Here is a 55,471-nt window from a genome sequence, read left to right on the forward strand (position 1 = left end):
GCCCTGAGGCACCGAAATGCCCCGTGTCGCGATCCCCGGCAAACTACACTTCCAATGATTACAAACACTTAGAATGAGGTGCATAATGAATCGTTGTCGGCCCGCTGGCTCTACCGCCAGCTTCAGGCCGAATATGACCATCTCACCTCGAATGAGGCGATCGAGGAGGGGATCGTGATCAATCAGTACACCTTCACCGACACCGGACGGCGGTTCGGGTGATATCAGTTCTTGAAGGATTTCGGCACATGATGCAAAAACGCAGAACAGGCAGGGAGAGTATCAACATGTTGGGGACTTCCCTCGAGCTTTTCGCAGGGGCTGGTGGCCTTGGAATAGGGCTCTCCGCTGCTGGCTTCAAACCCCGAGCCGTGGTTGAGTTCAACAAGTGGTGCTGTGACACGCTCCGCCAGAACCATTCGACGCTGTCAAAAGACGGTGGAGATTGGAACGTCATCGAGGGCGATGTCCGAAAGGTTGATTTCACCATCTATGAGGGCAGAGTCGATCTCATCTCTGGCGGACCACCGTGCCAGCCGTTCTCTCTCGGTGGGCGACACCGTGCCTATGACGATGCTCGGGATATGTTCCCCCAGGCCGTCCGCGCTGTCAGGGAAGCCCGGCCACGAGCCTTCATCTTCGAGAACGTTAAGGGTCTCACCCGCGCAAGTTTTCACGACTATTTCTCCTACGTCCAGCTTCAGCTCGAACATCCTGAGTTGATCGCCCAGTCTGAGGAAGCATGGCAGGATCATCTTCGCAGGCTGCAACAGCACCACACCTCAAAGTCCCGGCCGGGGCTTCACTACAAGGTTGTGACCAAGCTTTTGAACGCCGCCAATTTTGGTGTGCCGCAGAGGCGGGAACGGGTGGTATTCGTTGGGTTCCGCGACGATGTTGACGCGCGTTGGGCCCCTGAGAGCGGCGGCCACACACAGGAAAGCCTGATCTGGGACCAAGTCTTTGGCGACTATTGGGATCGCCACAGGGTCGCAAAGTCTGATCGTGTCCTCGAAGGGCGTTCGCAGGTAACCGCGAGGCGGCTGTCCAGAGACGAGAAGCCCACCGCGAAGCCGTGGCGTACAACGCGTGACGCCATTGCGGACCTGCCGGATCCAACTGGAAGACATGCGTCTGGAATCTATGATCATCGCTTCCAGCCGGGTGCCAAGGCTTATCCCGGCCATACCGGCAGCTACATTGACGAGCCGGCCAAGACCTTGAAAGCTGGAGTGCATGGTGTTCCTGGCGGCGAAAATATGGTTCGTCTGCCGAATGGGGCTGTGAGGTATTTTACCGTCAGGGAGAGCTGCCGGATCCAGACCTTCCCCGATGAGTATCGCCTTCATGGGGCTTGGACCGAATGCATGCGTCAGCTTGGCAATGCGGTGCCCGTTGAGCTGGCGCGGCAGGTTGGTGTCAGCGTTATGGAAAAACTGAAAGCGACCGCCTGATGGCAAAACGTCAGGAACTCGATAAGGCGGAGCAGACTGCCCAGAAGATCGAGGAGCTTCGGCAAGCCGTTCTCCAGGGTGGGATCAGTTCCGTCACTCGAGGAAAACTCCTGACATCGATTTCGTTGATGAAGGACAGCCTTGATGCGCTCAGCCGAGAAATCGATCCTGTGCGCATGCCGGATTCCTTCTTCGATCCGACCGAACCCAGGCTGATTGGGCATTTCGTCGCCTTGGCGCTCATCGCGCAAGAACGGCAAGCCCTGAAGGACTTGACCAAATTCTACGGCGCCGGCGTTTACGCGATCTATTACACTGGCGATGCAGACCTGTACGCTCCCATTTCTCGCACAGAAACGCCAATCTATGTCGGCAAGGCCGACCCGAATGCGAATGCGAAGACCCTGATCGAGCAGGGTACAAAGCTTGCGGATCGACTGAATGAACACCGCAAGAGCATTGGCAAGGCGAGCACCACCCTCGACATCGCCGATTTCGAGTGCCGAGCACTGGCGGTTCAGAGTGGTTACCAAGCGGCAGCCGAAAGTCACCTGATCAGGTTGTTCAAGCCAATCTGGAACAACGAGACGCGGATTCTGTTTGGTATCGGCAAGCATGGCGACAGCGCGGAAACTCGCGCAAACAACAAGTCTCCTTGGGACACGTTGCACCCCGGCCGGAAATGGGCTGACGCGAACACTGAGGCAAAGACCGCCGACGAAATCCGGGCGGAAGTCGCTAAACACTTCGCTGAGGCCACGATCTTCAAGCGGACGGAAGATGTCTTTGCTGCGTTTGCCGCCGGGATCAGGCGCGCCGATCAACTGGGGGCAGACCCAGAGGACGAAGTCCTAAGCGAAGACTAGCCCTCGATCACCGGTTGCCGTCGATCCACTTCGACATGAGCCCCTTGTCGCGGAAGCATTCATCCGGCACTGCGCGACGCTTGATACGGGCGAGCCGTTCGGCAAAAGCGACCTGCTTGGACGACGGCAGACGGCCCAATTCGGAGACTGGCTTCAGGTTTGCCTGGACCTCGATCCAGGCGCTGAGGGTGCGTCGGTCCTGTTGGACCTCCCAAGGCAGAAGCGTCTGGTTACGGAGTGCCAGTGATCGCGCATAGGCGATCTGTTTCGGCGTGGAGGGCAGGGCAAAGGTGGTGCTTTCCATCGGGTATCTCCCTTGGCTCGTCGCTCTCTATATATAGAACATAACAGGAACATATTCAACGCTGGCGGGGCCTGAGAAACCGAGGGAGGCGGAATTCGGGTGGGCACCTCCCGGCGTGCCGCCGGGACCGGGCCTTGGTCCTTCGGACGGGAGCCAGCCTTGGCAGTCTCCCACCATGCGGGCGATAGTCCCTGGCGCAAGAAGGGGAAGGGGAGGGAGAGGGCGGCCAGAAGGGGTCAGGTTCCGGCGGGTGAGAGAGAGCGCCGCGCGGGACTGACCCTTCCGGCTCTCTTGAGGTTTCCCTGATGAACGATCTTTCCGCTGTGACCTTGGCGGCGGCACCCTTTGCCGTGCCGTCCCCGTCCACGAGGGCTTCCCGCATCCTGACCGTCGCCGAAGCGCTTCAGCCTGATCTGGCGAGAGGCGCTCAGATCGATGCGCAGCGTTTGCGGCTTGAGTTGGAGCGCGCCTTTCGCGGCTCCGATGCCGACGGCGTCTGGGACTGGAAGCTCGCCTATGAAGCGGGCGAAGTGGCACTCGTCCTCTTTCTGAGGAAATTCGGCCGCGCGCTGCTGGCCCGGACGGGCTCGCCTGCGGCGTTGCTGCCGATCCTCACCAAGGTGACTGGCCTCATGCCCACCCACACCCGGCGGTCGGAGGAGATGGAGCGCTTCCAACAGTTCTCGACGCCCTTGCCCATGGGGCTCGCGGCTCTGGCGGCAGGGCAGATCACGCCCCGTGACCTGGTCCTGGAACCTTCGGCCGGGACCGGGCTTCTGGCGATCCTCGCGGAGAATGCGGGCGGCGGCCTTGTGCTGAACGAACTGGCCGACACCCGCGCCGATCTTCTGCGGCTCTTGTTTCCGGGTCGCCCCGTCACTTGCTTTGACGCTGCGCAGATTGACGACCATCTCGACACCGGACTGCGCCCGAGCGTCATCCTGATGAACCCACCCTTCTCGGCTGTGGCCAATGTCGACAGCCGCAGCTCCGAGGCGACGGCGCGGCATCTGCGTTCGGCGCTCGCACGCCTTGCGCCGGGTGGGCGGTTGGTCGCCATCACTGGCGCGAGTTTCGCACCCGATGCACCAGCCTGGTCCGAGACCTTCACCCGCCTGACCGAGACAGCGCACCTAGTCTTCACCGGCTCGGTGTCTGGCGGTGCCTTCGCCAAGCACGGCACCAGTTTCGAGACACGGATTTCGGTCTTTGACAAATGTCGTGGCGGCGAAACGGGTGGCATCACGGCCGACCTCGCCCGGTCCATCGCTCCCGATGTGGCGCATCTGCTGGCCCGGATCACCACCGAAGTTCCGCCGCGCCTTGAACTCATGCGCGCTACCTCGGCCGGGCAGGACCGTTCTTCCCCCTTCCCGGGAATTCCTGCCCGTGCCGCGAAGGCCACCGTCAACAAATCTCGGGCTTCTGCTTCGGCCTCGTCTTTCGGTGCGAACACGCAGATCGACGCCGAAAACCTTGCCTATGTCCCCCGCGAGGTGACCGAAGACGACAGCGCTACGCGTCTGTCAGATGCGATCTATGAAACCTTCCGCTTGCAGGCGGTCGACGTCCCCGGCGCGGCCCCGCATCCGACCAAGCTGGTGCAATCGGCGGCCATGGCCTCGGTCGCGCCCCCGAAACCGACCTACCGCCCGAAACTGCCTGCTGCCGTGTTGCGCGACGGCCTCCTGTCTGATGCCCAACTCGAAACCGTGATCTATGCGGGTGAGGCGCACGGCGCGCATCTCGCGGGGTCGTGGACCGTCGATGAAACCGGCGAAATAGTCTCGGCCGCGCCTGATGGTTTGGCGGACGTTGTCCGCTTCCGCCGCGGCTTCTTCCTTGGCGATGGCACCGGGGCGGGCAAGGGCCGCCAGTCATCCGGGATCTTGCTCGACAACTGGTGCCAAGGTCGCCGCAAGGCGCTCTGGATCTCGAAGAGCGACAAGCTGCTGGAAGATGCGCAACGCGACTGGTCCGCACTTGGGCAAGAGCGTCTGTTGGTGACGCCGCTCTCGCGTTTCGCGCAAGGGCGCGAAATCCCGCTGACTGAGGGCATCCTTTTCACGACCTACGCCACGCTGCGCTCGGAAGAGCGCGGGGCCAAGAAATCCCGCGTCGACCAGATTGTCGACTGGCTCGGGGCAGATTTCGACGGAGTAATCCTGTTCGATGAAAGCCATGCCATGGCCAATGCCGCAGGGTCCAAGGGCGAGCGCGGCGATACGGAGGCCTCGCAGCAGGGCAGGGCGGGCCTGCGCCTGCAGCACAAGTTGCCCAATGCCCGCGTGGTCTACGTCTCTGCCACGGGAGCCACGACGGTGCACAACCTGGCCTATGCGCAGCGGCTCGGCCTCTGGGGCGGCGAGGATTTTCCGTTCGCGACACGGGCGGAATTCGTGCAAGCCATCGAAGCGGGCGGCGTCGCTGCGATGGAGGTCTTGGCCCGCGACCTGCGCTCGCTCGGCCTCTACACCGCTCGGTCGCTTTCTTACGATGGCGTCGAATACGAGATGCTGGAACATGCGCTAACCCCCGAGCAGCGCAGCATCTACGATGCCTATGCCGGGGCCTTTGCCATCATCCACAACAATCTCGCCGCTGCGATGGAAGCGGCAAACATTACGGGTGAGAATGGCACGCTGAACCGCCAGGCCAAGTCCGCTGCCCGTTCGGCCTTCGAATTCGCCAAGCAGCGCTTCTTCGGCCATCTGCTGACCTCGATGAAAACCCCCACGCTGATCGCATCCATCGAGGCTGATCTCGCGGCAGGCCACGCAGCCGTCATCCAGATCGTCTCGACGGGCGAGGCGCTGATGGAGCGCCGCCTCTCAGAGATCTCGACCGAGGAGTGGAACGACATCCGCGTCGACATCACCCCGCGGGAATACGTCCTCGACTACCTCGCCCATTCCTTTCCGGTGCAGCTTTACGAGCCCTTCACCGACAGCGAGGGCAATCTCTCCTCGCGGCCTGTGGTGCGCGACGGCCAGGCAGTAGAATGTCGCGAGGCCGCCCGTAGGCGCGACGCGCTGATCGAGAAGCTGGCCTCGTTGCCTCCAGTGCCGGGGGCGCTTGACCAGATCGTCCAGCGCTTCGGCACCGATCTCGTGGCCGAGGTCACGGGCCGCTCGCGCCGCATCGTGCGGAAGGGCGAGGGCGCTGCCGCGCGCCTCGTCGTCGAAAGCCGGGCCGGTTCCGCCAACCTGTCTGAGACCGCCGCCTTCATGGATGACCAGAAGCGCATCCTGATCTTCTCGGATGCGGGTGGCACGGGACGCAGCTATCACGCCGATCTTGGCGCGAAGAACCAACGACTGCGGGTCCACTACCTTCTGGAACCCGGCTGGAAGGCCGATGCGGCGATCCAGGGCCTCGGCCGCACCAACCGCACCAATCAGGCGCAACCGCCGCTCTTCCGGCCGGTGGCCACGGATGTAAAGGCGGAAAAGCGGTTCCTTTCAACCATCGCCCGCCGCCTCGACACGCTGGGTGCCATCACGCGCGGCCAGCGCCAGACCGGAGGGCAGGGGCTGTTCCGCCCGGAAGACAACCTCGAATCGCCTTACGCCCGCGATGCCCTGCGCCAGCTTTACCGCCGCATCTATCGCGGCGATGTGGCAGGCTGCTCGCTCGGGGCGTTTGAGGATGCCACCGGCCTCAGCCTGACCGATGACAACGGTCTGAAGGATGACCTGCCGCCGATCACCACCTTCCTCAATCGCCTGCTCGCGCTGACCATCGACATGCAGGCGGTCCTGTTCTCCGCATTCGAGGAACTCCTCGATCAACGGATCGAGGGCGCTATCGCCGCCGGGGTCTACGACCTCGGGCTCGAAACGCTGCGCGCCGAGAGCTTCCGCGTCACCGATGCGCGGGTGATCTACACCCATCCCGGCTCCGGTGCGGAAACCCAACTCCTCACTATCGCGGAAAAGCGGCGCAACACGCCGACCTCCCTCGCCGATGCTCTGGACTGGCTCGACGACCCGAAGGCACGCCTGCTGGTCAACAGCCGCTCGGGCCGTGCCGCGGTGCAGGTGCCCGCCACCAGCTTGATGCTGGACGACGGCACCATCGAGCCCCGCTTGCGGCTGATCCGCCCGACGGAGGCAAGCACGCTTCCGGCCAGAATGATGGACGACACCCACTGGCTGGAGGCTGACCGCGCAGCCTTCACCGCTGCCTGGACCGCGGAACTGGCCGAGGTGCCGGAGTTCTCGGAAGCCACGCTGCATATCGTGGCGGGGCTCTTGCTGCCGATCTGGAAGCAACTCCCCCAAGATGAAACCCGCGTCTACCGGCTGCAGACCGACGACGGCCAGCGCATCATCGGCCGCCGCGTCTCACCCGCCTGGGTCGCGACCACGCTGGCGGCTGACGCGCCGCAGCTGACAGCCGCACAAGTTCATGCCCTTGTTCTCGAGGGCAAGGCCGTGGTGCGCTTGGCCGAAGGGATGGAGTTGCACCGGTCTCGCGTCATGGGCGTGAACCGGATCGAGCTATCCGGCTTCACGGATGCGGCGAAGGACCGCCTCAAGGCAGATGGCTTCTTCTCGGAGATCATCGCTTGGAAGCTGCGTCTCTTCTGCCCAACGGACTCGGGCGGCATTGCCGTGCTGGATCGTCTGCTTGCACGTTGTCCTGTGACGGGACTACATGCACGCGGGGGTTGTTGAGCCATGTATTCCGAAACCGACGAACTGATCCGAGCACTAGCGGAGAACGCCGAAGGCGTCTGTCGCGCTTACCTTTCCGCCGGACGGCGGGAAGGGTCCTACTGGATCGTGGGCGATCTACAGAACAACCCAGGCCGATCGCTCTTCGTGCGGCTGACCGGGCCCGCGTCGGGGCCGGGCGCTGCTGGCAAGTTCACCGACGGCGCCACGGGCGAGCATGGCGATCTCCTCGACATCATCCGCGAGAGGACCGGGATCTCGCGCTTTCCCGATCTTCTGGCTGAAGCCCGGGCGCATCTGGGCCGTCCGCAGCCGGTCCTCCCGGATACTCCTGCGCCGAAGAAGGCCAAAGCCTCAGGTGGCACGCCAGCGGCGGTGGCGAGTTTGTTCGCAGCCTCGGTGCCGGTCGCTGGCACGCTTGCCGACACCTACCTCCGCTCCCGGGGCCTGACCCGAGGCGGCATGATGAGCGCCCTGCGCTTCCACCCGAAGTGCTGGCATCGGGATGAGGGCCAGACCCGAAGCCTGCCCAGACCGGCGTTGATCGCGGCGGTCACCGATGGGGCAGGGGCCTTGCAGGGCGTGCATCGCACCTGGCTGGCACCTGACGGACAGGGGAAGGCGGCTGTCGAGACGCAGCGGCGTGCCATGGGTCACCTCCTCGGCAATGCCGTCAAGCTGACCCCGCATGACGACATCCTCGTGGTCGGTGAGGGCATCGAGACCATGCTGTCCCTTGTCGAGGCAATGCCGGACCTTCCCGTCTGGGCGGCGCTGTCGTCCAGTCACCTTGGGGCGGTCCTGCTGCCGGAGGGAGTGCAGCGCCTCTACATCGCTATCGACCGCGATCCGGCGGGGCAACGTGCGGCAGAGAGGTTGAACGCCAGAGCCACTGAGGTTGGGATTGCCGTTCGGGTGCTGGAACCGCAGCTTGGGGATTTCAACGATGATCTCCGGGCGAACAGCAAGGAGGCACTGCGCCAACATCTGGCAGAGCAGATCGGGCTCGAGGATCGGAAGCGCCTGTCAGGCTGAGCAGCATCACGCCGGGGGCGGTCGGGGACAGCGGGGCAGGGGTCCTGCAGTCCTGTCGTGGCTGTGGATTGTCGCCTTTTGCCTCTTCCCGGGCAATCTCATCCACCCGGCCCCCGAGCGGCCTTCAAGAGATGGGCAGGCGGCCGTCAAAGAGGCCGCCCCTTCAAGGACGGGGAGCGACTGATTTCCGCCGGCGGCAGAGCCGCCTTTGCATCGCGAAGCAAATCAGCCGCCCCCCGTACTCCTCCACATGCGTTCCGGCCCCGAAAGGGGGTGAAGGGGCGTCCCCCGTGACGGCTTCCGCAGCCCATGAAGGCCGCGCGGGATGACGCGCGGACCAGACAGGCCCGGAGGCAAGAACCGATGACGATCCACACCCACGACGACGCGTATGAACCCGCCCACACCGCATCCCAGACGGCCCATGCGCTGGAGGAGCTGCAGCTCTACGGCTACCGCCCCTTCGAAGACGAGCCCGATCCCCGCCCGATGCCCGACGCAGACCGCCTCCGGGGTGCCGTCGCCGATATCTTCGACGCCCTCGTCGCGAGCCTGGCCGACACCCGCATGGAACCCGACCTCGAAGAAGTGCTCTGGGGCCAGGTCAACCTCTTCCACCGCGCCACCGCCCGGATCGAACGGTCGCTCGACGACAATGAGCAGGCGCAGCGCCGCCTTCAGCGCGAGCAGGACGGCTCCGAGGTGAAATCCACCGAACTTGAGCGTCTGACGGCCGAGGGCCTGACCCTCACCGAACGGCGGAACTGCATGGACATGATGCGCGATCACGCCGCCTCCGAGTTCTGGCACCACACAGGCTCGACCTGGCGGCCCCGCACCGGCTCAAAGGTGAACCATCAGCACCTGACCGCCGCCCTGATCGACAGCCGCGACTTCCTGGCCGCCAAGCGTCGTGCCGAGACCGAGGTGATGCTCCCCGCTGGTCCCAAGGTTGCCCTCACCGGTGGGACCGACTTCAACGATCACCGCCTGATCTGGGGCAAGCTCGATCAGGTCCGGACCAAGTATCCCGACATGGTCCTTCTCCACGGTGGTGGCGTGAAGGGCGCCGAACTCATCGCCGCCAAATGGGCCGATGCCCGGGGCGTGACGCAGGTGGCCTTCAAGCCGGACTGGACCAAGCACGCCAAGGCCGCACCCTTCAAGCGCAACGACGCCATGCTGGATGTCCTGCCCGTGGGCGTCCTCGTTTTCCCGGGCAACGGCATTCAGGAGAACCTCGCTGACAAGGCCAAGAAGCTGGGCATCCCGGTCATGAGATTCGAGAAGGGGGCGTGAGCCCCCTTCTCTCAGTTAGAAGATCAGCGCCGGGCGAACGGTACGACTTCTCCTGCAGGAGCGTCACTATGCGGCTTCGCGGCATCCTGCTTCAACGATAGTTGGACAACGCTAGCTTCTTGCCGGTTGAACCACCCTGGTGGAAGCCCGGTCAGGTTCTCGATGTCGCCTGGATGCATTGTGAACTCGACGGCAAGCAAATCTTCCTTGGTCCGAGTTCCGGATTCGACGATCAGGCTAAGCGCGTTGCGCAAGACCGCCGGCTCGGGAACTGGCCACTCGCGATCCAGCGGCTCCACCTTGTTCCAGCCGTTCGCTGAATAGCTCTTGTAGAGCTGCGTGCCGTAGTGCTCCGGGATGACTTCGAGGTCCAGAAGCCGCCTGATTTGCGCCTTCACTGAAACCCGCCACCGCTCTTTTACGGACAGGAGCCCTGCCAAAGAATAATGCTGCACTTCATGCACGAAGGTCGTCTCGGGCATTAGGAATGCACTGGCAAAACGGAAAGCCTGACGTTCGATCTCTTTGAGATCGGACTTCAGCTCTTCGTGCCTAACCCCCTTGTGCAGGATCGCATGACCAAGTTCGTGTGCGGCGTCCATTTGACGACGAGGCAGGGACATCTTGTCAGTCGCGAGCATGATATGCGGGCGTTCGTCACCCAGTGACCAGCTGCATAGCCCGTCCAGCTTCGACGTTCCCATCTCGATGGAGCCAACCACACAGCCGACTCGTTCAAGCAACGCCACCATGTCGATGATCGGACCTTGGCCAAGCCGCCAATGGGATCGCAATTCCTGTGCGATGCCCTCGATGTCTTCATCACGCAGTTGGCGATAGGCTAGACCCTTCATGACATCAGGAATGTCGACCGCCGGAAAATCCACATAATGCTGCAAGACCGCAGAGATTTCCTGCAGCCACTGCATCTGGGCGTCCTGGTACGACGTGTCGCGCTTCAGGGCACTGGAGAGCGAGCGAGAAAACATCGGGTGTTCACTGGTATGGACAGGTCGCAGAAAATACTCCCTACGCACACGAAGTTCACGCGCCAGGGCGGTGAGCGCCTCTGCATCGGGAGCATGGGTGCCGCTTTCCCAGCGTGACACTGCACTGGGTGAAACCCCAATCATTTGTGCAAGCTCCTTCATGCTCAAAATTCGCCGAGCAGCCCGCACTTCCGCTAGGCGTTCTGGCACGAAGCCAGGCGTTCCTACGCGCATTCAATCCTCCCGCCGGTATCGCAAGAAACCGATCATGCCTTCCCTGTTTCGTCGTCCACCTCCGGCGGCGACTCGGGGGGGACAAACGGTTTCACCTTCGCCTTCAAGCGCACCAGCCCGGTCTCGGACGGCGACACAATCGAAGCGGGGACCGGTTCAGCGGCATCGGCATCATCAGCAAGGAACTTGTCAAGGCGTTCGTAAAACAGAAACTGCTCGTAGATCGCATCAATCACGCCAATCGCAATCTCATCCAGTTTGCCAGACTGTTCGCGGTCACGTGCAACCAAGAAGAGGACGAAGATATCCCCGGGCTTCGGGCCGCTGCCGTCGAAGTCAAAACTTGGGGTCAGATTGAAGTTCAGCGTCACACCGGCCAGACGGGAACGGTTCTTGTTCGGCAACTTGCTGCGTTCGGGCATCGCGGCGAGGCCAAAGATGACACCCGGGCCATCACCGCCGAACCGCATGAACGGCTGGAAGATCTTCAGGCTGCTGTTCGGGATGACACCACCAACAAGCGGCTGACCGCCGAAAAGGACGCAGACCTCTTCGAAGCCTTGCTCCACCATCCGAAAACGCGCCTGGCCTTCGAGTTCGCGCGCGCGCTTCTTGTCCAGCCCAGCATGGTCGCGCACCAGCAGGGAAGCCTTCAACGTTTCCGCCCGCGTCCGATCCTCCAACGCGAGGATCAGGCCGCGTTTCAGAAGATGTTTCCAATCGAAGTCTGCCATTCGAGCACCCGTTCGCGCGATTCTGTGATTGCGTTATGAAGGAAAGATATGCCATTTTTTTGCGTAAAGCAAGGGAGCGCACGGGCGGGTCACACATCAAGTCTGAGTCTGGCGCGCCCAAAGTGCCAAGATATAGGCATCCTAGTGAGATTTGCGCTATTTGTTGTGCTCTGCGGTTGGTTTACGCCCTTTCAGTTTGGTTGGGGGCCGAGGCTCACTCTGAAGCCGCCAGACTTCACCCCTCCAAGCATTTCAGTTGTCCGTCGGCTGGAATGAAATAGACACCGCGCCGACGCGTTGTCAGCAATTCTTTCAAACGGGGGAGGCATATCTTTGGGGGTAGTCCGACCGCCCCCGTTCCCCGCGTTCAGCCGAGCAGGTCATCGGGGTTATTGCCTGGATCGACATGGGCGGCAAACCAGCCCGGCTTGCGTCCCCGCCCGGACCAGGTGAGGGTCGGGTTCTCCGGATGTCGGAAGGTTTTAGTCGAGGGCGACCGCTTGCGTTTCGGCTCCCCCAGTCCTGCCAGTTCGGCAAGAGTGAAGCCGAGCTCTTTGGCGAGCATCTCGACCTTTTCGCGGGCCTCCGCCTTTTGCCGTACTTCGAAGGTGGAAATGGCCTTGGCCACGGACTTCTGCAAATCGCGCAGTTCTGCGAGCGACATGGCCGCCAGGTTGAAATCAGGCATCGGGTGCTCCGGTTGATTCAATACCGCAGGCGTAGTCGTGCCGAGCCCGCGCGGCAGGAGACGAGCGGGGCAGGGGGCTTGGGTAGGGGGCGTGGTGATCCCATGCTCCATTCCCGGGATGGTTCCTCCTGGGCCTGACATTGCCGGAGGAGATCGGTCTGAGCGTGTCTGCTTGGGTTTCTCCCCCTGTGATCCGGCTGAGGCACCTCCCCTTCGACTGACAATCCCCTAAGTCTGTTCGGTTTCCTGCCCGCAACCCCAACTCCTGCCCTGGCCGTGTTGGCCGCAAAGCGTCCTGCCCGCGCCACCCCGGGCCCTCGGGGGTTTCCGTCTGGTCCATGGCCCAGCCGTGCGGACGTCTCCCGACAGGCTTCTGACGGGTCTTGTCGAAGGGATGGTCCCTTCAGCGAAATCTAGGAGAACCACCATGCAGAACATCGTCATCCTCGCCGGCAACATCGGTCAGGCCCCGGAAGCCCGCACCACGCAAGGCGGCACGAAGATCACCCACTTCACCCTCGCCACCTCGCGCCCCCGCCTCTCGGAAGACCGCGCGGTCCGCGACGAGCACGGCTACCGTGTGATGGACACCGAATGGCATCGCATCACATGCTTCAACGGGCTCGGCAAGTCGGTCGCCGAGAACTGCGAGAAGGGCATGAAGGTCCTGGTCCAGGGCCGCATCCACTACACGAAGTGGACCGATGCGGCGGGCGTCGACCGCTACGGCTGCGAAATCATTGCCGAGAAGGTCGACTTCCTCAGCCGCCCCAAGGCGACCGAGGGCGATGCTCCCGAACTGGTCGATCGCGACGACGAAATCCCGTTCTGATGAACGGGGTCTCCCCTCTCGGGCCCGGCGCGGAAACCCGCCGGGCTTTGAATTGTCCGACGCAGTTGCGGCCGATAGATAGTAGCTATGTTTTAGCTATTCTTTACTTGACAGATGAATGCGAAACAGCTAGAAAACATGCGTTCAATGAGGATCGACATGAGCAAGAAGACCATGACGCTCAACCTCACGGAGGCTGAGATGAGCGCCCTAGAGGCCTTGTGCGCCAAGAAGGATCTCAGCAAGACCGGCCTGATGCGGCAGGCGCTGCGACTTTACCAGATGATCGACACCCGGGTGGAGCGTGGCGGCAAGCTATACTTCGAGGACGACCAGACCAGAGAGAAGTCGGAGATCATGATGCTATGACATCGTATTCCGTCTTTATCATTGATGTGTCCTCACGGCAGCCAGTTGAGGCTGAATTGCTCGATACGATCGGCGAACGACAGCTGTTGGATTGGCAATTCCAGTGGCGAAGAACCCTGGAGGGCTATCTCCGGCGGCTTGCCGACAATGGGGTAACCCGGCAGGGTCTCGACTGGCCGCAGAGCTGGCATTGGGACTGGCGCGCAAAGATCGACGAAGTGCGCGGACTGCTCGGCCACACGGGTTACAGCGTCGTATGCCGGGATGTGACCCAGGGCATGATGCGGCTCGATCTGGCGAGCCGCATGGCGCGCCTCGACGATCAGATGGGCAAGCCGCTGGTTTATGTCGACTACCTCGAAATCGCTCCCTGGAACTGGAACGAACCCTATGCCGATCCACCGCTTTATCGCGGCATTGGTCAGGTGCTAATCCGAACCGCAATCCAGAGGAGCTTCGACGAAGGCTTCCACGGTCGTGTCGGCCTTCATTCCTTGCCGCAGGCGGTCACCTTCTACGAGCGCTGCGGCTTCATCAATCTTGGCACCAATCCGAATGAATATCGTGGGCTGCTACCCTATTTCGAGATCACGACGGAGCGAGCCAGGACGTTCTTATGAGGAGAAGCGCAATGACCTACAGCACGACTGCTGACTGGGCCCTCGCCAGGGCGGCGCTCGATGAGACGTCGACGCCCGGCGCAGGCCCCCTTTCCGCCCGTCCCCATGTGCCGGACGAAACCTTTTGGCTCCGCGGCGAAGAAACCCGTCTGGCCTTCGCCCGCTTTGTCAACATGGCGCGTCGCCAGCGTGGCTGGTCGATCGAAAAGCTCGCCGATGACGCCCATATCGAGGTCGGCGAGCTGATGAGCATCGAGCAGGACGGCGGTCACGAGCCGGAGCTGCGCACGATCTGGCGGCTGTCCGAGGTCTTCGATGTATCGCAGGCTCGACTGATGGAGCTGGCGGGGCTGGCTTCGCCGAAGGACACACATGCCATGGAGGAAGCTGTCCGTTATGCGGCACGGTCTACGGCCATCACAGCCCTGACAGCCGAGGAGCAGGCCGCCTTTGACGGCCTCGTTTCCGTTCTGCGCGACAAGGCGAAGTAACGGGCGGCCGGCGGCCTGGGGAATTGACGATGGCTCGGAACTACATCCTGAGACGCAAAACACAGCAGGAAATCGACGAACGCGTCGAGCGCGTCTTGGCGCGTCTCGGGAATCCCGAACCACCGCTCGACCTCCGGGTCGTCCGCGATCTGCTGTCGCTCGATCTGACCTATTTCCGGAAAGACGATCCCTCGCTTGCTGATGAGGTTATCAGCCGCATGCGCATGGCGAGCAAGCAGATCATCCGGCGTCCTATGCTCTTCTTCGAGGCTGTCGCCAAATTCGATTTGCGGGCACTCTATCTACCTGACAACAAGCGTATTCTGCTCGATCAGTCGCAACCCGAACTGAAGCACCGCTGGCACGAGGCGCACGAGATCGGCCACAGTATCATCCCCTGGCATGAAGGGGCTATGCTCGGCGACGATCGCTTCACCCTGAACCAGAACTGCCATGACCAAGTTGAGGCCGAAGCCAATTTCGCGGCCAGTCGACTGCTTTTCCTCCGGGACCGCTTCACCGTCGAAGCCCGCGACCACGCACCCTCCATCGAAGCCGTGCGCGCGCTCAAGCCGGTCTTTGGCAACACCTACACCACGACATTTTGGCGCTCTATTGAGACTTGGGGCGCGTCTGTACCGATTGTCGGCATGATTTCCGACCATCCGCACCCGGTGCGTCGATCGGCCGATTTCGATGCGGCCACTCCCTGCGAACATTTGGTGCGCTCGCCGGCCTTTGCCGCCGGCTTCAGCGGGGTCGACGAAGTCGAGGTTTTCGAGCTCGTCTCCGGCTATTGCCAGCCACGTCGGGCCGGTCCGCTCGGCGAAGCCGAAATTGTGCTCACCGACGACAATGGCGATGCCCACGTCTTCCGCTTCGAGAGTTTCAGCAACAGCTACCAGGCGCTCACTCTCGGGGTCTATCAACGTCCCCACGCGCCGTTGGTCCGTTTCGGCACCTGACGGTGACCGCTATCGTGACACCAATGGACTTGGCCCCGCTTGACCCAGAAGTGGCAGCGGCAGGCATTGAGCTGGCGCACTGAGGGTTCGATGGTCGGCCGCAGCAGCCAGTCGAAACGCACCGCCCAACGGGGTCGCCGCGCCTGGTTCAGGGAGAGCTGAATCTTCTCGCCGCACCCTCCCGGACAGCGGAAACAGGCCCATTTATCGAGGGTGCCATCACGCACGACGACCAGTGACCCCGTCTGGAGCTGGTCCGGTGATGGATGCCGGGGGCTGACCCGCGCGACCAGATCGGTGCGACCGATCAACCGGCACCGCTCGGCAGTCCAGCGGCAAAGGTGGCTAAAGATGCGCATCAGCCGATCCGATCCATGAAGGGGTCCATGTCGCCCCGGCCCCAATAGTCCTCGCGCGCGCAAATCGGACAGTGCGGTGACCGGATAGCGCCGCGCTTCCGCTCGATGCCGCGGTCCAGCCGCCGAACACGCTCCCAGGCCCAGCCCCCTTCCCCGCGATAGTCGGTCAGGCCCTGCAGCAGCTCATTGACGGCGAGCGTCGCAGTTTCGGTCGTAAAGGTCACCACGGCCGGCGCCGGATTCTGACCGCCGCGGACATAGGCCTCGCGCTTCTGTCGCTCGTATTCTTCCGGCGCTGCCCGACGCAGCGCCTCCTCGCTCGCGGCTTTGGGGTCGACAACGCCCCGGCAGGAGAGGCAGGGTGCGCCCGGCGTAAGCACAGTGACCCGCGCCGACATGTCCCGCATGTCAGCCGACGCCGGCTCGATGGCAAGTCCCATGTCGATGACCGGGATCAGATAGAAATGCGAAAAGCGATTGAGAAACAGCCGGCCTGCATGGTCATCCGTGCAGCCGAAGATCACGTCGCAGGCCTTGAGCGCATCCCGCGCGGCTTCATTCTCGATCCAGCCGCGATGGGTGTGGACACGCACGCCGAGGCCCAATTCCGTGATCTCGCGCGCGAGCACCTCGACCTTTGGCCGCATGGCGTCGGCATCCGCCCGGCGTGCGCCATGGAGGCGATTCAGATTGGAAATTTCGACGATATCGTCGTCAAACAAGGCGAGCTGACCGACGCCGAGCCGGGCCAACAGCATCGCCGTGGCGCTGCCTGTGCCTCCGCAGCCGACGATGCCTACCCGCATCGATGCTAGACGGTTGTTAACCGCTTCGCCGAACAACAGTGCTTGCCGCACCAGTGCCGCGTTCGAGGCGCCGGACTCGCCGCCGAAATGGAGCAGCCGGGAGCCGATGCTCCGAACGATTTCGGCCGCGACCGGTTCCTTGTCATCGAACCAGGCACGCGCCATGAAATGATCGTCGCCGGCGAGCAACACGCTCGCCATAATCGCGTCAGTACCGTTACGGTTGCGCAGCAACCGGTAGAGATCGCGCTCGTTGACGTCGTCCTGCCGCGAAAAGGCCCGCATGCCGGCAGGATGGCTGTGCACGATCGCTGGCACTAGACCCCGGTAGGCCGCCTGCCGACACAGACTGACGAAGGTTGCAGTCGACCAGGTAACATGGCGGGGGCTCGCCGAAATCTCGTCGCCCGCCGGCACCGGAACGACTTGATGAGAAACCAGCCGAAGCCGCCGGCGACGGGACCACGGGTCAATCCCGACGACGTTGCGCCCAAACATGACATAGGCCGCGGCCTCGATCCCGTCCGGACGCTGGAGCAATTCGCGCAGCGCCGTTGCATGACGCGCCTGCAGAGTCACATCAATCTGCATCACGCGGCCTCCTGCAGCGCCTGTTCGACCCGCTTGAGCATGGTCCAGATGCCGTCGATGCCCGGCCGCCAGTTATTATTATGTCGGGACCAGCGCTGCCAATTTTGACTCTCAAACTGCTGGGGCTGATCCGCGCAGTTGGGATAGCGGCTGGATCGCACGAGGCTCAGCCAGGGCAGCGCGTAGAACATGTCTGGCGCCGTGTCGGGATAGCCGCACGGAAGGAGGATCAGGATATCGGCTTCGACAACCTGAAATTTCGCCGCCGGCAGGGCGAAGCCGGGAAGGATGACGCCCTTCCGGCCGCCATCGTCCACTTCCCGGAAGGCCAGCCCCCGCTCCTCAAGATAGCGCCGGTCGGCTGTCGGGAGGAAGCTCATGCCCCACCCTCCGTAGTCTGGCTGATGCCCGTGAAGAAGCGTTCCAGCCCCTTGCCATCGAGCCGCACCAGCTCGGTGTCGCCGATCGGCCGATCCTCGGCGCCGCGCACTTCAAGCCAGACGCCGTAGGTCTTCGGATCGACCTTTGCGATCGTCTTCAACACCCGCCCGCTGATCGCGCAGGCACCCCATTCCAGCACCTGGCCGTCCAGTTCGATCCGAAAGGACTCGGCCCCCGGAAAGATCAGGAAGCGCTCAGCCCGACCGCCGCGCAGATCGGTCGTCTCGTCCTGGCGCAGCTCTTCGAGCTCGCCGTCCCGCAGGAGCTGGAACACCAGATGTTCCTCGGGGATGCGCACGCCGGCGGCTTCGAGGATCTGCCGGCCGGTCGGAACCGGATCGTCGATCTGTACCGGCCGGAAATTCAGCTCGGCATCGCCCACGCTAATGTGGAAGGTACCGTTGTCGTGTCCGTTCTGCTCTGCTGCCATATTGGCCTCCTATGCCTGTTAGGCAGTGAGGCCCTTGCCATTGGCGGCCTCGACATGCCATGTATGTCGGGAATATAGGGGGACGTTCGCAAGACGTCAATATCAACATGTCGAAAACGCCATGACCATTGAACACGAGAAGCCATCGGATATCTTCAGGGAACGACTGCGCGCTGCGCGAGAGAGCCTGCGCCAGATGAGCCAAGCCGCCCTCGCCAAGGACAGCGGCCTGCCGCCCAGCTCCATCGCACATTTCGAGGCCGGTACCCGCAAGCCGTCATTCGATAGCCTCCGCAAACTGGCCAACGCACTCTCCGTGACCACAGATTTCCTGCTTGGGCGCACAGACAATCCCGAGGGCGCGGCCGAGGCCGATCCGCTTTACCGCGACATGCAGAAGCTCAACGACGAGAATCGACGGCAGGCCGCCGACTTCATGCGCTTCCTAGCCGAGAAGCATGACAGGGAAGCCGGGAAGAAATGACCGGCAACCCCGATCTGAAACAAAAGCAGCTTATGCGCCGAGCCGAACTCGTGCTCCAGGAACACGGACTGTTGACGCTTCCGGTCGATCTGGACGCTTTGGCTCAGGCTGTCGGCATCCATCTGCGTGAAATGGACCGCAGGGCCGAGGGTGTCTCGGGCATGCTGATGCGCTACGGCGATCAGTTCGGCATCATGTACGCCACCCACACCGACAACGAGGGCTTCGAGCGGTTCAGCATCGGCCATGAATTCGGGCACTATTTTGTCGATGGGCATCTCGACCATATCCCCTTCGACCGCGGAGTGCATCGTTCAAGGGCCGGGTTCGTCTCGGAGGAACCCTACGAACGGGAGGCAGACTATTTTTCGGCAGGCCTTCTGATGCCGACCTCGCTAATTCGCCCGATCTTGAGACGGGCGCGAGAAGGGTTGCCGAGTGTGGAGGCAATCCGCAGCGAGGCAAAAGCCTCGCTCACGGCATCTGCCATCCGGTACATTAACGAGACCGACGATGCCGCCGCCATCGTCGTCAGCCGTCAGGGCCGGGTTGACTACTGCTTCAAATCCGAGGCCTTGAAGCAGCTGAAGGGCCAGAACTGGCTCCGCAAGGGCGCAGCTCTGCCGACGGGCACGCTCACCGCATCGGTCGCCGCACGGCCAGCCGCCGAACGGCAAGGCCGCCGCGAAGAAATCGAGACCGATATTCTCGACTGGTTCGGTGGGGATCGCACCGTGCGCACGGTCGAACAAGTCGTCGATCTCGGCCGCTACGACCGCGTGTTGACCGTTCTTTCCTGTGCGCAGATCGTCGACGACACCTACGAGGATGCCGACGAATTTGAAGAGTCCGACGAAGGCATGGAGGCGCGCTGGACGCCACGCTTTCGTCGATGACCGAACTTGACGAGGCTCCTGGCGTCGGCGGCTTTGGCAAATGGTCAATGCATGGCGTTCCCCACAAAGGCTGGACCTGTGTCGGTGTCGAAGACCTTGGCGCCCCTGCGGCCGTTTGCGAGATGTGCGAGCGGCAGGACATTCGATATGTCCATGCCATGCAGCACCCGGACTTTCCCGAAATTCTGCACTGCGGCTGCATATGCGCCGGCCATATGGAACAGGATGTCGAACGCGCTCGGCGGCGCGAAGCGTTGATGAAGAATGCGGCCCGGCGGCGTGCTGGTTGGCCTGACCGCAAGGCATGGCGCCGGTCGCGACAGGGCAATTTGGTTATCAGTGAACGTGGTTTTCACGTCACCATCTTCGAGCGTGACGGTAGATGGCATGGTCTTATTCAAAGGCCAAGCACTGGATACAAGCGGTTCTCCAAGCGGACCTATGTAAGCGAACGCGGGGCGCAACTAGCTTCGTTTGACGCAATCCTTTTTCTAGAAGAGTCCACTAACGTTGCATGGACTATGTCCATCAGGCGCTCGCCTGTCCAGGACTGAGCAATTGGCAAGAGTGTCGGGACTGAGCAGATCTCGTACCCCACTGAAGGGCAACGTATTCAGTTGCAAGGTGTCCACTCGGTCGAGGACGTAGACGTCATCTTTCACGCCCGGCGCGTCTTTTATATTACATAATCAAAATTATCGGAGTGAGTACCAGGCCCCCCTCCCGGCACCGTTCAGGCTGAGGTGGCCATCCGCGACAAGTGTGCGGAAGTGCTGCTTCAGCGTGTTGCGATTCTGGCCGGTCAGGCGCTCGGCGTCGCCGATTGTTAGGCGACCATGATCGCGCACGAGGTCGAGAAGTTTCGCAGAAACTTCCGGAAGGCTGCCCATCAGCAGCCGCTCACGCTCAACTTTCGAGCGCAATCGAAGCATTTGGCGCTGCAGTGCGGACAAGAAGAAGCCGAGCCAGGGTCCCCAGTCCGGAGTGTCGGACCTGATCGTCCCCTGGGTCTGCCGCAGTGCCAGGTAATAGGCCTCTTTGCTTTGCTCGATCACGCTTTCGAGGGATGAGTATGGGACATAGGCATAGCCTGAGCGCAAAAGCAGCAAGGTGGTCAGGATCCGGCTGAGACGCCCGTTGCCGTCCTGGAACGGATGGATTTCGAGAAAGACCACGACGAAGATTCCGATCAGTAGCAGCGGATGCAGATCATGGTCCTGGGTGGCGGCGTTGTACCAGTCGATCAGTTCAGCAATGCGGCCCGGCGTGTCAAAGGGGCTGGCGGTCTCAAACACCACGCCAAGCTGCTGCCCTGCCTCGTCGAAAGCTGCGATCGAGTTTGGCGCGGTCTTCCAGGCCCCCCTGTGTCGCTGGTCTTTGCTGCTGTACCGCAGGAGGTCCCGGTGCAACTGGCGGATATGGTTCTCGGTCACATCGATGTCGCGCCACGAAGCGAAGACTGTGTCCATGACCTGAGCGTAGCCAGCGACCTCCTCTTCGTCCCGGGTCGAGAAGGTCTGGATGTCGAGATTGGAGAGCAGACGCTGAACCTCCTGATCGGAGAGCCGGCTTCCCTCGATGCGTGTCGAAGAGCCGATGCTCTCGATGGTGGCGACACGGCGTAAGGCGGACAGACGCTCGGGGGCGAGACTTCCGAGTGCGCGCCATGCGCCTTTGAACTCGTCGATCTCGGCGATGATCGAGAGAAAGGTCGGAGTGATGCGGAGCGTATGGGTCTGGATCATATCCAATCTCATACCCAATAACACCCATTTTCTGCAACCCAATTCGGAACCCAATTACACCCATTAGCAGTCGGACCAACGGTCACGCATAGGATCTGGACAGCTGTGACGACAAGGTCGCGGTCGGCCAGTGGGTTCGACTCGAACGTATCAGGCCATGTCTCCGTTGCCGAATCCGGCAACGCGGGCAAGATGAGCTCGAGCTCTTCTTGTTAGGGACTCTCCCCTGCCGATGGGTTCCCAGGCATCAAAGGGAAGAGCGAGGCGCCGCTGCATCTCGCCTTCGACATGCTCATGCCTGAAGTTGAAGGCGGTACCGGTCGGGCTATCACGCTCTTCGTGTTTCATCATCACGACCCCGGCCGGAAGTTCACAGGAAGACCCTAGCCGTTCATTGTCATCGTTCCAACAGTGGACCACACAACCAACGGTCCGAAGGTCTCGGATGAACGATAGACACAAAATCTATAGCTCACGAGGGACGACCGGCAACAACCCTGGTCGGACGTGTTGTGCAGCGCCGACGGCTATTGCACTTCTTCGCCGATCACAGCGCCGCGCGTTGCCCTTTCGTTTCGCTTCTGGTCCAGTCGTGCGGTACGAAGTTGAGCTGAGGCAGCACCAAGATGAAGACTCCACATGGCGATTTGGACCGTTGGCCGGACCCGGCAAGTTCGAACGCTCGTCGCAGCGTCTTCGCGCAGGACCTTGTCGTCGAAGGCGATGCCACCTCCAGTGGACCGATCGAGGTCCAAGGCAATGTCGTTGGCTCACTGCGGGCGCCGGAGATCACCGTGGCTGGTTCAGGTCGTGTTGAAGGTTCCGTCGTCGCCCACGACCTCGTCGTGCTTGGGGCGGTTTCTGGAATGATCTCGGCGCGAAACGTTCAGCTCGCGTCGAGTGCAGTCGTGCAGGCAGATGTCACCCATGAGCAGATCGCCATCGAGGCAGGAGCCGAGCTGGAAGGCAGGCTTCAGCGCAAGGTCTGACAGATCTCACACCGCAAGGTCTGGCGGCAGCATTTGGCCGGCAGGCAAGTAGCCCCGCCGCATCTTCTCACGGAGCGTCAGAGTCGCGGATATCTCAGCATCTTCCACGGTGGTGCAGGTCTCGAAACTCGTCCGCCCGTGCGTTCCGATCCGGCCCCAGGTTCGCAAGACGCTGACGTCTCCGAACAGCGTCGCCGCGACATCGATGCAGTAGAACCGCGCCATGTTGGCCTGAGGGTCGATGCGGTGCAGATGTGCCAGAGCCAAGGCGGTCCTCCCCTGCACAGACTCCGCCTTGTTACTCTCCAAGTCCAATTGCATTTATGAATCGATCCATGCGCTCCGATTCATAAAGCTGACGGGTCATCGTGACGGATCGCCCGGTGTTTCCTCGACAACCTCGACCCAGAGGACGCCACGCAGGGTTTCTTCCGGGACCAGCCACACGGTCCTGAAACGGCCATTCACGGTGCGATGCCGTTCTGCGACGAGTTCCCGGTCTCCGCGGTCGATCCGCCACAGGCGACGATCGATGGTCGGGCTTTTGGAGCTGCTTCTAGCGACCTCTTCCATACCGGCCTCCTGTCATCCGCTGACGGCTAGTGGTCATGGACAGGGGCGCCGTCAGAACATATCTAACGACATCAGAAGTGGTGCTTTGCTGTCGCCACGCGAACCACGAAAGGCTTTCCTGTCGATGCATGTTCTGTCCCCCGTTCTGGCTGTTTCCGCGTTTGCGGCGATGTCTGTTCCCGTCCACGCGCTTGACGGCTGGACGGTCGGTGTCGAGCGTGGCCTGCCGACCTACGCGCTCACCAGCGAGGCGGGTGAGGTGCGGCTTGTCTGCGATCCGGATCGCGTCTTCGGGCCAACGCCCAACGGCGCGCTCGTGGTTCGCTTCGACAAAGACGCCGCTCCTGACATGGTCGTCGTTCTCGCGAAGTCGGGCGAACAGGCCCGTCTGTCGGTCAAGAACGGCATCGCCGCACAGGCATCGGTTGACGCAGCGGACTGGTCGAAAATGGTGGCAACCTTCCGCACGGGCGGCGAGTTCGCAATGGTCACCAGCGCTGACAGCCTGACCTTCGAGACAGCGCCGCTGCCCGATCTTGCCTGCGAGTAACCGCAGGCAGCTCATCGATTTTTGTTGCATGGGTGAGGTCTACCTGACGCGTCGCGCCTCGATGAGCTGTGACGCGATTGCGGCGAGGAAGGCACCAACGATCGTCGCCCGGGGCTCGATCAGCCATGGGTCATCAAGTGCCGCATGCATAGCCCGGATCGCGGAGCCTTGGGCGTAGACGGTCATCGGCTCGCCGACCGCCATGTCCGATGCTGCCATGGTGAAGATGCGCTTCGCCTCGTCGACATGCGGCGCAAGATCATCTTCCGCCAAGAGCCGCCGCAGTTCGGCCCGCGCTTCCTTGGCAAAGGCGCGCAACATGTAGGCTGGGGTCACGTCGCCCGCGCCCGGGATCTGCTCAAGCTGCTTCTCGGCTGCCAACGGCAGCCGAAAGAGGACAACCAGCTTCTCTTTCCGGGGCTTCGCCAACCCACTGGCAGCACATTCGGGCGGCGAAGCGGGGGACTGCGACTGACGACTCTCCCCTTCCCTCTTCCCGGCAAACTCCGGGTCGGCCAAGTGCTCCGTCGTCATGTCGGGAAGCTGGGCCTTGACGCCCTCGACATTTCCTCCCTGCTCCGGCGCCCGCCGTTCGGCAAGAATGCGCGACTGCACCTCGCGCGATGACCGCAACTGTGCGGCGGAGTTCTGCAGGCCCGGTTCTTCCGCCGCCGGGGAGGGTGCGACACGTGCAGGAAGGCGGAAACGGCTCATGCAGGGATCACCTCGTCGATCCCGGTCAGGACAAGTTCCGCAACTTCAAGCTGGCGTGTGATGGCATCCGCCACCAGCCGACCGCCGGGTGCTTTGGCGTTGGCGCGGGCCGCCGGTCCAAGGGGGCCGTGATAGCCGAGTTGTTCGAGGATCCTCGAATGCGGAACGATCACGTCGAGATGGTCGAGACGCAGGATCTCTTGCAGCACGTCCTGGTCGCGCTTTGGCAGTTGAGCCATTCCCCCTTCCCGGGTTGCGGCGTCGATGATCTTCGGCCCCGCGTCCATGACGAGGACCCGAACCGCCGGGAACCGCTCGCCCTCGGCAATCGAGGCGCGGAGGTCGTCCATCCAGAGGACGGCGCGATGGGTCATGTCCCATTCGGCGTAGACGGGGCGGGCTGGGATCAGCACCAGATCGGAGATCAGGCAGAAGTCCTCGGTGTCGGTGTGGGTGCCAGGCCGGGTGTCGATCACGACGAGATCGACGCCGCGCGCTTCCTCGGCCTCGAGGAGCGACAGAAGCCCTTCAACACTTTCCGGTGGCGAGAGGATCGCCAGGCTCTCCGGCCAGTCGGGCTTTTGCGCACTCTCCCACGTGGCCAGTTCGAAACTGTCGCGCCAACGGCCGAGTTGAGCGTTCACATCACCGTCGATCAGGGTGACGCTGCGCCCGAGGTTCAGTGCTGCAGATGCGAGAAGCATGGCGGTCGTGGTCTTGCCCGAGCCGCCCTTGGTCTGCACGATGGTAATGACTTGCATGAAATGACGCCTCCACAAACGGTACTCGATACCCTTGCACCGACGCCCGGCGCTCTTTCATGACGCTGCGGAAGGCGATGCACCGCTGGCAAGCCAAGATCAAGCGAAGCCGTTGTAAAGGCGTCACTAATCCGACCGACGTGCGGTGCGCCGTTTAGGCATAAGGTTGCAGAAACGTCAAATGACATGTGCTGGAAGTTGTAACACACCGCCGAAGCCTTCATGTTTCCTAAGGGTTCCCGCAGCCGTGATGCTGCGGCGCGGCGTCCGAGCACTCCTTCGGCCTAGCCGCAATCGAGGCTATCTGCCTTCCGGCCCGTATGACGGTTTGCATGTCTGCATGCCTGCATAGGTGACAGGCCGCATGCCTGCGTTGGAACCTGTCCGCACGGCTGATCCGAAGGCAGGGTGACATCAGGCCTCCGTCTAGGGACGATCCCGAATATGACCCGCCAACCGGATGCATGCCGGACAATCTGCCTGCTTGCCTGTCGGCCTGCTTGCCCGTTCGCCTAGTGACGGGTTGACGCTACGCCGATCCAGCCTGTGGCTTCATGCCCAAAGCCATTCATCGTCGGCCATCTTCCGCAATGGGCAGGCCTTGAAGCATCTTGAGGCCCCTTCCCCGGCCCCCCTTCTCTTCCCGGGCAGCCCTTCCTTCAGACTGTCGTGCCCGTCCCAACAGCCCTCATGGAGGGACCGCACACTTCTGCAAAGCCCAAGGTTTCAAGGCGCTCGACCACTTTGGTCTCGCGTTGCACGGAGGCCTGACGGCCGGGGCGCAGGGACGCAGTCGGCGGGCAAGCCGCCGACCCCTGACGCCATATTGAGTCCTCACCGGCTGTCCGCTTTCCGCACGCGGGCTCCTCTTCGGAGGAGCGGAAACCGGCCGGTGAGGACGGTTGGCAGGAACGGTGGTGTGTGGTACATGATGCGCTATGATGGCAAAACACATGTAATGATACAATGCCACGCTCACGCCTGACCTCTACTGAGACTGCAGCCATCACGGCGCGGCTCCTCGCTGGCGAGAGCGTCGCGGCCGTGGCGAGGTCGATGGGCCGTTCCCGCCAGGCGCTGTCACGGATCAAGGGCAGCCTTGACCGGAAGGAGGTGCGGCGGCTTTCGGTGAAGCTGAACATCCGCATCACGGAAGACGAGCATGCAGCCTTTCAGGCGGTTGCCGAGGCAAGCGGTCTGACGGTTTCCGAGGCAGTCAGGCATCTGGTCAGACAGGCAAGCGATCGTCTGGCGATCCAGGCAGACGAGCTGGATGCCATCGCTTCGGCCAGGCGGGAGCTGTCGGCCGTCGGCAACAACCTCAACCAGATTGCCCGACTGGGGGCGGTCGGGCGTCTGACCTGGAATGCCCGTGATGCTGCCCTGGTGCGCAAGGTTGGAGCGCGGGTCGATGACCTTGTTGAAGAAGTCGTCCACCTTCTCTCGGCGCTTCGGGCCAAGCAGGGACTTGGTGATCAAACCTCTCCTTTCGTTGTAGCGACTGATCCCTCTGCCGAGGCATCGAAATGAACCGGTCTCCTTCCGTCGAGGATCTGGTTCTCGGTCATGTTCTCGACGACCTGCGTCGTGGGCGAGGAAGCGGCGAGGGTGCCGCGTCCCGTCTCGGCACGCGCAAAGAACGTCAGACCCGGGCGCTTCTGCGAAACGCTGGTGGACCACGCGGCTGGCAGTCGGTCGTCAAACGCATCGCTGGTGGGAGTGCTCGCACCCCGCAGGAGCTGAAGCGCCTTCTCAACTATGTGGCCCGGGAAGAGGGGGTGCAAAGCACCTGGTGCAATCTGGCGGGCTATGAACGCGACTTTGACCCTGCCCGAACGGAGCGGACAGCAGATCTCTGGTCTTCGACCTGGACAGGCGCGCCGCGACGGGGACATGCCGATCACATCGTCCTGAGCTTCCCGCGTGGGGTGGACGCCGAGCGCGCCGAGGTGATCGCCCGGGAATGGGGGCAAGCGGTGTTCGGGTCCGGTGAATGTGGGGATGTCTGGCGCTACGTCGCGGCCCTTCACAAGGACACCGACCACTTGCACGCACATTTCGTGGTCGACAAGCATGGCATCGAGGAAGGCCGGTTCCTATCGATCTGTCGGCATGCCGCACTGAACTTCGATGTGATGCGAGAGCTTCACGCCGAAATCAGTCAGTCGCATGGGCTGAACATCCTCGCCTCTTCGCGCCTTTCCCGCGGCATCATCGAGAACCCGCCGCGCCAGTCCGAGCTACGCGCATCGCGAGACGGTGGGAAGTCCACGCCCCCTCCCCCGCCGCCGCTGTCCGACGGGGAGCGGAGCCGACGGCTTGCCACATTGCAGGGCTTCGCCCGCGAATACGAGACCCTTGGCGACCTCGCCGACCTTGCCGCCGCAACCGGCACCGAGGCGAGTGCCGCTTCCTACCTTTCCCGGCTGGCCCGGGCGCTTGGCGCGTCCGCCGCCGCACTCAGACAAGGAGTTCCTTTCATGCCCGACCACTCGCTTCATGCCGAAGGCGATCCCGCCGCGCGGGTTGAGGCTGCGCGCAACGAGATGATCGCTTCGGCCACTGAGGCTTGGGAGGCAATTCGCGCCATGGAACCTTCAGCTGAGCGGGTCGATCTTGAACGGAGCTTTGCCGAACAGGCGCGCGCCTCGATGAAACTCGCGCCAGACAGCATCCTCCTGGCAGAGCATGCCCAAATTGCCGACCAGAACATCGATCCCTACCACAACCCGACCCTCGCCTCGCTTGCACGACTGGAGCATGGCCAGACCGAGGGGGTTTCCCTCGATGAGGGCCTGCGCGCAACCCTTGCACATGTTCGCGACGAGATCGGCGAACGGCTGACGGCGCTGTTCTCGATCCGGGAAGACGAGCTTCGCATAGCAGGCACGTCCGTCGAGGAAATGGTCGCCCGCTTCAGTTTGGCCGAGCGTAGCGAAGGCCAGCGGGCGAGCTGGATCACGGAGCAGCCGAACACGATGCAAAAGGTGTTCTGGATGGAAACGGAGCGCGCCCTCGGCCAGGAGGTTCGGGCAGAAGTCGCCGCTTTCAACTTTGCGCCGGAGTTGACGGAGGCCATTGCGCGCGACCAGTTGCTCACCGTCGATCGCCATATGAAACTCTCTGATGTGCCCGCGCTGGAAGCCATCGTCGACCGCCTGCACGACACCCTGAAACCCGAAGATCTCGACCGCGTCCGGTCCGGCGATCTCGCCCCGCTCAACGAGCAGGTCCGAGATCCGGCACTCAGGGCGGCCGTTGCGCATGAACTGAAAAATGAGGGCGACCTTGGCGCGACGAGCGAGGTTGGACCCTGGGCAGACCTGGCACGTGCACAGAATCGCGCCGCCGAGCTGGGGCAGCGCGACCGCGCCGTCGAACGCGACACCGGGCACGAACTCTGAGGACAGACCTATGCTTTCGAATCTCGACACCGCCTGGCGGTATCCGCTGGCGCTGCTTCTTGGTCTGCTGACCGGTCTTTATATCGGCGGCATGCTTGCCACGATCTATGTGATCACGGCCTTCCGGGAGAGCCTCGACACCCTGAGCCCCATAGGCCCTTGGTTCCTTCGATACGCCTGGGCAGATCTCGCTGCGCGGCCTTCGGTCCTGCAGGGCGCACTGATCATCACCGGCGCCGTCACAGTCGCCCTGACTCTCGTCGGATTAGCCGGGGTACATCGCGGCCGCCTCAACCAGTATGACGACGCACATTTCCAGTCGCGCCGCGAGTTGAAGCGCAACCACATGGTCGGAACCCTCGATCAGAACGGTTTCATCTTCGGCAAGCTCGGCTTCCCGAAATCCGACGCACCGTTTGTGATGGCGCCGCCCGACCGCTTCCCGCATGCGATGATGATCGCTCCCACGGGCCGCGGGAAGGGCGTCGGCTTCGTCATCCCGAACCTTCTGCACTTTTCGGGCTCCGCGATCATCCTCGACGTCAAGGGCGAGAACTTCGCGAAGACCTCGATTCATCGCAAGCACGGGCTGAAGAACGGCATCTGGTACTTCTCGCCCTTCGATGAGGACCGTGGTTCGCACCGCTTCAACCCGCTTGCCCGTATCGCCGCCCTGCCCTCCGCCGAGCGTCAGTACACCGCGCTGAACTCGATGGCCGACCTCTTTCTCATCCCGGAAGGCGAAAGCGCTCAGAGCTTCTTCAATGCAGGCAAGCGGCTCTTCATCGCCTCATGCCTCTACGCCATCGAACAGCGCCGCCCGACCTTGGGCTTTGCCGGTGAGATCATGGCCGGAGGCGGAGACAAGAAGAAGAGCTACACGGCAATCGCCGAGACCACGAACATTCCAATCGTTTCCCGCACGTTCCTCGAAATGGCCGACGTCCCGGAAAAAACCCTCGGGGCCTATGTGTCCGTCATCCAGGGATCCGGTCTCGAACTTTGGAACGACCCCGCGGTTGACAGAGTGACCTCAGCCAGCGACTTCGACTTCTCAACCTTCCGGCGCGATCCCCAAAGTCTCTACATCGTCGTCCAGCCCGAGCACCTGAAAACTCTCGCCCCCCTCGTCCGGCTTCTCTTCGCGGATGCCATCGCCTCCCTCCAGCGCCGCGAGCCGGGACCGGACGAACACCATGCTGTCACGTTCCTGATGGACGAGTTTGACCAACTCGGACGCCAGCCCCTCGTCCTCTCGTCCATCAAGACCATCCGCAGCTTCGGCGGCCGGTTCTTCATCATCTCCCAGACCATCCCCGGTCTCGATGACATCTATGGCGAAACCGGGCGTCGCTCCCTGCAGGGTGGCGCAGGCGTGCAGATCTACATGACGCCGCAGGATGACCGGACGGCCGAGGTTCTGTCGAATGCCTTGGGGCGCTCCACGATCACAGCCGTGACTGAGAGCCAGTCACGGGTGCGAGCGCTGGAAGACAGCGCGAATGTCAGCAGGCGGTCGGAAGAGCGGCCGTTGATTTCGGCGAACGAGGTGCTGCGGTTTCCGCTGGACGAAGTTCTGGTTCTGCCAGAGGGGCAGTATCCGATCCGGGCGCGGCACATCCGGTACTACGAGGATCGGCACTTTGGGCCGATTGATCGAGCGCGGAAGGGAAAGGCGTTGCCGACTACACGGGGCAGCGGAGCGGATAGCAGGCAAGTTGCTGTTGGGAAGCTGTCGGGCTTGGCCGCGTCCGCTGAGCGTGCAGATGCCGAGGTCTTCGGGGAAGCCGAGCGGGTTTTCCCAGACATGGGCGAGGGAGCGCTCGGTCTTCGGCTCGAAGGCGAACTCGACCGTCGCGACGAAGGGCTGGGTCACCGGCTCCTGCTTCGTCTTGCGCAGGGTTTTCAGGAAACGGATCTGGGCGACGTTCGGCGAAAGGAACGTGATCCGGCGCACGGTCACCGTGACTTCCGCACCGGGCCCATAGACCTCGGGCGGATAGGCAGAATTGCCGCTGCCCTTCGACCAGAGAAGTCGCAGACTTTCCTCCGCGCCCCCTGTGGAGCGGCGCTGGACGCTCTCGAGCCGGGCTTGAATGCCCGCGAGGAAATAGCCTTCGCGATCTGAGACGTAAGCCACGAGGAGGCTTTGCTTCAGCGCTTCCTGGTCCTCGATCCCGGTCGGGGCGACCTGCAGGATGTTTTCGGCGTCACCCGTCTGCCGATCGACGAGGACGGTGAAGACCTGGGTTTCCCGCAAAGGCAGGACGAGGACCAGTGCGGTTGCAAGGATCAGGCTCAGCCCGCCCGCGGCACTCGCGACAATCCAGGCGCGCCGGGCCGAGAGGCGGGGCTCCAGCACGAGATCGACATCAAATCCATGCGCCTCCATGGGCGGTCCTCCACTTCTCGAATTCTGGGGCATCAGCTTTTGTCCGATGTCCGGCTGGCGAGCCGCATCGCCGTCTGCACGGCGGACCTGCCGATCTGTCCGGCGGTATTGCCGTTCAGACGTGCATCCGATGGTCGGCGGCCGCCGGCATCCAATCCAGCCGCTCCCCGCCCTGCGCCGATCCCGGACGCGATGCCGGTGCGTCCGTAACCCTTGACGCTGTCGGCGGTACGGAAGGTCGAGGCTGCGACGCTGCCAAGACCGGTCGCGGTCGACGCGAGCGACTGCGCGATCGTCGGCACCATGGCCATGAGGCCAGTTCCGAGCATCATGACGACCACGAAGCTCAGGACATCGCCGATGGTTTCGACCGAGGCGAGCGAGGCCGGGGTGAGGTCCTCCGCGATGTAGATCGTGAAGGCCGCCATGCCGGACGTCAGCATCGGATAAAGAGCAAAGCCGAGGGCAAGGTTCACCCACCGGTCAAAGAGCGGGGCGGTGACCTTGAAAAGTGTGCAGCCGATTGCGACGGGTGCGAAGATGACGAGAACGCCGATCATGATCTTCGCGGCCGAGATCACGATGATCGACACCGTCGCCATCAGGGCCGCGACCAAGAACATCAGGAGGCCCGCAAGGGCACCAGTGATGTAGCTGCCATTCTGGCTGATCGCCTGACCTACATCGAGGGCTTGAAGGTAGAGGGCATCCAAACCCTCGTAGAGATTGCCCGATCCATCTCCAAACGCGTTCATCACGACAGCCCCGATCTCACTCGGGGCATTGGTCAGGACACCGTAGACCGAATTGAAGTTCGTCCAGGACGACAAGAAGGCCGACGCGACTGCGATCCGCACCATCAGACCGAGCCCGTTGCGAAGTGTCATTGGCACGGCTTGTGCCATCAGGTTGATCCCGACCAGCGCCACCACCAGAACAGACCCGACCCGGAAGACCGGCACGATCTCGGCGGCCACGGCATCAAATGCCGTAGCGCCAACCGCTGTTGCGGCGGCATCGACCTGGGTCAGGATGTCGGCAATGATTGCCATGGATCACTTGGCCCGGCAGCTTTGTTCGAGGTCTCGAAATCGCGCTTCGGTCGCGCGCCGATCTTGATCTCGTATGCTTTCCAGCGTTGGACGGTCAGCATCGGTCAGTTCCGATGCTGACTTTCCCAACTCGGCCGCGACGAAGGCGTCGAAGGTGAAGCCCTCGAAGAGGCAAGCGCAGGAGCCTTCTTCAAGCCGCCGCGACATGGCCACGCGGAAATAGGCTTGCCGAGCCACTGCGCGGAACTTCCAATCGGTGATCCCATCGGGCAGATCGATCACCTCTTCGCAGGCAGGCCTGTCTGCGGGGGCAAAGATCCCGGTCCCGCGCCGCTGCATTTCGGTCAGGAGGTCCAGAGCGGCGTCTGCATCCTGCGCCACCACCGCTTCCCGGGTTCTTTCGGCCAGCTGGACATCGCTCAATGAGGCGAGGTCCTCCGCTGCGGCGAAGTTGGCAAGGCAGACGAGGACAGCAACCGCCGCGATCTGGTGAGACGCCCGCCGCATCATTCGGCCCCCGAATAGTCGAAGAAGCTCTTTTCCTTGGCCTGTTCTGCGGCCCAGTTCACACCCGTCTGCCCGGCAGCGAGCCCGGCAGCCGCGTTCAGGCGCCACATCTGGCCGAGCATGTAGTTGGTCTCGGCGGCCATACGGGTGTTGAGATCTATGCTTTCCTTGAGAGTTTCCTGGTTCGCGATCTCGTCAACGAGCCCGTCGATCCGCGCGAGGCTTTGGGCAGCTTCCTCGTAGGAAAGCTGCGCCACGCCCATGGCCGTGGCGCTCGTAGCAGCGGTCGTCGCGATGAGCTTGTCCTGCGGGTTCTCCGATGACGACAACCCGGCCAGGGTTTCCGAGGTCAGGCCGGCCCTTTCCAGCGTGTCGCGCATATACTCGGCGGCCATCTTGTCGCCCATGGTCACATCGCCATCGAGAAGGCTTTCAAAAAGCCCGTCGAAATCCCCGATGGTGAGCGCATCCTGGAAGCCGGAAAGGTCAGTGATTTTGGCCGCGCGCGAGCGCAGGTCCTCCACCGAATTGTAGAGGCTTGCGATCTCGTTCAGGCCCGAGATTGATCCGAGGATGCCTTCGAGGTTGGTCAGCTGCTCGAGACCGGTCTCGACCTGCTTCTTCAATTCTTCGATCTGCGCGATCTGGTTTTCGGCATCGCGAAGTGCCGCCTGCAGCTGCTCGATGTTCTTGGCAAGGTTGGTGCCGTCGATGACGGGCACGCCTTGGGCCAGAAGAGGTGATGCCAGGATCGATGCACAGACGGCGAGCGCGAGGCGCGCCCTCGTTCGAAGGACGGCAGGTCTCACGGAGTGTACTCCCAGAAGGTGGTGTATTGCAGGGATTGCGCGGCGTCCGAGAGCCCACGGGCCGCCTCGACTTTGACGGCACCCGCGCGCAGCCGCAGCGTCAGGGCCGTAAGGCGCGCGCGTTCGGCGAGCATGTAGGTGTTCTGATCGACCGCTTCTTTCGGGGTCTGGGGCTTGGCCTCTTCAAGGAACCCCTTGATCCGCGCCATGGCCGCCTCGATCTGCCCCGACTGCTGGCCGGAATAGCCGATGAAGGCTGAGGACATGTTGCCCCATTCGGCACTCGCACCCTCCACCCCCGCCAACGTGCCCGTCACGTCCGCGCCGGTGATCACCGAAAGATAGGCGTCATAGTAGCCCGAGATCCGGCGGACGTAGTTCTGGGTTTCCTCGAAAGGAGGGATGCCACCGTATTTCTGGACGTTGCCGGGCCCTGCGTTGTAGGCCGCAAGCGCGAAGTCGATCCGGCCGAAGCTGTTGAGCTGGGTCGCGAGATAGCGGGCGCCACCATCGAGGTTCTGCAGCGGGTCGGTCGGATCAACGCCGAGATCGGCGGCAGTGCCCGGCATCAACTGGCAGAATCCCATGGCCCCGACCGGGCTGATCGCCGCGTTGGAAAACCCGCTTTCCTGCTTCACCAGCGACTGGAAAAGAATGCGCCAGGTCGTCGGAGTGAGCCCAACCTTCACGACGCCGGGATGCGTCTCATAGCGCGCCGCCGTCGCGATGATCATCGCCTCAACCGTCTCGCCTTCCCCGAAGAGCCGCTGGCTTTCCGGGCTTGTCTCCTCAAGGGGATATACCTCGTCGGCAGGAGGGAAGGTTCCCGTCCCCATCTCGAAGCCGCTGAGGTCGGTCACGCCGGTCGTATCCGCGAGGAAACGCTCATAGGCGGCCAGCTGGTCGTCTTCGATCTCGCTGAGTTCCGTGCGCGTGGCGAGTTTCTCCCCCTGCTTCACCGCATCCTCAGCCTGTTCGACAAGACGCGAGATGAAGTTCGACAAGCGCGAGCCATCGATGATCGGCACGCCCTGGGCCAGGAGGCCCATAGGCACCGCAGTGCCGAGAAGAAGCCCGAGAAGGAGCGGTGCGCGACTCATGCGGTGTCTCAGTTCGCGCAAGTCGTGTCGGGTGCGTTCATCGTCGAGACGACGACCGTCGTGCCGTCACTTTGCTCGTGCGCTGCGAAGTATTTGCCCTCGGCCCGGAACTGACCGTGGCAGGGGGAGACGGCCCCCGTCTCGACACCGGCGCAGGCGGAGAGGAGGGTGAGCCCGACAAGGGAAGCGGGGATCAAGCGGTTGCGTCTGGTCACGTCATGTCCTTCCAGAAGTCGGGGTTGTCGCGCCAGCTATAGGGCGCGCGGTCTTCACCGGATCGGCCGCCGCCAAGCACGGCGAGCGCGGGTCCGAGGGCCGCGAGATCCATGTTCACGAAGACCGAGTCTCCGGCCGAGCGCAGGAGGGCGAGGCGCAGGCCGCCCGTGGGCGTGCAGAGGAACTCGGCCTCTTTCTCGTTCAGCCGCAGGATCCGGTAATCCTCGGGGTTTGCGCGCGGGTTCGGGTAGAGAAGCTGGGTCACTACGCTTTCCGCGATGATTTGTCCGACCTTGACCCGTGTCAGATGGGTCGGAGTCTGGGTCAGCATCATCACCACGGCATTCTTCTTCCGCATCGTGACGAGCCAATCGTGCAGGCGCTTCTCGAAGATCGGATCGTCGAGCATCTTCCAGGCTTCATCGATGACGATGAGGGTCGGACGGCGATCCTCGATCACCCGTTCGATGCGCCGGAAGAGGTAGGCCAGAAGCGCTGAGCGCTCGGTCCCGAGATCGAGGATCTCCGACATGTCGATGCCGACCACATCTTCGGACAGGCTGATCTGGGATGTGGCCCCGGGCCCGAAGAGCCAGCCATGCCGACCCCCCTGCCCCCATTCCCGGACCCTTCCCACCAGATCGCCCTCGTCGTCTGTCGAGGCGACGAGGGTTGCGAGGCCGTCGAAAGTCCTCAGCCGCGGATCGGCCGAAACGATCTGACGGACGGCGGCGTTCAGGCTGACGGTTTGAGCGGTCTCGAAGGGGCGCGACCCTGCAAGGATGTCACCAAGCCAGTCGGTGAGCCAGGCCGCCCCGCGCTCGTCGACCTCGGTCTGAAACGGATTGAAGCCTGTCGCCTCGCCGATCCGGATCGCAGAATAGCTGCCACCCAAGGCGCGCACGGCCATCTCGAGGCCCCGGTCCTTGTCGATGACGAGGATGCGGGCATGCACTCGCCGCGCCTGCGCCATCAGAAAGGCCGTGCCAAGGGTCTTGCCCGATCCGGTGCGGCCCAAGACCAGCGTGTGGCCGGCGCTCGGCTCGGCACCGCGCTCGCCCTTATCGTGGAAATTGAAGCGGTAGAGGCTCGAGGTCACCGTCGGCAGCGCCGTGATCGTCTCGCCCCAGGGCGACTGTGCCTTGGAGCGACCTTCCGTCACCCGGTGCAGCGCTGCGAGGTGGGCGAAGTTCTGGGCTGACAGAAGTGCGGTGCGCGGGCGGTAGGCCCAGTTGCCCGGGGCCTGGGCGAACCAGGCCGCGCGGGCGGCGAAACTCTCACGAACGAGGGTCGCCCCGCAATCCTGTCCGGCGCGCCAGACTTCGGAGGCGGCTTCCTCCAGCTGTTCCGGGGTCTCGGCCGTGACCATGACCGTCAGGTGATGTTTGCCGAAGACTTGTCGGCCCGAGGCGACATTGTCGGCGGCCTCATACAGTTCCTGACGCAGGGTTTCAGCGGCATCCTCAGAGGCACGCATCTGGCGTGCCGTGCGCTTGATGCGCTCTTCGATTTCGTTGTTGCGCGCGGGGGTGAAGCTGTTGGTGATGACGATGTCGTAGGGCAGTTCCAGCGCGTCGAGCATCCGCGCCCAGGTGCGGGCCGGATAGGATTTCACGCCGAAAATCGTCCCGAAACGCATCCCTTCGCTGGTTTCGATTTCCACCCGTTTGCCAGCAAAGATCATCTGCGATGACGCGACAGCCTCGGCAAGAAATTGGCCGCGCATCGGAAGCACCTTGGCCATCGGCTGCCCAAGAAGGACGCCAAGGAGACCCAGCCATTCCCCGGAGGAAACGGTCAGCCGCCGGAAGCCCAGACCCTGGCAGGCCCCGGCCAAAAGACCCATCGCTTCATTCAGGCGCTCGATCCTCTGGCCGAGGTCGCCTGTGAAGGCTGCCTTGAAGAGTGCGCCGATCAAAGGGACACGTTTTAGTACTGTGGGGCGAAGGATGAGCGAGACCACCAGCACTCGCCGCTTCAGGGTGCGGGCGCGAAGATGTCCCTGCCATCGGGCATCGACCATTGCCGCGAATTCGGCCCCGATGCCCTCACCATCGAAGGGCTTCAGCTGGGGTGCGTCCGGCAGGGTTAGCTTGGAGACATGGAACCCGAAGCCTTCGCCCAACTGGCCGATCAGCCGCGCAAGCGAAGTGGTCGCGAGTGAGAGGTCCCCTTCTTCCGTCGTGAAACTGTCCTGCCCCTCGACCACGGCAGAGGCGATCAGGTCACCCTGCCGGGTCAGGATCAGATTGTCCGCAGGTGCGGACAGCCAGGGCAAGTGCCGGGCGAAGGTCTCGGCTGCGAGATCCTCAGGCCGCAAGACAGATCGAAGCGCCGGGGTGGCCGGGAAGAGGGATTTGAGGTCAGCTGACATGGCGATCTCCGCCAAAGGCCGACTTGCCCCGTGTGCGCGGGGTGCGGGAAAAGACCACCGCAACGGTCTCGAAGAGGTTCGGGTTGCGATCCGCGACGAACCACAAGACCGGATATCCGATGACGCCGATCAGCAGAAACCGCCAGTCGTTCGCCCCAACGAAGGGGATGACCGAGCCCAGCATCAGGCTCACGAAGTAGCCGATGGGAAGGCCGAAGATCTTCGGCGGCCGGGTGAGGCCGAGAAACAGGGGCGCGTCATGCATGGGGAACATCCGAGGGAGCGGCCAAGCCGAGTGGGCGATGCCACCCGGCCTGTCGCCGATCCCGCCTTAGGGGGCCGCAAAGCCGTCGATGATGGTCGCGGCCGAGAAGACGAGGACCACACCGAAGAAGATCGCAAGGAAGAGGGGCCAGTTCAGGCGGCCGGTGAACATCATGTAGCCGGCAGCCACGACAGCAAGGATGGCGATCAGCCGTCCGATCGGGCCGGTCAGCCCGTCCACCACGACCTGCAGCATGTTCTCCAAGGGGTCGAGGTTCTGCGCGAGAGCGGGCTCCGCGAGGATTGCCGCGAAGGGCAGCGCCAGCAAAAGGGTGTGCAAAGCCAGGCGCGGCAATCGCACGCCAAAAAGATTGCGGAACATGGGGGTTACTCCGAACTGAGGGTTGCGTTGGTCAGCCGCAAAACCTTGGCCACATGGCCCTCGGTCTCGGCATAAGGGGGAATGCCGCCATAGTCGCGGACCGCTTCGGGTCCGGCATTGTAGGCGGCCAGAGCAAGATCTGCAGCGCCGAAGTCTTCAAGCTGGGCGAGGAGATAGCGGGCTGAGCCGTGCAGATTGTCTTCCGGATCATGGGGATCGACCCCGAGGAGATCGGCGGTTCCTGGCATCAGCTGACCCAAGCCGATGGCACCGACAGACGACCGCGCATCTGGATTGAAGGCAGATTCCACGGCGATGTTGGCCCGAAAGAGTGCGAGCCATTCCGTCCCGGAGAGCCCCGCCGCATTCAGCGCAGGATGGCGGAGGTAGTCGTCGCCGACGTCGAGTACGAGATCCTCGATTTCGGCTGTGCCACGCGGACCCCTGCCCTTCGGGGTTGTGCCATAGGACGCGAGCACAACGAGACCATCATCAACTGCATCGGTCTTAGCATCATCTGTGAACTCGGCGTTGTTCGGATCGCCGCGTTTGGGAAGCTTTTTGCCAAGATCGAGAACGCTGGCCCGAACCCGCAAGTCCTCTGCCCCTGTCCCCAGATCAATGACCTCGGCCAGGGCACCTTGTGCGGCAATGAGCCAAAGCGCCAGCCCTGCGCCGAGGGTCAGATCAGGGAATGGGCTCCACCGCTGCGTCATGGGTCCAGGTCGCCTTCTCGCCCTTCTTCAAAGGAACGGGGACCGTGGTCAGACCCAACTCGACCGCGAAAGAGATCAGACCGGTGACGGTCTTGAACTCCCGTGGTTCGAGCCCGCGCGAGATCACCAGAAGGGCCGTCTGGTCGCCAAGGCGCAACTGGATGCGCCAGGTGCCTTGCCAGACATTGAGAACCTTCTTTGCGTCCTCGACACAGAGGGCTTCGACGATGCCGCCTTCGGTCAGGGCCTCCTTAAGTCCGGCCTGCAAGATCACCGGGGTCAAGTTCCTCATGGGTTGGCACCTTCCGAAGCAACACGCTTTCGGCAGAACATAGTGCATGTTGCGCTGATGAGAAACATGTCGTCGCACAACATGGCGCTCACCTATCGGTAGAATCCTGTTGCGTCAATAGCGGTGTTTTGCAATTCATGCACATGTTTTGAAACCCCGGACCGTGCATGCCCCTGCTCCGCTCCAGACGCGCTTGCCTCGCCGCCGCCGCCCTGTTCACGATGCCTGTCTGCGGCGTCGCTCAGGATGCAACGGCTTTGGACTGCCTGCCGCCGGTCCCACCTGCACCGGTGACCGATGCTGCCACACGTGCCGAGTATCGCTTGGAGATCGGGCAGGAGTTTTCGGCCTACTTCGATGAGGCACAGGTCTATCTGCGCTGTCTCGAGGCTGCGCGTGCCGAGGTGTCCGAAGAGATCAACCGCGCGATCCACGACTACCAGGCTCTTGGCGAGGACCCGGACGGTTGATCGCGCGTGTTCAGGTCCCCCTTCCCCTACCGGCATCTTCCCAAGGAAACTCCCATGACAAGACTACGAGCTACGGCCGCCCTCGCAGCGACCGCCCTGTCCCTTTCTCTTGCTGCTCCGGCGAAAGCCTACCCCGTCGACTGCGCGATCCTTCTTTGCCTCGCAGGCGGCTGGCCAGCCTCGGCAGAATGCGCTCATGCCCGTACCGTCTTCATTGCCCGGATCACGCCATGGCCAGTCGAGCCGCCACTGCAGATCTGGAACTGCCCGATGCGTGCGAGTTTTCGTGGAGAGGCTAAATTGATTGAGCGACTGTTCGACATCGCCGTGCGCGGTGAGCCGGTGCCACTTATCTCGATCCCGGAAACGCCGTGGGCGCTTCAGCTCGTCCAGGATCGAGCAGATGTCGACATCTCCGATCCGGCGTTTGACTTCGTTCGCTCGATCCGCGTGTTCGAGATCACCTACCAGCAGCGTCGCAGCTCTGATGGCGACTGCAACACCTGGGGCGCCGTGTACATGGGCACTTATGGCGCTCAGGGCGAGTACAGCCGTCGTCGGAGCAGCGTTTCTGCGGTGCCGAGCGCCTCAGACTTGGCGGTGCCGGCGGACTGTCGGAGCTATTGGCACCGGTCGGTCTTCGTCGAGTGGCGCGACTATGAAGGCAGCTACGGACACGAAGAGGTTCACTACTGAGAACCTCGCCTACCCACCTTCCCCGAAACGATCGAAAGACGCAACCCCTAGAAACAGAAACGACGCCAGACCATAGGCCCGACGCCGCACTGATTTCCTCGTGGTAGCGGGAATCTAGCGCGAGCTTTGGGTCCGTTCAACCGGCAAATGCCTTTGCTGGAACGAAATTTTGCACGCTTCGCGGTCTGGTGTCGCCCCTGGAAGGAACGACACATCATGGAACTCACGACCGGTGCCATCCTGCGCCGCATCACCGAAACCCCACTCTCCACGTCGGCGCACAAGCTCGCGACGATCATCCTCGACGGGATCGCCTGGAAGGATGGCTACAACGGGCTGGAGCGCGGAACGGCCGCGTTCACGCTGGCGCATCTCGCCGAAAAGATGGGGGTGTCACGGCAGCACCTGACGGCGCTGTTGGTCGAACTTGCTGCGTCCAGTCTGGCTTTGGTCCGGTGGAAGCCGAACGGTAAGTTCGCGCCGTGGCTCTTCCGGTTCGGAGGAACCGCTGATGCCGATGCCCTGCCAGATGTCGTGTCAGCCTCAGGCGACACATCACTATCTAGAGAGTCTAAAAACAAAAATATCTTTGCAGAAAGGATCGAGATTGATGCAGGGACCAACGTGTATCGCACACCTTGGGCGGATCTGATCAAAGCTGCGAAAGCGTCGCTCGCCTGCTGGAACGTCGATACGCAGGTCATCTGGGAGCGCTTCCTTGCTTTCAACAGAGCTCGGGGGAATACAGCTGTGCCCGCGGGGTTTCTTCTGGGCTTCATGCGCCGGTGGCGGACTTCGCCCGACTCTGCTGCGAAACCAAATGTGCTTGCGGTACCGAAGCGGTCCACGCCGGAAGAACTGGAGCTGCATCGACTTATTGCCGCTGCTCCCAGCAAGAACTGGCAGTTTCATGCATCAGATTTGTGCAAACTGATCGGCCAAGCCGCCTATGATGCCCAAGTGCTCGATGTCGTCCAACGGTTCAGATGTCAGCGGTTCGCTGCGACCCTCGCGGTACACGGACGGGCGGTACAGAATGGGCAAATCACGAGATAGCGGCCTGTACACTCTATTAAGTGTAGCTGTATCGCGCGTGTCGGATGGGCCTGCGAGTACCTGCGCGCTTGAAAACTTTCATCTTGACCGACTCCTCCTCGCGTGGGATGTATTTTGCATGATGCAAAAAACATACCGGAGCCCAAGATGAAGGATCAGACTAGCAATTCCTGGGAACAGCGCGACATGCACAACGTGTTCCACGGGTTCACCGACCTTGATACTCTGAATCGCAATGGCCCGGTGGTGCTAACGCATGGCGAGGGAATTCATGTCTTCGATGTTCACGGAAAGAGCTACATGGATGCCAACTCGGGCCTGTGGAACAACGTCGCGGGCTTCAACCACCGGGGGATAATCGAAGCCCTTTGCGATCAGGCGCGAAGGTTTCCCGGCTACCATGCTTTCTTCGGTCGTATCGCGGACACGACCGTCGCTCTGTCGGAAAAGCTGATCGAGATTTCGCCATTCCCAAGCGGCAAGGTCTACTACACCAACTCCGGCTCGGAAGCGAACGACACCGTCGTCAAGATGCTGTGGATGCTGCATCGCCGCAACGGCCAGCCGCAACGTCGCAAGATCATCTCGCGCGTGAACGCTTACCACGGCGTGACTGTCGCGACCGCCTCCATGACTGGCAAGGCCTACAACGCGGAGTTCGGCCTGCCGCTTCCGGGCTTCCTGCACGCAGACTGCCCGCACTTCTGGCGGTTTGGACGCGCCGGCGAGACGGAGATAGAGTTCTCGCAACGGCTGGCGCGCAATCTGGAAGAGTTGATCATCAAGGAGGGCCCCGACACCATCGCTGGCATGTTCGCCGAGCCGGTCCAGGGTGCCGGTGGGGTGATACCGCCCTCAGAAGGCTACTTCGAGGCCATTCGTCCGATCCTGCGCAAGTATGGCATCCCGCTGATTGCGGACGAGGTAATCACCGGCTTCGGCAGGACCGGAGCGATGTGGGGCAGCGACAAGTACAATGTCCAACCCGACGCCATCGTCGCCTCGAAATGCATTACGGCAGGCTACTTCCCGATGGGCGCGGTGCTTCTCGGCCCCGATCTCTGCGCTGCACTGACTGCTGTGTCCGAGAAGGCCGAGGAATTCCCGCACGGTTTTACTGCAGGGGGTAACCCGCTGGGCAGTGCGGTCGCGCTGAAGGCGCTGGAGGTGCTTGAAACCGAGGGGCTCTTGGAGAACGTGAACCGGCTGAGTGGGCGTTTCATGTCGGGACTTCGCCAGCTGGGCGAGCACAAGTATGCCGGCGAAGCTCGGGGCGTTGGCTTCATGGGCGCGGTGGAGCTGGTGGCCGACAAGGCGACGAAGGTTGCGCTGGACGGGTCGTACCAGATTTCAGAGCGGATCGCGAACAAGGCGCTGGAGAAAGGCTTGATTTGCCGTCCACTTGGCCAGGCCATCGTCCTTGGCCCCCCCTTCGTGATGACCGAGGTGGAAATGGACCGGATGTTCGCCATTCTTGCCGACACCATGACCGAAGTGTTCGCCGAAGTCGGTCTCTGACCAAGCTGCCGCGGACTGCCCGAGCCCCGGCGTGACAGCCGGGGAACGCCTCCGATTTATGTCTGATGGAGTGCCCGAATGCCGGGAGAGAAGCTGAACGTCTCGACCATCGAGGAAGCCCGCGCGCTGGTGAGGGAACGTAATCCGGCCCATGTGAAGGTGGGGGTCTTCGACGTGGACGGTGTGCTGCGCGGCAAGTACATCGCCCGCGACAAGTTCCTGTCGGCGCTCGATGACGGTTTCGGGTTCTGCAACGCCCTGCTGGGCTGGGACGTCAGCGACACCCTTTATGACAATTCGGTCTTTACCGGTTGGCACAGTGGATATCCAGACGTGACCCTGCGGATTCTGCCCAAAAGCGCGATGGTCCTGCCGTTCGAAAACGAGACGCTGTTCTTCGCGAGCGAGTTCGCCGGCACGGCCGAAGCCATCTGCCCGAGGGGCGTTCTGCGCCGCGTGCTGGCGCGGGCAGAAAGCATGGGCTTTTCGGTCCGTGCGGCGATGGAGTTCGAGTTCTTTATGTTCCAAGAGACCCCAGACACGCTGAAGGCGAAGGATTTCCGGGATCTCCAGACGCTGTCTCCGGGAAGTTTCAGTTATTCCCTTCTTCGGTCGATGGTGCAGGAGGGGCTCTATCAGGAAATCCTGGACACTTTCGGATCCATCGGCATTTCGCTGGAAGGTCTGCACGCCGAAACCGGCCCGGGCGTGGTGGAAACCGCCATCGCTGTGGACGAGGCGATGGCGATGGCCGACAAAGCCTCGATCTTCAAGGCGTTCATGAAGGTACTGGCCCAGAAGCGGGGCTTGATGGCGACCTTCATGGCGAAATGGAACGAGACCCTTTCGGGTCAGAGCGGCCACACACATATGTCGCTTTGGTCGACAGCAGGCCTGCCTCTGTTCCACGACCCCGCGGCGCCCGACGGGATGAGCGAGACGATGCGGCTTTTCCTCGGCGGGCAGCTTGCCTACTTACGTGAGTTCGCCGCGATGGTTGCGCCGAACATCAACAGCTATTCGCGCCTGACGCCCGGCTACTGGGCGCCGACGGCAGCGACCTGGGGCATCGACAACCGGACCGTCGGGATCAGGGTCATCCCCGGCTCGCCTAAGTCGCAGAGGCTAGAGTACCGTGTTCCGGGATCTGACGTGAACCCCTACTTGTCAATGGCCGCCGCGATCGGATCGGGGCTTCTGGGGATCGAGCGAGGCATCGATCCAGGAGCAAGGTCCGTCGGAAACGCCTACGCCCAGGACATCCCCGAATCTCGGCGCCTGCCTGGAAACTTGGAGACGTCGGCTGTACTGCTTCAGCAGTCCGAGGCGGCCATCGATCTATTCGGCCCGGCCTTCGTGCGCCACTTCTCGGACTCCCGCCTGTTCGAGGCACGCCAATACGCCCGTGCGGTCACGGATTGGGAGCTGAAGCGCTATTTCGAGATCCTCTGACCGAAGTGGCAGGACTAAGCAAACTGGAGCGACGAATGAATGCCATCATCCAATGCGTGTCCCCTGTCGACGGTAGCGTCCATGTAGAGCGGACCGCGATGTCCCTCGAACAAGGACGGGAGAGTTTTGCCCGGGCCAAAGCCGCGCAGGCTGGCTGGGAAACGATACCGCTTGCGGAAAGGACCGCGATGCTCGGCAGGGCAGTGGACTATTTCGTCGCGCACCAGGACGCGATCGCGCTTGAGATCTCCTGGCAGATGGGTCGCCCGGTCTCGCAGGCGGTGGGGGAAATTAGGGGGCTGGAGGAGCGCGCGCGCTATATGCTTGGCATCGCGCGACAGGCGCTGGCCCAGGATGAACTTCCACTGAACGGCCTGGCGCTTAGGACGATCCGTCGTGAGGCGCTAGGAACCGTCCTGGTGATCGCGCCCTGGAACTTTCCGCTGCTGACCGCGACGAATGCGATCTTCCCGGCCCTTGCTGCGGGGAACGCAGTGATCTTGAAGCATTCGGCACAGACGCTGCTTTGCGGAGAGCGGTTTGCAGCGGCCTTTGCCGCAGCCGGGATGCCGGAGGGGGTCTTCCAGTTGCTGATGACGACCAACGGCGACACCACCCGGCTGATCGGGGAGGCGCATCACGATCATGCCGTCTTCACCGGCTCGGTTGAGGTCGGGCGTGACTTGCAGAAGGCAAACGCGGGAAGTTTCAGCGGCATTGATCTGGAACTTGGCGGAAAAGATCCGGCCTATGTCCGCGCCGATGCGAATGTCGCCTTCGCGGCAGAGCAGATCGTGGATGGGGCGTTCTTCAATTCCGGTCAGTCATGCTGCGGGATCGAACGCGTCTACGTGCACAAGGCTGTCTATGAGGATTTCGTCGCCAAAGTGGTCGCTATTGTCAGGGCCTATCGGCTGGGCAATCCGACCGACCCGAATGTGACGCTGGGCCCGGTTGTCAGCACGAAGGCAGCGGACTTCGTGCGGGGCCAGATCACCGACGCCGTAGCACAAGGTGCGCGGGCACTAATCGCGCCAGCCGACTTTCCGGCGAGCAAAGAGGGTACGCCCTATCTCGCGCCGCAAGTTCTGGTCGACGTGACGCACGGGATGCGGGTGATGACGGAAGAGAGTTTTGGCCCTGTAGTCGGTATCATGGCGGTGGACAGCGACGACGAGGCGGTGCGGCTGATGAACGAAAGCCGGTATGGCCTGACCACCTCCATCTGGACGAGGGACCTTGCGGTTGCCGAGACAATCTCGCGTCGGATGGAAACTGGGACATGCTTTGCCAATCGTTGCGACTACCTTGATCCGGGCCTTGCCTGGACTGGCGTCAAGGACACCGGGCGTGGGTGTTCGCTGTCAACGCATGCCTACGCTCACCTGACGCGACTGAAGTCCTACCATTTCAGGACACAGCCGGATTGAAGAGGCGCGTCGGGCCAGCCCGGATCAGTCAGCTTTTCCAGCCCGGCGCAGGACTTCGGTAACGGCAGGACCGTCGAGCGCGCGGCAGACGAGCCCGGCAGGCTTTATCGAGGTCAGCGGCTCTGCCGCCAGCATCGCGTTCAGGATCGCCTCGTCAGTGGCCTGCACTACGGCTTCGTATGCCGGGTCCATTTGTTCGTCATTCAGGTGCCGGAATGTCTGAACGGTGGTATCGAACTGCGGCAACGGCCGTCCGTTCGCCGTGCTAAAGGCGAGGAAGATGTCGCCTGAGCTGTTGCCTCCCGGCGTTCCGGACCGGCTGATCCCGATTGCGGCGCGGCGTGCAAGTCTGGAAAGCTGGTCTGGCCGCAGGGGCGCATCGGTGGCGACGATGACGATGATCGATCCGCGTTCCTGACCCAGAAACGCATCCTCGGTCAGAATTGTGCCCACGGGTTCGCCAAGGATTGTAAGCCATTCCCGTCTGCCGTGGTTGGCCTGGACAAGGACCCCGAAGGTGAGCTCACGGTCGCCGATCCGAACTAGGCGCGACGATGTGCCGGTGCCACCCTTGAACTCGTAGCAGATCATTCCGGTCCCGCCGCCAGAGTTGCCTTCCGTCACAGGGCCTCCGCGTGCGCCGGTGATTGCCGAAAGAACGTGGTCGGCCGAAACGTGGAAGCCGTTGATATCATTCAAAACGCCGTCGTATGTTTCGGCGATGACCGGCATGGCCCAGAGGTGATTGTCACGGAATGCCTCGCCGTAGTGCGAAACGATCCACCTAGTCGCGGCGTGGTGCGCCGTTCCGACGGCATGAGTGTTGGTGATGCAGATCGGGCCCAGGAAATGTCCGGCGTCCCTGATCCAGTGCGCCCCGGTCATTTCGCCGTTTCCGTTCAGAACATGCAGACCGGCGTGGGCAATCTGTGGCACGGGATTGTGGCCGAACGGCAAGATCGCGGTAACGCCGGTTCGCACTTTTCCTTCGGGCTGAAGGAGCGTCGTCATGCCCACCAGAACTCCTGCAACATCGGTTATTGCGTTCGATGGCCCCGTCCTTCCTGTCAACTTCCAGCCCAGTTCGCGAGCACGTTTGCGCATCATTTCGGCATTCCTTCACTTGCTTGGCGTGAGTTCGCTAAACTTCTTGCCAGACTCCGGATCTTATGTATTTTGATTATAGCAAAAAACAAGAACGACTCATCGGGGAGCGTTGACCATATGGGGTTCCTGCAGATCCTTTCTGCCCGCAAAGTGTACCAGACACCCGAAGGCTCATCGGTTCAGGCACTTGACGATGTTACTATCAACATAAGGAACAATGAATTTCTCACGCTGCTAGGTCCGTCCGGTTGCGGCAAGACCACCTTGTTGAAGTGCATTGCTGGTTTCGAGGATTTGGACGGTGGTGATCTAATCCTGGACAGCAAAAGTCTGCGGAGCGTGCCACCGCACAAGCGGCCGTTCAACACGGTCTTTCAGAATTATGCACTGTTCCCGCACATGACGGTCGAACAGAACGTGGCCTATGGGATGGAAGTGGCTGGTGTATCTAAGGTCGAGCGTGACCGCCGCGCGGGCGAGGCGCTGGACTTGGTGGGGCTCTCGGGGTTTGGAGGACGACGTCCGACGCAACTGTCGGGTGGCCAGCAACAACGCGTCGCACTTGCCCGGTCGCTGGTCTTGAAGCCGAAGGTCCTTCTCCTAGACGAGCCTCTGTCGGCGCTGGACCGAAAGATGCGCGAGACCATGCAGATCGAGCTAAAGAACCTGCAGCATGCCGTGGGGATCACATTCGTCTTCGTAACGCACGATCAGGAAGAAGCGCTTGCGATGTCCGACCGAATTGCGGTGCTTGCGCAGGGACGGCTTCAGCAACTGGATACCCCGACCGAGGTTTACGACAAGCCTGCAAACGAATTCGTTGCGAATTTTGTCGGGACGTCGAACATGTTCGCGGGCACCGTCGCGTCCATAAGCGGCGACCGGGTGATCCTGGAGACTGGGAACGGGCGGCGGCTGGCGGCAACCAGCACGGCGTTTCGGGTCGGTGACCAGGTAAGGCTTGTTCTGCGGCCCGAACATCTGACGATCCTGGCCCGGGACGAAACGGGCGATGCCGACGTTCCGGCAATCGAAGGCCGGGTCAGGGAGACAGTCTTCGTGGGCTCGACAATGCAGGTCCACGCCGACATCGGGCACGGACGTACAGCGCTTGTTTCGCATCCGCATACCCGGCGCGGGTCCAGCGACATCGCTCCGGGTGCCGAGGTCCGCATCGGCTACTCGGCGGCGTCCGGCCACCTGATTCCGATGCGGAGCGCTTGACATGGCGGGCGATCGTTTCATGGCGGCGCGGAAGCGGAACGCGCTTCTCCTACTGCTCGCGCCCATCTCGATCATTCTGGGGATATTCTTTTTGATCCCGCTGGGAATCGTCGTTGTCTACAGCTTTCTGGAGCCGGGACTTTACGGGGGCGTGGAGTGGACCTGGTATCCCTATAATTACGGTCGCATTCTGGGATGGCCGCTAAACGATTATGAGGAATTCGACCCGATCTACCTGAAGATATTCGCCACGTCGCTGAAATATGCCTTGATGACGGTCGTGTTCTCGCTGCTGATCTGCTACCCGGCGGCGTTCTGGGTTAGCCGCAGAAGCGAACGCTGGAAGGGGTTCGTCCTTTTCCTGATCACCTTGCCCTTCTTCGCCAGCCTGCTCATTCGGATTTATGCGTGGCTGCTGCTTCTACGACCGACCGGCTTTGTGAACACGGCGCTGGAAGCTGCAGGAATCATTTCCCAACCGCTCGATCTGCTGTTCTCGGGCACGGCAGTGGTTCTGGGCATGGTCTACATCTTCACGCCGTTCATGTTCCTTCCGATCTACGCGAACGTGGAAAAGCTCGACTTCTCGCTGGTGCGGGCGTCGCAGGACCTCGGGGCAAGCCCAATCCAGACCTTTCTGCGTGTCATTCTGCCGCTGACTGCACCCGGGATGGTCGCGGGTTCGATCATCGTATTCATCCCTGCCCTTGGAAACTTCATCGTGCCCTCTCTTCTGGGTGGGGCAAAGGTCCAGATGACCGGCAACCTCATCGAGCGCTCCTTCCTTCAGTCGCGGGACTGGCCATTCGGCTCGGCGTTGGCACTGCTGATCATGGCATCGGTCGTCGTGGTGCTGATGATCCAGACCGTCAAAGCCGGTCGCGCAAAGGGCGGGAGACCAGCATGAAGAACAAGCGCCAGATGTTGTGGTCGGCTTTGCTGAAGGGTTACGGGGTCCTCTTCCTCGTCTTCCTTTACCTGCCGCTGGGCTTGATCGTCGCCTTCTCGTTCAACGCCAACCCGATCAACGTCGCCGAATGGACCGGCTTCACGCTGGACTGGTATGCTACGATCTTTCAGGGAGCGAGCGTCGAGGGCAACTTCGATGCCGCCTTTACGGAATCGCCCGAGCGCATCTTCGACGTGATCCGGACCAGCTTTGTCGTCGCCCTGTCGGCGGCTAGTGCGGCGACGGTGATCGGCACTGCGACGGCGCTTGCGCTTGCGCGGCACAAGTTCTTCGGCAAGCGGTTCTATCAGGCGTTGCTGTTGCTGCCGATGCTTGTCCCGGACATCGTGCTGGGGATCGCCCTGCTGATCTTTTTCGTCGGCGTCGGGATCGAGCTTGGCCTGATGACAATCATCATTGGCCATGTGACCTTTCTATCAAGCTATGTCTTCGTCGTCGTGTCGGCACGGCTGGCGGGCATGGACACCACGTTGGAGCAGGCCTCGGCCGATCTGGGTGCCGGACCGCTCACAACGTTCCGGCGCGTGACGCTGCCGCAGATTATGCCAGGCGTGGTGGGCGGTTTCCTTCTGGCCTTCATCATCTCGCTCGACGACGTGGTGATCACCTACTTCATCGCGGGCGTCGGCTCGCAAACACTGCCACTGTTCATCTTGGCGATGATGCGGCGGGGCCTGCGGCCGCAGATCACGGCACTTGCCGTCTTGATCCTGCTGTTCTCGCTGATCGTCGCCAGCATCGGCCTGATCCTGCGCAATCGCAAACCATGAAAACCAACACCAACACGGGAGAGACCTGCATGACACTGACATCGAAGGCTATTCGGACACTCGGCTCGGCCGCGATGCTTGCGCTGATGAGTCAAGGGGCAGCCGCGGAAGGCAAGCTGAACCTCTACAACTGGGGCGATTATATCAACCCGGAGCTGATCGACGCATTCAGCAAGGAATTCGGAGTCGAGGTGACGCTGGACACATATTCGACCAACGAGGAGATGCTTGCCCGCATTCAGGCAGGCGCCGCAGGCTACGACCTGGTCTGGCCGTCGGTCCACATGCACGACATCATGCAGCAGCTGGGCCTTTTGCAGCCGGCCAATCCCAACCAGATGCCGGGCTGGGAGAATATCGATCCGGCCGCCCTGCGGTCGCAGGCCGACCCCAACGGCGATTACTGCATGCCCTATGCCTGGGGCGCGGTCGGCATCTTCTACAACAAGAAGCTGATCCCGGAGTTGAAGAGCTGGGATGAGTTTTTCGCCTATGCAAATGCGAACCCCGGGAAAGTGACGATGCTTGACGACCTGCGCGAAACGCTCGGCGTCGGACTGATCATGACCGGGTCGTCAGTCAACTCGCGCAATCCTGATGAGATCGCCAAGGCTGAGGCCTTCATCGCCGAACAGGTACCGAACATCGGCGCCTTTCGCTACGATGTGATCCCGCTGGTGACCTCGGGTGACATCGCGGCAGGCCACTACTACGTAGGTGCCGTGCTGAATGTTCTGCAGGACCCCGAAAACCTCGGCTACGTAATCCCTGCAGAAGGTGCGACGATGTACCAGGAAGACATCTGCATGCTGGCCTCCGCCCCAAACGTCGAGAATGCCAAGCTCTTCATGCAGTTCATGATGCGGCCGGAGAGCGCTGCCAAGAATGCCGAGCGCTTGACCAACGGGACAGTAAATACGGCGGCACTCGACCTCCTTCCGGAAAACCTGCGGAGCAACCCGTCGATCAATCCTCCCGCAGAAGTGCGCGCCAAGCTGCAGATTTTCGAGGACCTGGGAAAGGACCTGCGGCTGTACACGAAGGCCTGGGACCGGATCAAGACCAATTGATCTGAAGAGGCGGGTGGCGGGGCGGCGTCGCCCCGTCCGTTATTAGGGGACAAAGATGAGCCGCTACCGCATCGACACATCCGATCTTCCATTCGCGCGGGAGTTCCTTGCCGATCCCATTGGTTATCACAGCCCCGGATTGCAACGCGTGCTGAACGTGATGCGAGGATCCGGTATCGCCGATGCAACCGGAGATCGCTACAAGTACGTGCTCGTCGTCGAGGATCGTCACGGAAGATGGCGGCTGGGACGCCTGCCCCTGGAGCGTGGAGTGCCGGTCGAGCTGGTCGACGATATCATCTACACCGACTTGATCGAGGCCGAGCGAGACGTGTTCCGTCGCCGCTGGCGAGATCTGACGGGAGAGGACCTCGACAAAGCCCTTTCGCAAGCATGAGGACCAAGTGATGCTTCCGATCGTTGCATACACCGATAAGCTAACTGTCGCAGCAGGTGAGTCCATTTCCGTCATGGTCGGCGCCTTCGGTGCGCGCCAGTATGTCGCCGACCTTCGTCGGATCATCCAGGGCGACACCAATCCCGAGGGGCCGGGTTACCGCGACGAGCCGATCGCCCTCGATCTGGGGGGAGTTCGCAATGCTGTGGCGAAGGGGTTCCATCCCGGTTCCTGCGTGATCATTCCCGGTCAGGGAATGCTGGCGGACCTGAGCGCCTTCACATTGGCCGCAGCCATTTATCCCACGCTCCTTGACGGGCGAGAGCGCTGCGTGATCGCCTTGCCGGGCTTTGCACGCATCGGGATCGAGCCGTCGGGCAGGATCTTCGGGGAAGCCTTTGGTGTCCGTCTTGAGGCTGAGATTCCCGCCAGGGTAAATACGTGGCAAGTCGTGACCTTTGCCGCATCGGAAGCGGGCGATTTGGTACTGTCGATGGAATGCGACAGCACCTCATCGGGCGGCTCCATGAAGGCCTCGGTCGTTCGCGGCAAGGCGGTCTTGGCCGCGTGTGCGGCTGACGAGGTTCTGATCGCGGCCAACCGAGGTGCCGACGGCCAGCCGGTCGCGTTCTTCGACGGCAAGATCGACCGCCCTGCCCTTTTCGCGACTGCCCTGCCCCATGCGACGGTCCGGGCGCTGCTGATGGATTTCGAGCCCCAGTCACGTCATCCGGGCCTGCGCGCGGCCTGGGATTTCTCGCGCCGCATGACGACTGAAGTTATCTACGACGTCTCGCCGTTCCAACTGCACGGGCGCATCCACAACGCCCCGGCCCGTGCAATGACAGGTTGGCAATGGCGCGGTCAGGAACTTGATTGGAAAAAGCGGCCTGATCTCTATTCGGCTATCCATTTCCATTCGACTGACCTCTACGATGCAGGCTGGGAAGTCGATTTCAGCGTTGCGCTGCCCGGAGACCTGAAAAGCGGAGTCTACGCCATTAGGCTTATCCCGGACGGGATTGAAGAGGATGCGTACTACTGCGTCTTTGCGCTGCGCCCCCCACGAGATCGGCTCACAGGTAACTCGGTAGCCTTTCTCTTTCCAACCTGTTCCTACTTGGCCTATGCCAACCACCGACTGGGGATGGACGTGCCGGGAACTGAGATCGGGATGGGTCGCGTGGTTGAAATGGACCGTCACCACATATTTCTGCAATCCAACCCTGGCATCGGGTTTTCGGTCTACGAAGTGCACGGGGACGGCAGCGGCGTCTTCCACAGTTCGCGCCTGCGTCCGATCGTCGACCTTCAGCCGAAGGTCAAGTCATTCCTAGGCGGGTTCGGATCAAACGTCTGGCAGTTCAATGCGGATACGCACATCCTGGGTTGGCTCGACTTTATTGACCAGGACTATGACGTCATTACGGACGAGGATCTGCATGCAGAGGGCCTGCGACTTCTCCAGCGCTACAATGTGGTGATTACCGGCACCCATCCGGAGTACCACACGCGCCAGATGATCGAGGCGCTTCAGGGCTTCACTGACCGTGGCGGGCGACTGATGTATCTGGGGGGGAACGGGTTCTACTGGGTGGTCAGTTTCAACGAGGACATGCCGGGTATCATGGAGTGCCGGAGGTCGGAAGCCGGCATCCGACCGTGGGAGCCCGGTCACGGCCAGTTCTTCCATGCCTTCACGGGCGAGTACGGCGGGCTCTGGCGTCGCAACGGTCGGCCGCCGAACGCGTTGTGCGGCGTCGGGATGACTTCGCAGGGGTTCGACATCTCGGAGCCATACATGCTGACCCCAAGCGCATCCAACCCGCGCGCAGCCTTCATCTTCGAAGGAGTGGACTGTGGTACGAGCATCGGTGCCTTCGGCCTTGCCGGCGGGGGCGCGGCGGGACTGGAAGTCGACCGGGCGGATGCTACGCAGGGAACGCCCGCTCATGCGTTGGTCGTGGCATCGTCGGTCCGGCATACGGACATATACCTGATGACGCCGGAGGATCTTCTTGACCCGACGCCCGAATGGTCGGGAACTCAGGCCGAGATCATCCGCGCCGACCTCACCTTCTTCGAGACGGAGGGAGGCGGGGCAGTGTTCTCGACCGGCTCGATCGCTTGGGCGGGTTCTATGGCCTGGAACGGCTACCACAATGAGATTGCCGCAATCACGGCAAACGTCTTGCGCCGATTCAACGATCCAGTTCGTTTTGAGATTCCAGTGGACAAACAAACCTGACAGAGAGTAGCCCGACGCCGCGACACAATCATCAGGATGTAACGATGGAGGCCAAGAGCGACCTGCAACTGAGGCTGGTCCGCCAGGTGCTTGAGCTGATTGTGGACGGTACGCTGAAACTGGGCGACCCCCTCAGGGAAGTGGAGCTTTCGTCGCAGTTCGGCGTGTCACGGAGCCCGGTGCGAGCTGCCCTGTCTCAGCTTGCCGGTCTTGGCGCGGCGGCTCGCGGGGGCAGTCGCGGCATGCAGGTAGCGCTCGACAGTGGCTCAGCGCGGACTACGTTGGAGAACTTGCCGCTAGAGGATGAAGACCAGATTCGGGAGCAGATCGCGAAAGACTGGTTCGAGGGCCGCGTTCCGCGGGAGATCTCAGAAAAGTCATTCCGGTTGCGGTACAACTTAGGAAAGATGACTTTGACCCGGGTCCTAACGGCTCTGTCGGACGAAGGGATCATCTCGCGGATGCCGGGATACGGCTGGCAGTTCGAACCGACGCTAAACACGCTAGAATCCAACGACGCGAGCTATGACTTCCGGCTGCTCATCGAACCAGGCGCGATACTACAGCCGAGCTTCGTTTTCGATGCGGCGGGTGCTGCGGCGATCCGCGCTCGCCACAATCGTATCCTGAGCGACGAGGAGCACAACCTAGCCGAACTGTTTCGGCTGGACGAGGAGTTTCACCTGTTTATCGCAGGCTGTTCACGCAACGGGTTCGTCGTACAGGCCGTTGCTCAGCAGAACAGGCTGAGACGGCTTCTGGAATATGCATCCCTGATCGATACTGGCCGTTTGAACAGCTCATGCCAAGAGCATGTCGAAATCCTAGATGCGCTGCATGCGGGCGACCGCACCTACGCGGCTAACATAATGCGAAAGCACCTAGAGGCAGCCAAGGCGGCCCCACCCTCCTTCACGGTCGGCCGATGAGGCATCAACGTCGCTCGCGATACCTTACGCAGAAAAACTCGGCGCAAAGTTTGAACACCGCAGCCGCGCTTGGGTATTCAGCGTGTGTATCGAGTAAGAATCTTCTCCAGTTGTCGCGTTGCCCTTAAATTGGGTCATCCTCAATTTGTGTGGTGCAGAGGAAGCATTCGGGCCCTGAGCAAGTTCGGGCCGGCTCGCCCATACATCGCGCGCTTCAAGGTCTTCAATCGGTTGATCTGGCCTTCGGCTTGACCATTGCTCCACTCCATTTCGATCGCATTCCTGACCGCATCAATGTCTCTGTTCAAGGTTCGGGCGAACCGCACGATGGGCGCCAGGTCCGTTTCGATCGCATCGTCGATCCAGGCGGGCAGCGGGTCTGCTTTTCGACCACGCAAGATGCCATTGAAACGCATGGCGAGGCGCCGCATTGTTGTGAAGGCAGGCGAGCCTTCCTTGAGAACTTCGACTTTTCTCGCCTGTTCCAAGGTGAACTTTCCTCTTGGTTTGATGCAGAGTGCGGCCGCTATAACCGGGGAAATCGCGTGCCCGGTTTCCGGGTCCCGGACCGGTGCAAGGATCTGATCTTCCTTGATGGGTCCCTCCTGTTCCTGTTTTTCGGCTCTGCGCCATCCGGCCAAGAGCCGCTGCAAGTTTGACAGGCTGCCCTCGTAACCACGTTCTTGGATCAAAGGGAGCAGTGCATTGCCGCTGCGAATACCGTTCTCCCAGCGTTGCTTCAGGTACTCTTCAAAATACCATGCAGACGAGCGTTTGAGGACCGCGCGCTTTCGGTCCGGTGGCGTCTCGAACTGCAGCCATTTCGCGACGCTACGTCGGGGAAACCCCGTCCTCCGCCCGATCTCGCTGCACGTCAGCCCTTGCTGCCGAAGTGCCCGAATTGTCTCGTATATCTCCTCGCGAGACTTGCGGTGCGCAAGACGTGACTTCAGAAGGTTACTGGCCGTGCTGATGTTGTCTGCATCGGAGAGCAATGCTCTGCCAGTCGCGCGACCGTGCAAGTTCATTTGCTCCTCGATGGCCATGCGAAGGTTCTGCACGATATGAAACCGGTCGGCGACCTGTTCCGCCTGCGGCGCTCCTTTTCGGGCGGCTTGGGCGTAGAGACCGCAGCGATCCCGGCTTATGACTTCCACCTCAGGATGACGCCTTAGCCAGTCGGTGCATGTGACGACATCACGATCTTCGAGAACATCGATGACGGCGCGACGCTCGAGGTCGATGATGATCGTCCCGTAGTTCTGCGACTTTCGCCAACTCCAATCATCGATCCCGATGATCCGTGCGCGTGGTGGAACAACTTGAGCTGCGCGTAGCAACTGTCGGAGAATAGTATCGTCACTGACCCGGATACCCAGTCGCCGCAAGAGCCGTTCAGCTGGGGTGCCGCCAGCGGCGTGCGCCACATGGCCTAAGAGTTGCGCCTGTCGAGACGTCCGGCGCGCATAAGGGGTCGCCACCGCCGCCTCGCGATCGGAGAACGTGCGGCGGCGGCAATCCGAGTTCAAACATCGCCATCGACAAACCCTGAGCTCGATCCAAACCGCTTGGCCCTGAGCAGGAAAATCCTCGATCCGCCGGCACCTCCAACCATGTCGCTGTCTTGAGGGCGTCCCGCACTCAGGGCAGGTGCCATTCGGAGCCAGTCTGCCAGATACGACCCATGCACCCGTCTCAGACTGGCGGACCTCACCAACCTCCACGTTG

The 55,471-nt window shown here is 62.1% G+C and carries 55 protein-coding genes and 3 pseudogenes (1 of these 58 cut by a window edge); 31 read left to right on the plus strand and 27 right to left on the minus strand.

Features of this window, described 5'->3' with window-relative positions:
- Window positions 1-99 precede the first annotated feature (99 nt).
- The 3 genes and pseudogenes from G3572_RS19500 to G3572_RS19510 all read left to right on the plus strand — a co-directional run.
- A pseudogene (locus tag G3572_RS19500) lies at window positions 100-222 on the plus strand (antitoxin of toxin-antitoxin stability system); the annotation flags it as partial.
- 26 nt (window positions 223-248) lie between these two features.
- A complete protein-coding gene (locus G3572_RS19505; protein WP_240335648.1) occupies window positions 249-1,454 on the plus strand; it encodes a DNA cytosine methyltransferase in 1,206 nt (401 codons plus the stop codon).
- On the plus strand, window positions 1,454-2,320 hold the full coding sequence (locus G3572_RS19510) for an Eco29kI family restriction endonuclease (protein WP_164615054.1): 867 nt from the start codon (window positions 1,454-1,456) through the stop codon (window positions 2,318-2,320). Before G3572_RS19505 ends, G3572_RS19510 begins: the two co-directional genes overlap by 1 nt.
- A gap of 7 nt (window positions 2,321-2,327) precedes the next feature.
- Here the strand turns inward: G3572_RS19510 and G3572_RS19515 are convergent, their stop codons facing one another.
- A complete protein-coding gene (locus G3572_RS19515) occupies window positions 2,328-2,624 on the minus strand; it encodes a hypothetical protein (protein ID WP_164615056.1) in 297 nt (98 codons plus the stop codon).
- A 305-nt stretch (window positions 2,625-2,929) separates the two neighbouring features.
- Between G3572_RS19515 and G3572_RS19520 the strand changes: the two genes are divergently transcribed.
- The 3 genes from G3572_RS19520 to G3572_RS19530 all read left to right on the plus strand — a co-directional run bounded on the left by G3572_RS19520 (window position 2,930) and on the right by G3572_RS19530 (window position 9,637).
- The gene (locus G3572_RS19520) at window positions 2,930-7,303 is read left to right on the plus strand and encodes a bifunctional class I SAM-dependent methyltransferase/DEAD/DEAH box helicase (protein ID WP_164615058.1); all 4,374 of its coding nucleotides are present in this window, start codon (window positions 2,930-2,932) and stop codon (window positions 7,301-7,303) included.
- Between the two features lie 3 nt (window positions 7,304-7,306).
- Window positions 7,307-8,338: a DUF7146 domain-containing protein gene (locus G3572_RS19525; RefSeq protein ID WP_164615060.1), complete on the plus strand. Its 1,032-nt coding sequence runs from the start codon at window positions 7,307-7,309 to the stop codon at window positions 8,336-8,338.
- Window positions 8,339-8,701: 363 nt separating this feature from the next.
- On the plus strand, window positions 8,702-9,637 hold the full coding sequence (locus tag G3572_RS19530; RefSeq protein WP_164615063.1) for a DUF2493 domain-containing protein: 936 nt from the start codon (window positions 8,702-8,704) through the stop codon (window positions 9,635-9,637).
- Window positions 9,638-9,660: 23 nt separating this feature from the next.
- Here G3572_RS19530 and G3572_RS19535 read toward each other — a convergent pair whose 3' ends face one another.
- The 3 genes from G3572_RS19535 to G3572_RS19545 all read right to left on the minus strand — a co-directional run bounded on the left by G3572_RS19535 (window position 9,661) and on the right by G3572_RS19545 (window position 12,282).
- The gene (locus G3572_RS19535) at window positions 9,661-10,860 is read right to left on the minus strand and encodes a helix-turn-helix domain-containing protein (RefSeq protein ID WP_164615065.1); all 1,200 of its coding nucleotides are present in this window, start codon (window positions 10,858-10,860) and stop codon (window positions 9,661-9,663) included.
- Between the two features lie 32 nt (window positions 10,861-10,892).
- Entirely contained in the window at window positions 10,893-11,594 is a 702-nt protein-coding gene (locus G3572_RS19540) for a hypothetical protein (protein ID WP_164615067.1), read from the minus strand.
- Window positions 11,595-11,961: 367 nt separating this feature from the next.
- Window positions 11,962-12,282, minus strand: coding sequence for an H-NS histone family protein (locus G3572_RS19545; RefSeq protein ID WP_164615068.1), 321 nt, complete (start codon window positions 12,280-12,282; stop codon window positions 11,962-11,964).
- Between the two features lie 427 nt (window positions 12,283-12,709).
- On the opposite strand from G3572_RS19545, the gene G3572_RS19550 reads away from it, so the two are divergent.
- From G3572_RS19550 to G3572_RS19570, 5 genes are all read left to right on the plus strand, one after another.
- Window positions 12,710-13,114 carry a single-stranded DNA-binding protein gene (locus G3572_RS19550; RefSeq protein WP_164615070.1) on the plus strand — a complete coding sequence of 135 codons (405 nt, stop codon included), beginning with the start codon at window positions 12,710-12,712 and terminating at the stop codon, window positions 13,112-13,114.
- 159 nt (window positions 13,115-13,273) lie between these two features.
- Window positions 13,274-13,483: a ribbon-helix-helix protein, CopG family gene (locus G3572_RS19555; protein ID WP_153480835.1), complete on the plus strand. Its 210-nt coding sequence runs from the start codon at window positions 13,274-13,276 to the stop codon at window positions 13,481-13,483.
- Window positions 13,480-14,103, plus strand: a complete 624-nt coding sequence (locus G3572_RS19560; protein WP_164615072.1) for a GNAT family N-acetyltransferase — start codon at window positions 13,480-13,482, stop codon at window positions 14,101-14,103. Before G3572_RS19555 ends, G3572_RS19560 begins: the two co-directional genes overlap by 4 nt.
- Window positions 14,104-14,114: 11 nt before the next feature.
- Complete coding sequence (locus tag G3572_RS19565) at window positions 14,115-14,594, plus strand: helix-turn-helix domain-containing protein (RefSeq protein WP_164615074.1); 480 nt, start codon at window positions 14,115-14,117, stop codon at window positions 14,592-14,594.
- A gap of 29 nt (window positions 14,595-14,623) precedes the next feature.
- On the plus strand, window positions 14,624-15,559 hold the full coding sequence (locus G3572_RS19570; protein ID WP_164615076.1) for an ImmA/IrrE family metallo-endopeptidase: 936 nt from the start codon (window positions 14,624-14,626) through the stop codon (window positions 15,557-15,559).
- On the opposite strand, the gene G3572_RS22195 is transcribed toward G3572_RS19570, so the two are convergent.
- Genes G3572_RS22195 through G3572_RS19585 form a run of 4 tightly spaced genes read right to left on the minus strand, consistent with a single transcriptional unit; the run spans window position 15,520 to window position 18,186 of the window.
- Entirely contained in the window at window positions 15,520-15,918 is a 399-nt protein-coding gene (locus G3572_RS22195; RefSeq protein ID WP_240335649.1) for a ubiquitination-like system serine protease family protein, read from the minus strand. The genes G3572_RS19570 and G3572_RS22195 overlap by 40 nt on opposite strands.
- Window positions 15,918-17,315: a ThiF family adenylyltransferase gene (locus G3572_RS19575; RefSeq protein WP_205518823.1), complete on the minus strand. Its 1,398-nt coding sequence runs from the start codon at window positions 17,313-17,315 to the stop codon at window positions 15,918-15,920. The genes G3572_RS22195 and G3572_RS19575 overlap by 1 nt, the downstream gene beginning before the upstream one ends.
- Window positions 17,315-17,695 carry an E2/UBC family protein gene (locus tag G3572_RS19580; RefSeq protein WP_164615080.1) on the minus strand — a complete coding sequence of 127 codons (381 nt, stop codon included), beginning with the start codon at window positions 17,693-17,695 and terminating at the stop codon, window positions 17,315-17,317. Before G3572_RS19580 ends, G3572_RS19575 begins: the two co-directional genes overlap by 1 nt.
- Window positions 17,692-18,186, minus strand: coding sequence for a multiubiquitin domain-containing protein (locus G3572_RS19585; RefSeq protein ID WP_164615082.1), 495 nt, complete (start codon window positions 18,184-18,186; stop codon window positions 17,692-17,694). The genes G3572_RS19580 and G3572_RS19585 overlap by 4 nt, the downstream gene beginning before the upstream one ends.
- A gap of 121 nt (window positions 18,187-18,307) precedes the next feature.
- On the opposite strand from G3572_RS19585, the gene G3572_RS19590 reads away from it, so the two are divergent.
- Together G3572_RS19590 and G3572_RS19595 are read left to right on the plus strand one after the other, a co-directional pair.
- Window positions 18,308-18,670 carry a helix-turn-helix domain-containing protein gene (locus G3572_RS19590; RefSeq protein WP_205518824.1) on the plus strand — a complete coding sequence of 121 codons (363 nt, stop codon included), beginning with the start codon at window positions 18,308-18,310 and terminating at the stop codon, window positions 18,668-18,670.
- Entirely contained in the window at window positions 18,667-19,566 is a 900-nt protein-coding gene (locus G3572_RS19595) for an ImmA/IrrE family metallo-endopeptidase (RefSeq protein ID WP_164615092.1), read from the plus strand. Before G3572_RS19590 ends, G3572_RS19595 begins: the two co-directional genes overlap by 4 nt.
- Window positions 19,567-19,610: 44 nt before the next feature.
- On the opposite strand, the gene G3572_RS19600 is transcribed toward G3572_RS19595, so the two are convergent.
- Window positions 19,611-19,955, minus strand: a complete 345-nt coding sequence (locus tag G3572_RS19600; protein WP_164615094.1) for a hypothetical protein — start codon at window positions 19,953-19,955, stop codon at window positions 19,611-19,613.
- Window positions 19,956-20,261: 306 nt separating this feature from the next.
- Window positions 20,262-21,311: a Fic family protein gene (locus tag G3572_RS19605; protein WP_164615096.1), complete on the minus strand. Its 1,050-nt coding sequence runs from the start codon at window positions 21,309-21,311 to the stop codon at window positions 20,262-20,264.
- Window positions 21,312-21,937: 626 nt separating this feature from the next.
- Between G3572_RS19605 and G3572_RS19610 the strand changes: the two genes are divergently transcribed.
- A complete protein-coding gene (locus tag G3572_RS19610; protein WP_125327852.1) occupies window positions 21,938-22,300 on the plus strand; it encodes a bactofilin family protein in 363 nt (120 codons plus the stop codon).
- A 6-nt stretch (window positions 22,301-22,306) separates the two neighbouring features.
- Here the strand turns inward: G3572_RS19610 and G3572_RS19615 are convergent, their stop codons facing one another.
- Window positions 22,307-22,585 (minus strand): WGR domain-containing protein, encoded by a 279-nt coding sequence (locus tag G3572_RS19615; protein WP_354004072.1) that lies wholly within the window; start codon window positions 22,583-22,585, stop codon window positions 22,307-22,309.
- 78 nt (window positions 22,586-22,663) lie between these two features.
- Complete coding sequence (locus G3572_RS19620; RefSeq protein ID WP_125327850.1) at window positions 22,664-22,873, minus strand: hypothetical protein; 210 nt, start codon at window positions 22,871-22,873, stop codon at window positions 22,664-22,666.
- Window positions 22,874-22,997: 124 nt separating this feature from the next.
- Between G3572_RS19620 and G3572_RS19625 the strand changes: the two genes are divergently transcribed.
- Window positions 22,998-23,423 carry a hypothetical protein gene (locus G3572_RS19625; protein WP_164615098.1) on the plus strand — a complete coding sequence of 142 codons (426 nt, stop codon included), beginning with the start codon at window positions 22,998-23,000 and terminating at the stop codon, window positions 23,421-23,423.
- A gap of 39 nt (window positions 23,424-23,462) precedes the next feature.
- Here the strand turns inward: G3572_RS19625 and G3572_RS19630 are convergent, their stop codons facing one another.
- Window positions 23,463-24,137: a hypothetical protein gene (locus G3572_RS19630; RefSeq protein ID WP_164615100.1), complete on the minus strand. Its 675-nt coding sequence runs from the start codon at window positions 24,135-24,137 to the stop codon at window positions 23,463-23,465.
- Window positions 24,134-24,898: a ParA family protein gene (locus tag G3572_RS19635; RefSeq protein ID WP_125327847.1), complete on the minus strand. Its 765-nt coding sequence runs from the start codon at window positions 24,896-24,898 to the stop codon at window positions 24,134-24,136. Before G3572_RS19635 ends, G3572_RS19630 begins: the two co-directional genes overlap by 4 nt.
- 1,056 nt (window positions 24,899-25,954) lie before the next feature.
- Here G3572_RS19635 and G3572_RS19640 point away from each other — a divergent pair.
- The 3 genes and pseudogenes from G3572_RS19640 to G3572_RS22395 form a co-directional block, all read left to right on the plus strand.
- Window positions 25,955-26,428: a plasmid mobilization protein gene (locus G3572_RS19640; protein ID WP_161763817.1), complete on the plus strand. Its 474-nt coding sequence runs from the start codon at window positions 25,955-25,957 to the stop codon at window positions 26,426-26,428.
- Window positions 26,425-28,302 (plus strand): relaxase/mobilization nuclease domain-containing protein, encoded by a 1,878-nt coding sequence (locus tag G3572_RS19645; RefSeq protein ID WP_125327845.1) that lies wholly within the window; start codon window positions 26,425-26,427, stop codon window positions 28,300-28,302. The genes G3572_RS19640 and G3572_RS19645 overlap by 4 nt, the downstream gene beginning before the upstream one ends.
- 346 nt (window positions 28,303-28,648) lie before the next feature.
- Window positions 28,649-29,935: pseudogene (locus G3572_RS22395) on the plus strand (type IV secretory system conjugative DNA transfer family protein); the annotation flags it as partial.
- A 210-nt stretch (window positions 29,936-30,145) separates the two neighbouring features.
- Here the strand turns inward: G3572_RS22395 and G3572_RS22400 are convergent.
- The 11 genes and pseudogenes from G3572_RS22400 to G3572_RS19705 all read right to left on the minus strand — a co-directional run.
- Window positions 30,146-30,727, minus strand: a pseudogene (locus G3572_RS22400) (VirB8 family type IV secretion system protein); the annotation flags it as partial.
- The gene (locus tag G3572_RS19660) at window positions 30,727-31,746 is read right to left on the minus strand and encodes a TrbL/VirB6 family protein (RefSeq protein WP_126976270.1); all 1,020 of its coding nucleotides are present in this window, start codon (window positions 31,744-31,746) and stop codon (window positions 30,727-30,729) included. The gene G3572_RS19660 and the pseudogene G3572_RS22400, both read right to left, overlap by 1 nt.
- Window positions 31,747-31,749: 3 nt before the next feature.
- Complete coding sequence (locus tag G3572_RS19665) at window positions 31,750-32,253, minus strand: hypothetical protein (protein ID WP_164615104.1); 504 nt, start codon at window positions 32,251-32,253, stop codon at window positions 31,750-31,752.
- Window positions 32,253-32,975, minus strand: coding sequence for a type IV secretion system protein (locus G3572_RS19670; protein WP_164615106.1), 723 nt, complete (start codon window positions 32,973-32,975; stop codon window positions 32,253-32,255). The genes G3572_RS19665 and G3572_RS19670 overlap by 1 nt, the downstream gene beginning before the upstream one ends.
- An 83-nt stretch (window positions 32,976-33,058) precedes the next feature.
- Window positions 33,059-34,162, minus strand: a complete 1,104-nt coding sequence (locus G3572_RS19675; protein ID WP_125327836.1) for a lytic transglycosylase domain-containing protein — start codon at window positions 34,160-34,162, stop codon at window positions 33,059-33,061.
- 8 nt (window positions 34,163-34,170) lie between these two features.
- A complete protein-coding gene (locus G3572_RS19680; RefSeq protein ID WP_126976267.1) occupies window positions 34,171-34,377 on the minus strand; it encodes a hypothetical protein in 207 nt (68 codons plus the stop codon).
- On the minus strand, window positions 34,374-36,752 hold the full coding sequence (locus G3572_RS19685; protein ID WP_126976266.1) for a VirB4 family type IV secretion/conjugal transfer ATPase: 2,379 nt from the start codon (window positions 36,750-36,752) through the stop codon (window positions 34,374-34,376). Before G3572_RS19685 ends, G3572_RS19680 begins: the two co-directional genes overlap by 4 nt.
- Entirely contained in the window at window positions 36,742-37,017 is a 276-nt protein-coding gene (locus G3572_RS19690; protein WP_125327833.1) for a VirB3 family type IV secretion system protein, read from the minus strand. Before G3572_RS19690 ends, G3572_RS19685 begins: the two co-directional genes overlap by 11 nt.
- A gap of 66 nt (window positions 37,018-37,083) precedes the next feature.
- On the minus strand, window positions 37,084-37,398 hold the full coding sequence (locus tag G3572_RS19695) for a TrbC/VirB2 family protein (protein ID WP_125327832.1): 315 nt from the start codon (window positions 37,396-37,398) through the stop codon (window positions 37,084-37,086).
- Window positions 37,399-37,403: 5 nt separating this feature from the next.
- Window positions 37,404-38,114 (minus strand): lytic transglycosylase domain-containing protein, encoded by a 711-nt coding sequence (locus G3572_RS19700; protein ID WP_164615108.1) that lies wholly within the window; start codon window positions 38,112-38,114, stop codon window positions 37,404-37,406.
- Window positions 38,086-38,406, minus strand: coding sequence for a hypothetical protein (locus G3572_RS19705; RefSeq protein ID WP_125327830.1), 321 nt, complete (start codon window positions 38,404-38,406; stop codon window positions 38,086-38,088). Before G3572_RS19705 ends, G3572_RS19700 begins: the two co-directional genes overlap by 29 nt.
- 167 nt (window positions 38,407-38,573) lie before the next feature.
- Here G3572_RS19705 and G3572_RS19710 point away from each other — a divergent pair, with 167 nt between their 5' ends.
- The 6 genes from G3572_RS19710 to G3572_RS19735 all read left to right on the plus strand — a co-directional run bounded on the left by G3572_RS19710 (window position 38,574) and on the right by G3572_RS19735 (window position 45,028).
- A complete protein-coding gene (locus G3572_RS19710) occupies window positions 38,574-38,876 on the plus strand; it encodes a hypothetical protein (protein ID WP_164615110.1) in 303 nt (100 codons plus the stop codon).
- 54 nt (window positions 38,877-38,930) lie between these two features.
- Window positions 38,931-39,572 (plus strand): hypothetical protein, encoded by a 642-nt coding sequence (locus tag G3572_RS19715; RefSeq protein WP_205518825.1) that lies wholly within the window; start codon window positions 38,931-38,933, stop codon window positions 39,570-39,572.
- A 216-nt stretch (window positions 39,573-39,788) separates the two neighbouring features.
- Window positions 39,789-40,628, plus strand: coding sequence for a hypothetical protein (locus tag G3572_RS19720; RefSeq protein WP_164615112.1), 840 nt, complete (start codon window positions 39,789-39,791; stop codon window positions 40,626-40,628).
- 147 nt (window positions 40,629-40,775) lie between these two features.
- Window positions 40,776-42,146, plus strand: a complete 1,371-nt coding sequence (locus tag G3572_RS19725; RefSeq protein ID WP_164615114.1) for an aminotransferase — start codon at window positions 40,776-40,778, stop codon at window positions 42,144-42,146.
- Between the two features lie 78 nt (window positions 42,147-42,224).
- The gene (locus G3572_RS19730) at window positions 42,225-43,598 is read left to right on the plus strand and encodes a glutamine synthetase family protein (protein ID WP_164615117.1); all 1,374 of its coding nucleotides are present in this window, start codon (window positions 42,225-42,227) and stop codon (window positions 43,596-43,598) included.
- Window positions 43,599-43,633: 35 nt separating this feature from the next.
- Window positions 43,634-45,028 (plus strand): aldehyde dehydrogenase family protein, encoded by a 1,395-nt coding sequence (locus tag G3572_RS19735; protein WP_164615119.1) that lies wholly within the window; start codon window positions 43,634-43,636, stop codon window positions 45,026-45,028.
- A gap of 24 nt (window positions 45,029-45,052) precedes the next feature.
- Here the strand turns inward: G3572_RS19735 and G3572_RS19740 are convergent, their stop codons facing one another.
- Window positions 45,053-46,135, minus strand: a complete 1,083-nt coding sequence (locus tag G3572_RS19740; RefSeq protein ID WP_164615121.1) for a DmpA family aminopeptidase — start codon at window positions 46,133-46,135, stop codon at window positions 45,053-45,055.
- Between the two features lie 117 nt (window positions 46,136-46,252).
- On the opposite strand from G3572_RS19740, the gene G3572_RS19745 reads away from it, so the two are divergent.
- The 7 genes from G3572_RS19745 to G3572_RS19775 are packed head-to-tail and all read left to right on the plus strand — an operon-like array spanning window position 46,253 to window position 53,743.
- Window positions 46,253-47,359 carry an ABC transporter ATP-binding protein gene (locus G3572_RS19745; RefSeq protein ID WP_164615123.1) on the plus strand — a complete coding sequence of 369 codons (1,107 nt, stop codon included), beginning with the start codon at window positions 46,253-46,255 and terminating at the stop codon, window positions 47,357-47,359.
- A gap of 1 nt (window position 47,360) precedes the next feature.
- Window positions 47,361-48,266, plus strand: coding sequence for an ABC transporter permease (locus G3572_RS19750; RefSeq protein WP_240335650.1), 906 nt, complete (start codon window positions 47,361-47,363; stop codon window positions 48,264-48,266).
- The gene (locus tag G3572_RS19755) at window positions 48,263-49,099 is read left to right on the plus strand and encodes an ABC transporter permease (protein ID WP_164615125.1); all 837 of its coding nucleotides are present in this window, start codon (window positions 48,263-48,265) and stop codon (window positions 49,097-49,099) included. The genes G3572_RS19750 and G3572_RS19755 overlap by 4 nt, the downstream gene beginning before the upstream one ends.
- Window positions 49,100-49,128: 29 nt before the next feature.
- On the plus strand, window positions 49,129-50,169 hold the full coding sequence (locus G3572_RS19760) for an ABC transporter substrate-binding protein (protein ID WP_164615127.1): 1,041 nt from the start codon (window positions 49,129-49,131) through the stop codon (window positions 50,167-50,169).
- Window positions 50,170-50,224: 55 nt separating this feature from the next.
- Window positions 50,225-50,566: a N,N-dimethylformamidase alpha subunit family protein gene (locus tag G3572_RS19765; protein ID WP_164615129.1), complete on the plus strand. Its 342-nt coding sequence runs from the start codon at window positions 50,225-50,227 to the stop codon at window positions 50,564-50,566.
- Between the two features lie 10 nt (window positions 50,567-50,576).
- Entirely contained in the window at window positions 50,577-52,814 is a 2,238-nt protein-coding gene (locus G3572_RS19770; RefSeq protein ID WP_164615131.1) for a N,N-dimethylformamidase beta subunit family domain-containing protein, read from the plus strand.
- Between the two features lie 44 nt (window positions 52,815-52,858).
- Window positions 52,859-53,743 (plus strand): GntR family transcriptional regulator, encoded by an 885-nt coding sequence (locus G3572_RS19775; protein ID WP_164615133.1) that lies wholly within the window; start codon window positions 52,859-52,861, stop codon window positions 53,741-53,743.
- A 140-nt stretch (window positions 53,744-53,883) separates the two neighbouring features.
- On the opposite strand, the gene G3572_RS19780 is transcribed toward G3572_RS19775, so the two are convergent.
- On the minus strand, window positions 53,884-55,471 hold the 3' portion of the coding sequence (locus tag G3572_RS19780; RefSeq protein ID WP_435530993.1) for an ISL3 family transposase. Its footprint extends 32 nt past the window's final position; the window shows 1,588 of its 1,620 coding nt (coding positions 33-1,620); its start codon lies off the right edge, out of view; the stop codon is at window positions 53,884-53,886.

The organism is Pseudotabrizicola algicola (genome assembly GCF_010915705.1).
Lineage (GTDB): Bacteria > Pseudomonadota > Alphaproteobacteria > Rhodobacterales > Rhodobacteraceae > Pseudotabrizicola > Pseudotabrizicola algicola.

Excerpts from the sequence above, each read along its gene's own strand:
- G3572_RS19575 (WP_205518823.1), bottom strand. The coding sequence starts at position 17,315 with ATGCAGATTGATGTGACTCTGCAGGCGCGTCATGCAACGGCGCTGCGC.
- G3572_RS19580 (WP_164615080.1), bottom strand. The coding sequence starts at position 17,695 with ATGAGCTTCCTCCCGACAGCCGACCGGCGCTATCTTGAGGAGCGGGGG.
- G3572_RS19565 (WP_164615074.1), top strand. The coding sequence starts at position 14,115 with ATGACCTACAGCACGACTGCTGACTGGGCCCTCGCCAGGGCGGCGCTC.
- G3572_RS19555 (WP_153480835.1), top strand. The coding sequence starts at position 13,274 with ATGAGCAAGAAGACCATGACGCTCAACCTCACGGAGGCTGAGATGAGC.
- G3572_RS19635 (WP_125327847.1), bottom strand. The coding sequence starts at position 24,898 with ATGCAAGTCATTACCATCGTGCAGACCAAGGGCGGCTCGGGCAAGACC.
- G3572_RS19600 (WP_164615094.1), bottom strand. The coding sequence starts at position 19,955 with ATGCCATCTACCGTCACGCTCGAAGATGGTGACGTGAAAACCACGTTC.
- G3572_RS19620 (WP_125327850.1), bottom strand. The coding sequence starts at position 22,873 with ATGGAAGAGGTCGCTAGAAGCAGCTCCAAAAGCCCGACCATCGATCGT.
- G3572_RS19570 (WP_164615076.1), top strand. The coding sequence starts at position 14,624 with ATGGCTCGGAACTACATCCTGAGACGCAAAACACAGCAGGAAATCGAC.
- G3572_RS19745 (WP_164615123.1), top strand. The coding sequence starts at position 46,253 with ATGGGGTTCCTGCAGATCCTTTCTGCCCGCAAAGTGTACCAGACACCC.
- G3572_RS19515 (WP_164615056.1), bottom strand. The coding sequence starts at position 2,624 with ATGGAAAGCACCACCTTTGCCCTGCCCTCCACGCCGAAACAGATCGCC.
- G3572_RS19775 (WP_164615133.1), top strand. The coding sequence starts at position 52,859 with ATGGAGGCCAAGAGCGACCTGCAACTGAGGCTGGTCCGCCAGGTGCTT.
- G3572_RS19770 (WP_164615131.1), top strand. The coding sequence starts at position 50,577 with ATGCTTCCGATCGTTGCATACACCGATAAGCTAACTGTCGCAGCAGGT.
- G3572_RS19665 (WP_164615104.1), bottom strand. The coding sequence starts at position 32,253 with ATGCGGCGGGCGTCTCACCAGATCGCGGCGGTTGCTGTCCTCGTCTGC.
- G3572_RS19730 (WP_164615117.1), top strand. The coding sequence starts at position 42,225 with ATGCCGGGAGAGAAGCTGAACGTCTCGACCATCGAGGAAGCCCGCGCG.
- G3572_RS19750 (WP_240335650.1), top strand. The coding sequence starts at position 47,361 with ATGGCGGGCGATCGTTTCATGGCGGCGCGGAAGCGGAACGCGCTTCTC.
- G3572_RS19705 (WP_125327830.1), bottom strand. The coding sequence starts at position 38,406 with ATGAGGAACTTGACCCCGGTGATCTTGCAGGCCGGACTTAAGGAGGCC.
- G3572_RS19740 (WP_164615121.1), bottom strand. The coding sequence starts at position 46,135 with ATGATGCGCAAACGTGCTCGCGAACTGGGCTGGAAGTTGACAGGAAGG.
- G3572_RS19685 (WP_126976266.1), bottom strand. The coding sequence starts at position 36,752 with ATGTCAGCTGACCTCAAATCCCTCTTCCCGGCCACCCCGGCGCTTCGA.
- G3572_RS19525 (WP_164615060.1), top strand. The coding sequence starts at position 7,307 with ATGTATTCCGAAACCGACGAACTGATCCGAGCACTAGCGGAGAACGCC.
- G3572_RS19760 (WP_164615127.1), top strand. The coding sequence starts at position 49,129 with ATGACACTGACATCGAAGGCTATTCGGACACTCGGCTCGGCCGCGATG.
- G3572_RS19510 (WP_164615054.1), top strand. The coding sequence starts at position 1,454 with ATGGCAAAACGTCAGGAACTCGATAAGGCGGAGCAGACTGCCCAGAAG.
- G3572_RS19505 (WP_240335648.1), top strand. The coding sequence starts at position 249 with ATGATGCAAAAACGCAGAACAGGCAGGGAGAGTATCAACATGTTGGGG.
- G3572_RS19535 (WP_164615065.1), bottom strand. The coding sequence starts at position 10,860 with ATGCGCGTAGGAACGCCTGGCTTCGTGCCAGAACGCCTAGCGGAAGTG.
- G3572_RS19710 (WP_164615110.1), top strand. The coding sequence starts at position 38,574 with ATGCCCCTGCTCCGCTCCAGACGCGCTTGCCTCGCCGCCGCCGCCCTG.
- G3572_RS19630 (WP_164615100.1), bottom strand. The coding sequence starts at position 24,137 with ATGAGCCGTTTCCGCCTTCCTGCACGTGTCGCACCCTCCCCGGCGGCG.
- G3572_RS19520 (WP_164615058.1), top strand. The coding sequence starts at position 2,930 with ATGAACGATCTTTCCGCTGTGACCTTGGCGGCGGCACCCTTTGCCGTG.
- G3572_RS19645 (WP_125327845.1), top strand. The coding sequence starts at position 26,425 with ATGAACCGGTCTCCTTCCGTCGAGGATCTGGTTCTCGGTCATGTTCTC.
- G3572_RS19700 (WP_164615108.1), bottom strand. The coding sequence starts at position 38,114 with ATGACGCAGCGGTGGAGCCCATTCCCTGATCTGACCCTCGGCGCAGGG.
- G3572_RS19725 (WP_164615114.1), top strand. The coding sequence starts at position 40,776 with ATGAAGGATCAGACTAGCAATTCCTGGGAACAGCGCGACATGCACAAC.
- G3572_RS19640 (WP_161763817.1), top strand. The coding sequence starts at position 25,955 with ATGGGCCGTTCCCGCCAGGCGCTGTCACGGATCAAGGGCAGCCTTGAC.
- G3572_RS19715 (WP_205518825.1), top strand. The coding sequence starts at position 38,931 with ATGACAAGACTACGAGCTACGGCCGCCCTCGCAGCGACCGCCCTGTCC.
- G3572_RS19605 (WP_164615096.1), bottom strand. The coding sequence starts at position 21,311 with ATGATCCAGACCCATACGCTCCGCATCACTCCGACCTTTCTCTCGATC.
- G3572_RS19530 (WP_164615063.1), top strand. The coding sequence starts at position 8,702 with ATGACGATCCACACCCACGACGACGCGTATGAACCCGCCCACACCGCA.
- G3572_RS19590 (WP_205518824.1), top strand. The coding sequence starts at position 18,308 with ATGACCATTGAACACGAGAAGCCATCGGATATCTTCAGGGAACGACTG.
- G3572_RS19690 (WP_125327833.1), bottom strand. The coding sequence starts at position 37,017 with ATGCATGACGCGCCCCTGTTTCTCGGCCTCACCCGGCCGCCGAAGATC.
- G3572_RS19735 (WP_164615119.1), top strand. The coding sequence starts at position 43,634 with ATGAATGCCATCATCCAATGCGTGTCCCCTGTCGACGGTAGCGTCCAT.
- G3572_RS19560 (WP_164615072.1), top strand. The coding sequence starts at position 13,480 with ATGACATCGTATTCCGTCTTTATCATTGATGTGTCCTCACGGCAGCCA.
- G3572_RS19585 (WP_164615082.1), bottom strand. The coding sequence starts at position 18,186 with ATGGCAGCAGAGCAGAACGGACACGACAACGGTACCTTCCACATTAGC.
- G3572_RS19545 (WP_164615068.1), bottom strand. The coding sequence starts at position 12,282 with ATGCCTGATTTCAACCTGGCGGCCATGTCGCTCGCAGAACTGCGCGAT.
- G3572_RS19720 (WP_164615112.1), top strand. The coding sequence starts at position 39,789 with ATGGAACTCACGACCGGTGCCATCCTGCGCCGCATCACCGAAACCCCA.
- G3572_RS19550 (WP_164615070.1), top strand. The coding sequence starts at position 12,710 with ATGCAGAACATCGTCATCCTCGCCGGCAACATCGGTCAGGCCCCGGAA.
- G3572_RS19660 (WP_126976270.1), bottom strand. The coding sequence starts at position 31,746 with ATGGCAATCATTGCCGACATCCTGACCCAGGTCGATGCCGCCGCAACA.
- G3572_RS19595 (WP_164615092.1), top strand. The coding sequence starts at position 18,667 with ATGACCGGCAACCCCGATCTGAAACAAAAGCAGCTTATGCGCCGAGCC.
- G3572_RS19540 (WP_164615067.1), bottom strand. The coding sequence starts at position 11,594 with ATGGCAGACTTCGATTGGAAACATCTTCTGAAACGCGGCCTGATCCTC.
- G3572_RS19765 (WP_164615129.1), top strand. The coding sequence starts at position 50,225 with ATGAGCCGCTACCGCATCGACACATCCGATCTTCCATTCGCGCGGGAG.
- G3572_RS19755 (WP_164615125.1), top strand. The coding sequence starts at position 48,263 with ATGAAGAACAAGCGCCAGATGTTGTGGTCGGCTTTGCTGAAGGGTTAC.
- G3572_RS19695 (WP_125327832.1), bottom strand. The coding sequence starts at position 37,398 with ATGTTCCGCAATCTTTTTGGCGTGCGATTGCCGCGCCTGGCTTTGCAC.
- G3572_RS19625 (WP_164615098.1), top strand. The coding sequence starts at position 22,998 with ATGCATGTTCTGTCCCCCGTTCTGGCTGTTTCCGCGTTTGCGGCGATG.
- G3572_RS22195 (WP_240335649.1), bottom strand. The coding sequence starts at position 15,918 with ATGCGCATCTTTAGCCACCTTTGCCGCTGGACTGCCGAGCGGTGCCGG.
- G3572_RS19675 (WP_125327836.1), bottom strand. The coding sequence starts at position 34,162 with ATGAGTCGCGCACCGCTCCTTCTCGGGCTTCTTCTCGGCACTGCGGTG.
- G3572_RS19610 (WP_125327852.1), top strand. The coding sequence starts at position 21,938 with ATGAAGACTCCACATGGCGATTTGGACCGTTGGCCGGACCCGGCAAGT.